Annotated in this window: 43 protein-coding genes (1 of these 43 running past the window's edge); 21 read left to right on the forward strand and 22 right to left on the reverse strand. The window is 67.4% G+C overall.

What is annotated here, in order from left to right:
• Positions 1–55: 55 nt before the first annotated feature.
• The gene (locus ACH0BU_RS12435) at positions 56–595 is read right to left on the reverse strand and encodes a right-handed parallel beta-helix repeat-containing protein (protein WP_500264094.1); all 540 of its coding nucleotides are present in this window, start codon (positions 593–595) and stop codon (positions 56–58) included.
• 875 nt (positions 596–1,470) lie between these two features.
• Positions 1,471–4,506 (reverse strand): TonB-dependent receptor plug domain-containing protein, encoded by a 3,036-nt coding sequence (locus tag ACH0BU_RS12440; RefSeq protein ID WP_241212495.1) that lies wholly within the window; start codon positions 4,504–4,506, stop codon positions 1,471–1,473.
• 272 nt (positions 4,507–4,778) lie between these two features.
• On the opposite strand from ACH0BU_RS12440, the gene ACH0BU_RS12445 reads away from it, so the two are divergent.
• The 7 genes from ACH0BU_RS12445 (at position 4,779) to dacB (ending at position 14,372) form a co-directional block, all read left to right on the forward strand.
• Positions 4,779–7,127 (forward strand): penicillin acylase family protein, encoded by a 2,349-nt coding sequence (locus tag ACH0BU_RS12445; protein ID WP_500264095.1) that lies wholly within the window; start codon positions 4,779–4,781, stop codon positions 7,125–7,127.
• Complete coding sequence (locus ACH0BU_RS12450; protein WP_500264096.1) at positions 7,127–8,722, forward strand: N-acyl-D-amino-acid deacylase family protein; 1,596 nt, start codon at positions 7,127–7,129, stop codon at positions 8,720–8,722. Before ACH0BU_RS12445 ends, ACH0BU_RS12450 begins: the two co-directional genes overlap by 1 nt.
• A 70-nt stretch (positions 8,723–8,792) precedes the next feature.
• Positions 8,793–9,812, forward strand: coding sequence for an N-acetyltransferase DgcN (gene dgcN, locus ACH0BU_RS12455; RefSeq protein WP_296222322.1), 1,020 nt, complete (start codon positions 8,793–8,795; stop codon positions 9,810–9,812).
• Positions 9,796–10,788, forward strand: a complete 993-nt coding sequence (dgcA, locus tag ACH0BU_RS12460) for an N-acetyl-D-Glu racemase DgcA (protein WP_500264097.1) — start codon at positions 9,796–9,798, stop codon at positions 10,786–10,788. Before dgcN ends, dgcA begins: the two co-directional genes overlap by 17 nt.
• A complete protein-coding gene (locus tag ACH0BU_RS12465) occupies positions 10,785–12,035 on the forward strand; it encodes a dicarboxylate/amino acid:cation symporter (RefSeq protein WP_500264098.1) in 1,251 nt (416 codons plus the stop codon). Before dgcA ends, ACH0BU_RS12465 begins: the two co-directional genes overlap by 4 nt.
• Before the next feature lie 25 nt (positions 12,036–12,060).
• On the forward strand, positions 12,061–12,945 hold the full coding sequence (locus ACH0BU_RS12470) for a LysR family transcriptional regulator (protein ID WP_136451705.1): 885 nt from the start codon (positions 12,061–12,063) through the stop codon (positions 12,943–12,945).
• Entirely contained in the window at positions 12,942–14,372 is a 1,431-nt protein-coding gene (gene dacB, locus ACH0BU_RS12475) for a D-alanyl-D-alanine carboxypeptidase/D-alanyl-D-alanine endopeptidase (RefSeq protein ID WP_500264099.1), read from the forward strand. Before ACH0BU_RS12470 ends, dacB begins: the two co-directional genes overlap by 4 nt.
• Before the next feature lie 44 nt (positions 14,373–14,416).
• On the opposite strand, the gene ACH0BU_RS12480 is transcribed toward dacB, so the two are convergent.
• Positions 14,417–15,433: a serine hydrolase domain-containing protein gene (locus ACH0BU_RS12480; RefSeq protein WP_500264100.1), complete on the reverse strand. Its 1,017-nt coding sequence runs from the start codon at positions 15,431–15,433 to the stop codon at positions 14,417–14,419.
• A complete protein-coding gene (locus tag ACH0BU_RS12485) occupies positions 15,430–16,938 on the reverse strand; it encodes an MFS transporter (protein WP_231621975.1) in 1,509 nt (502 codons plus the stop codon). Before ACH0BU_RS12485 ends, ACH0BU_RS12480 begins: the two co-directional genes overlap by 4 nt.
• A 136-nt stretch (positions 16,939–17,074) precedes the next feature.
• Between ACH0BU_RS12485 and ACH0BU_RS12490 the strand changes: the two genes are divergently transcribed.
• On the forward strand, positions 17,075–17,962 hold the full coding sequence (locus ACH0BU_RS12490) for a glucosamine kinase nucleotide-binding domain-containing protein (RefSeq protein WP_500264134.1): 888 nt from the start codon (positions 17,075–17,077) through the stop codon (positions 17,960–17,962).
• Positions 17,959–18,843, forward strand: a complete 885-nt coding sequence (locus tag ACH0BU_RS12495) for an N-acetylmuramic acid 6-phosphate etherase (protein ID WP_296219046.1) — start codon at positions 17,959–17,961, stop codon at positions 18,841–18,843. The genes ACH0BU_RS12490 and ACH0BU_RS12495 overlap by 4 nt, the downstream gene beginning before the upstream one ends.
• Here ACH0BU_RS12495 and ACH0BU_RS12500 read toward each other — a convergent pair.
• The 5 genes from ACH0BU_RS12500 to acnD all read right to left on the reverse strand — a co-directional run bounded on the left by ACH0BU_RS12500 (position 18,840) and on the right by acnD (position 26,541).
• Entirely contained in the window at positions 18,840–20,264 is a 1,425-nt protein-coding gene (locus ACH0BU_RS12500) for a short-chain fatty acyl-CoA regulator family protein (protein WP_125944480.1), read from the reverse strand. The two genes, ACH0BU_RS12495 and ACH0BU_RS12500, sit on opposite strands and share 4 nt — an antisense overlap.
• Positions 20,265–20,403: 139 nt before the next feature.
• The gene (gene prpB / locus ACH0BU_RS12505) at positions 20,404–21,324 is read right to left on the reverse strand and encodes a methylisocitrate lyase (protein ID WP_046410178.1); all 921 of its coding nucleotides are present in this window, start codon (positions 21,322–21,324) and stop codon (positions 20,404–20,406) included.
• 117 nt (positions 21,325–21,441) lie between these two features.
• The gene (gene prpC, locus ACH0BU_RS12510; protein ID WP_500264101.1) at positions 21,442–22,599 is read right to left on the reverse strand and encodes a bifunctional 2-methylcitrate synthase/citrate synthase; all 1,158 of its coding nucleotides are present in this window, start codon (positions 22,597–22,599) and stop codon (positions 21,442–21,444) included.
• A 115-nt stretch (positions 22,600–22,714) separates the two neighbouring features.
• Positions 22,715–23,905, reverse strand: coding sequence for a 2-methylaconitate cis-trans isomerase PrpF (gene prpF, locus ACH0BU_RS12515; RefSeq protein WP_500264102.1), 1,191 nt, complete (start codon positions 23,903–23,905; stop codon positions 22,715–22,717).
• Positions 23,905–26,541, reverse strand: coding sequence for a Fe/S-dependent 2-methylisocitrate dehydratase AcnD (acnD, locus tag ACH0BU_RS12520; protein WP_500264103.1), 2,637 nt, complete (start codon positions 26,539–26,541; stop codon positions 23,905–23,907). Before acnD ends, prpF begins: the two co-directional genes overlap by 1 nt.
• Before the next feature lie 230 nt (positions 26,542–26,771).
• Between acnD and ACH0BU_RS12525 the strand changes: the two genes are divergently transcribed.
• Both ACH0BU_RS12525 and ACH0BU_RS12530 read left to right on the forward strand, forming a co-directional pair.
• Positions 26,772–27,431 (forward strand): epoxyqueuosine reductase QueH, encoded by a 660-nt coding sequence (locus ACH0BU_RS12525; protein ID WP_046410184.1) that lies wholly within the window; start codon positions 26,772–26,774, stop codon positions 27,429–27,431.
• A gap of 220 nt (positions 27,432–27,651) precedes the next feature.
• A complete protein-coding gene (locus ACH0BU_RS12530) occupies positions 27,652–28,923 on the forward strand; it encodes a hypothetical protein (RefSeq protein WP_500264104.1) in 1,272 nt (423 codons plus the stop codon).
• Here the strand turns inward: ACH0BU_RS12530 and treY are convergent.
• From treY to ACH0BU_RS12560, 6 genes are all read right to left on the reverse strand, one after another.
• Positions 28,830–31,115 (reverse strand): malto-oligosyltrehalose synthase, encoded by a 2,286-nt coding sequence (gene treY / locus ACH0BU_RS12535; protein ID WP_500264105.1) that lies wholly within the window; start codon positions 31,113–31,115, stop codon positions 28,830–28,832. The two genes, ACH0BU_RS12530 and treY, sit on opposite strands and share 94 nt — an antisense overlap.
• A complete protein-coding gene (gene malQ / locus ACH0BU_RS12540; protein WP_500264106.1) occupies positions 31,112–32,983 on the reverse strand; it encodes a 4-alpha-glucanotransferase in 1,872 nt (623 codons plus the stop codon). The genes treY and malQ overlap by 4 nt, the downstream gene beginning before the upstream one ends.
• Positions 32,980–34,677, reverse strand: coding sequence for a malto-oligosyltrehalose trehalohydrolase (gene treZ, locus ACH0BU_RS12545; RefSeq protein ID WP_136451698.1), 1,698 nt, complete (start codon positions 34,675–34,677; stop codon positions 32,980–32,982). Before treZ ends, malQ begins: the two co-directional genes overlap by 4 nt.
• Positions 34,665–36,767 carry a glycogen debranching protein GlgX gene (glgX, locus tag ACH0BU_RS12550; protein ID WP_168770715.1) on the reverse strand — a complete coding sequence of 701 codons (2,103 nt, stop codon included), beginning with the start codon at positions 36,765–36,767 and terminating at the stop codon, positions 34,665–34,667. The genes treZ and glgX overlap by 13 nt, the downstream gene beginning before the upstream one ends.
• Positions 36,768–36,911: 144 nt before the next feature.
• Complete coding sequence (locus tag ACH0BU_RS12555) at positions 36,912–37,217, reverse strand: DUF2934 domain-containing protein (protein WP_125944489.1); 306 nt, start codon at positions 37,215–37,217, stop codon at positions 36,912–36,914.
• Positions 37,218–37,324: 107 nt separating this feature from the next.
• Positions 37,325–37,756 carry a PilZ domain-containing protein gene (locus tag ACH0BU_RS12560; RefSeq protein WP_500264107.1) on the reverse strand — a complete coding sequence of 144 codons (432 nt, stop codon included), beginning with the start codon at positions 37,754–37,756 and terminating at the stop codon, positions 37,325–37,327.
• A gap of 117 nt (positions 37,757–37,873) precedes the next feature.
• Between ACH0BU_RS12560 and ACH0BU_RS12565 the strand changes: the two genes are divergently transcribed.
• A complete protein-coding gene (locus ACH0BU_RS12565; protein WP_500264108.1) occupies positions 37,874–40,117 on the forward strand; it encodes a TonB-dependent receptor in 2,244 nt (747 codons plus the stop codon).
• Between the two features lie 76 nt (positions 40,118–40,193).
• On the opposite strand, the gene ACH0BU_RS12570 is transcribed toward ACH0BU_RS12565, so the two are convergent.
• Both ACH0BU_RS12570 and ada read right to left on the reverse strand, forming a co-directional pair.
• Positions 40,194–41,720: a TadA family conjugal transfer-associated ATPase gene (locus tag ACH0BU_RS12570; RefSeq protein WP_046410196.1), complete on the reverse strand. Its 1,527-nt coding sequence runs from the start codon at positions 41,718–41,720 to the stop codon at positions 40,194–40,196.
• Positions 41,721–41,798: 78 nt separating this feature from the next.
• Entirely contained in the window at positions 41,799–42,857 is a 1,059-nt protein-coding gene (ada, locus tag ACH0BU_RS12575; RefSeq protein WP_500264109.1) for a bifunctional DNA-binding transcriptional regulator/O6-methylguanine-DNA methyltransferase Ada, read from the reverse strand.
• An 81-nt stretch (positions 42,858–42,938) separates the two neighbouring features.
• On the opposite strand from ada, the gene ACH0BU_RS12580 reads away from it, so the two are divergent.
• Complete coding sequence (locus ACH0BU_RS12580; protein ID WP_136451693.1) at positions 42,939–43,718, forward strand: enoyl-CoA hydratase; 780 nt, start codon at positions 42,939–42,941, stop codon at positions 43,716–43,718.
• A 60-nt stretch (positions 43,719–43,778) separates the two neighbouring features.
• Positions 43,779–45,305, forward strand: a complete 1,527-nt coding sequence (locus tag ACH0BU_RS12585; RefSeq protein WP_500264110.1) for a hypothetical protein — start codon at positions 43,779–43,781, stop codon at positions 45,303–45,305.
• 68 nt (positions 45,306–45,373) lie between these two features.
• On the opposite strand, the gene ACH0BU_RS12590 is transcribed toward ACH0BU_RS12585, so the two are convergent.
• Positions 45,374–46,066 (reverse strand): dienelactone hydrolase family protein, encoded by a 693-nt coding sequence (locus ACH0BU_RS12590; RefSeq protein ID WP_500264111.1) that lies wholly within the window; start codon positions 46,064–46,066, stop codon positions 45,374–45,376.
• A 137-nt stretch (positions 46,067–46,203) separates the two neighbouring features.
• Between ACH0BU_RS12590 and ACH0BU_RS12595 the strand changes: the two genes are divergently transcribed.
• The 6 genes from ACH0BU_RS12595 (at position 46,204) to ACH0BU_RS12620 (ending at position 51,832) form a co-directional block, all read left to right on the forward strand.
• A complete protein-coding gene (locus tag ACH0BU_RS12595; protein ID WP_046410203.1) occupies positions 46,204–46,773 on the forward strand; it encodes a F0F1 ATP synthase subunit delta in 570 nt (189 codons plus the stop codon).
• Positions 46,774–46,778: 5 nt separating this feature from the next.
• The gene (atpA, locus tag ACH0BU_RS12600) at positions 46,779–48,308 is read left to right on the forward strand and encodes a F0F1 ATP synthase subunit alpha (RefSeq protein WP_046410204.1); all 1,530 of its coding nucleotides are present in this window, start codon (positions 46,779–46,781) and stop codon (positions 48,306–48,308) included.
• Positions 48,309–48,431: 123 nt separating this feature from the next.
• Positions 48,432–49,313, forward strand: coding sequence for a F0F1 ATP synthase subunit gamma (locus tag ACH0BU_RS12605; protein WP_500264112.1), 882 nt, complete (start codon positions 48,432–48,434; stop codon positions 49,311–49,313).
• The gene (locus tag ACH0BU_RS12610; protein ID WP_500264113.1) at positions 49,313–49,915 is read left to right on the forward strand and encodes a hypothetical protein; all 603 of its coding nucleotides are present in this window, start codon (positions 49,313–49,315) and stop codon (positions 49,913–49,915) included. Before ACH0BU_RS12605 ends, ACH0BU_RS12610 begins: the two co-directional genes overlap by 1 nt.
• Before the next feature lie 76 nt (positions 49,916–49,991).
• Complete coding sequence (atpD, locus tag ACH0BU_RS12615) at positions 49,992–51,464, forward strand: F0F1 ATP synthase subunit beta (protein WP_046410209.1); 1,473 nt, start codon at positions 49,992–49,994, stop codon at positions 51,462–51,464.
• A gap of 116 nt (positions 51,465–51,580) precedes the next feature.
• Positions 51,581–51,832 (forward strand): ATP synthase F1 subunit epsilon, encoded by a 252-nt coding sequence (locus tag ACH0BU_RS12620; RefSeq protein WP_046410211.1) that lies wholly within the window; start codon positions 51,581–51,583, stop codon positions 51,830–51,832.
• A 90-nt stretch (positions 51,833–51,922) separates the two neighbouring features.
• Here the strand turns inward: ACH0BU_RS12620 and dapE are convergent, their stop codons facing one another.
• Both dapE and ACH0BU_RS12630 read right to left on the reverse strand, forming a co-directional pair.
• Positions 51,923–53,044: a succinyl-diaminopimelate desuccinylase gene (dapE, locus tag ACH0BU_RS12625; RefSeq protein ID WP_125944500.1), complete on the reverse strand. Its 1,122-nt coding sequence runs from the start codon at positions 53,042–53,044 to the stop codon at positions 51,923–51,925.
• Entirely contained in the window at positions 53,041–53,706 is a 666-nt protein-coding gene (locus ACH0BU_RS12630) for a glutathione S-transferase family protein (protein WP_046410213.1), read from the reverse strand. The genes dapE and ACH0BU_RS12630 overlap by 4 nt, the downstream gene beginning before the upstream one ends.
• Positions 53,707–53,776: 70 nt before the next feature.
• On the opposite strand from ACH0BU_RS12630, the gene ACH0BU_RS12635 reads away from it, so the two are divergent.
• Positions 53,777–55,288 carry a M20/M25/M40 family metallo-hydrolase gene (locus tag ACH0BU_RS12635; RefSeq protein WP_500264114.1) on the forward strand — a complete coding sequence of 504 codons (1,512 nt, stop codon included), beginning with the start codon at positions 53,777–53,779 and terminating at the stop codon, positions 55,286–55,288.
• Between the two features lie 22 nt (positions 55,289–55,310).
• Here the strand turns inward: ACH0BU_RS12635 and yihA are convergent, their stop codons facing one another.
• Together yihA and yidC are read right to left on the reverse strand one after the other, a co-directional pair.
• Positions 55,311–55,997: a ribosome biogenesis GTP-binding protein YihA/YsxC gene (gene yihA, locus ACH0BU_RS12640; protein ID WP_500264135.1), complete on the reverse strand. Its 687-nt coding sequence runs from the start codon at positions 55,995–55,997 to the stop codon at positions 55,311–55,313.
• Positions 55,998–56,035: 38 nt separating this feature from the next.
• On the reverse strand, positions 56,036–57,671 hold the 3' portion of the coding sequence (gene yidC, locus ACH0BU_RS12645) for a membrane protein insertase YidC (protein ID WP_500264115.1). Its footprint extends 68 nt past the window's final position; 1,636 of the gene's 1,704 nt are visible here — the last part of the coding sequence; its start codon lies beyond the right edge, outside the window; its stop codon occupies positions 56,036–56,038.

Consider the following 57,671-nt stretch of genomic DNA (forward strand, 5'->3'; position numbering starts at 1 on the left):
GAGGCCGCCCGCAGCACACTCGTTATCGGTGTCACTTAGCGCTGACAGAACCGTGCTATTCACCGCTGACATCTACATGCGTGTCGAGCAGCGAGATGGCGGTAAAGGAATTGGTGAATTCGGACCGGGTGATACCGACATCCCGGCTGTCGCGGACGAGCAGAAGCTTGTCCTGCGCGCGGCCGATCGGACCGTGGCGGCCGGTGACTCGAACCTGATCGAGCGACACATCGTGCACCCGGTGCAGGGTGAAGCCATGCTGCACCGGTGATCCCGCGCTGCGCAGGGTGAGGCCGGAGAGCGTGAGATTGCCGCTGTTGCGCAGGAAGAGCCCGGTGAGGATCGCCGGGTCGGCGGGATCGCGCGAGGTGAGCGTCACCACGCGGCCCGGACTGATGTTTTGCAGGGTGACGGGCGGGTAAAGCCCCGGCGCGAGCCGGATGCGCTCCCCACCCCGTGCCTGGCGTACCGCGGCGACCAGTTGCGGCGCCGTGCTGACGATCAGTTCACGCTTATCGGGCGCGGTGACGACCGAGGTGCTGGCGAGGAAGATCGTCGCCAGACCGAACAGGGGCGGGATGACATGTGCCGACATGAACGCTCGACCCTTCCCCCCTTCGCAGATCCAGGGATGTCTCTAACCGCGCCGCGCCACTGCCGGCAGGAGTTAGCGCAGGAACGGATCAACCTCGCACCGCGTCGGAGCGAATGGCCGATATTCAGCGGGGCAGACAGTCGGCCGGGAGGGGGCATTGATCGTGGATCTGCGCGAAATGTTGCTGCGCCGTTTGTACGGCGGCCGGCGGACGCATCGCTGGTACCTGCGGCTGATCAAGCGCTGGGAGGGGGGCGAGCTCCACTCCCGTCATTTGCGCGCGATGCTGCAACGGCAGCACGGGGTTTCGGTGGGTGATTATTCCTATGGCCCCATCCTGCGCCCCGGCCTGTTGCCGCGCGGGACGCAGGTGGGGCGTTGGTGTTCGGTCGGGCAGGGGCTGATCGTGCGGCGGCGGGACCATCCGATCGGGCGGATCACGCAGCATCCGTTCTTCTACAATGCGAAGCTGGGGCTGGTGCCGCGCGACACGATTGGCGCGGCGGCCGATAATCCGCTGACCATCGGCAATGACGTGTGGATCGGGGATCGCGTGACGATCGTCGGAGGATGCCGATCGGTCGGCGACGGCGCAGTGATCGCGGCGGGGGCAGTGGTCACGCGTGACGTGGCGCCGTTCACGATCGTCGGCGGCGTGCCCGCGCGGGTGATCGGCCGGCGCTTTTCGCCCGAGGTGGCGGATCGGATCGCCCGGTCACGCTGGTGGACGCTGGACCTGAAAACGGTCGCTGGGTGGGGCGAAGCCCTGATGCAAAACATCACCCCCGAACTGGCGGAGGTGATGCTGTCACGTTGCGTTGCCTTGGGAGCAGCGGCCGCCACGCCCCCGGAGGAGCGTAGCGGCGCATCTGCGATCAGCGGGTCTGCATCCGCAGGCCGATGCGGAACTGACGACCCAGCAGGTCCGAATAGGTGCTGTTCGCAGCCAGGCCCGTTTCCGGGAGCAACAGCGGCCAACGATCGAACAGGTTGGTCACGTTGACGAAGAACTGAGCGTCCGCGTCGCCGAAGCGGACCTTCTGCGTCAGGTTGAGATCGGCGTAGAACACACCCGACACGCGGTTCACGTCATAGGTCGGCTGCTGCGGCGTCGAGATCGGGCACCCGCTGGTGCATTCGATGCCGGTGGCGACATATTTGCCCGCGCTGACGCCGCGACCGGTGGCCGTGATCGCGAAGTTCGGCGTGTCGTAGGTTGCCGTGAAGCGATAGATCCAATCCGGGGTGGTGGACTGGCCGCCGTTCACGCCGACCGAGTTCGTGATCACCGCCTGCGGCACGCCGCTGTCGAGGATATTGTCGATATAGCGGGTGGCGACGCCGCGCAGGGTGAGGTTCCCGTCCGTGTCGCCGAACAGGCGGTCGAGCGGCAGGCGGTAGGATGCGTCGATGTCGACGCCGCGCACGACCTGGCTCGCCGCGTTGAACGGCTGGCTGCGGATCAGCAGGTACGGCTGGCCCGGGACCGAGCGCGCGGGATCCTCGGAGATCGCGTCGCACAGGGCCGTGTTGCCGGAGTCGCAGAGGTTGACGATGTCCTGCGCGCTGAACGTCGTGATGCCGTCCTTGATGTCGATGTCGAAGTAATCGACCGAGAGGGCGAAGCCGGGGATGAAGCGCGGCGTCAGGACGACACCGGCATTCCACGAGTCCGACTTTTCCACGCCCAGGCGCGGGTTGCCGGTGACGAGGCCCGAGTAGCCGAAGCTGGCCGGACCATTGGCGCCGTCGGCGGTATAGGCCGGGTTGCGGACCGAATCGCTGTTCGCGGAGCCGCCCTGATACAGTTCGTTCAGGTTGGGCGCGCGAATGTCGCGCGAGCGGGTGACACGGACGCGGAAGTCATCGATCGGCTGCCAGGTGGCGCCGGCCTTCCACGTGGTGACATAGCCAGCCGTGGAATAGTCGGTCGCGCGGACTGCGCCGTTGAACTCGAGACCGGCGCCGAGCGGCACCACCGTTTCGAGGAAAACCTCCTTCACATTGTAGCTGCCGTTGGTGGGCAGGTAGTTGCCGACCGACCAGGCGTTGGACGTCGTGGGGTTGCCGGCGGCGTTGGTGGTCGCAATCGGCTGGAACTCGGTCGGCACGAAGCCGCGGATCTTTTCCTCACGATATTCGGCGCCGATCGCGACGCTGACCTCGCCCGCCCAGGTGCGGAACGGGGAGGCAGAGACGTTGAAGCCGGCGTTGTACTGCTCGACCACTTCGTCACGGTACGGATCGCCCAGGACGTAGTTGAAGGCGGCCGGATTGGCGACGCCAAGGCCCAGGCGGTTCAGCGGAACGCAGTTCGGGTCGTTGTTGCTGGGATTGCTGTCGACGTTGATCGCGCACTGGATCGAGCCGGTCGCGAAGTTGCCCGGATTGCCGGCGGGCGCGAACACCGCGTTGGTGGCATTGGCCATCCGGCTGATGTTCATGATGTTGCGCAGCTGTTCACGCAGGTCCGCACGGCCGTACTGGCCGAAGACGTTCCATACCGCGTTGCTGCCGAACACCTCGGTGCTGCCCTCTGCGCCGATGGCGTAACGCTGCACTTCGCGCTTGTTGTTGATCGCGCGGAACGGCAGGTCAGCCGCAGTGGTGGCGAGCGTCACACCGGTGATGCCGGTCAGCGCCGCCGGGCCAAGCGTGTTGTAGAGGAACGCGTTGCAGTTGGGGCCGACGGGCACGGTGGTGCAGCCGGTTGCGTTCAGCGCAATGCCGGTCTGCAGGTTCGGGCCGGCGTTGAAGAAGATTTCCTGCGTGTTGTACGAACCCTCTGCGAACACCTCGATATCGTCGGCGATTTCGTAGCTGGCGCGCGCGAAGATGCCGCGACGGTCGTCTTCCGGGCTGAGGCCAATGCGGCGGCCCGAGTCATTCAGGCGCCAGTCGCCGCCCTGCGTCAGCGTCGGCGGGGCCGTGCCGGTCGGCGACGGGAAGGTCAGCGCGCCATATTGATACTGGCCGATCGCGCCGTTGTAGCCGAAATAGGTGCCGCGCAGGCTGTTCGCGCGCGCGCCGGTCGAGGCGGTGATGAGGCCGCCCGGCGTGGAGTTCGCCGCGCCGACCTGGCGACGGATCAGGAACTGCGGCTCGGTGCTGTTGGCGGACCAGTTCGGGTTCTGGATGCGGACGTAGCCGGTGGCGTTCCAGTCGCGATCGACACGGAAGATGCCGTCCTGATGCGCGAGCTCCGCGTTGAGCAGCAGGTGGCCGCGGCCCTCGCTGCCCCAGGAGAGGCCGCCGGTGACGCTGAACGAGTAATTGCCGCCGTCACCCTTGTCGGTGATGCCGCTGTCGATCGCGACCTTGAGGCCCGAATACTTCTTGTCGAGGACGAAGTTGACGACGCCGGCGACCGCGTCCGAACCATAGGCCGACGAGGCGCCGCCGGTGACGACCTCCACGCTCTTGATCAGTGCCTGCGGAATCGTGTTGACGTCGACGAGGCCGGTGACGGTCGAGGCGACGGAGCGGCGGCCGTCGAGCAGCACCAGCGTGCGCGTTTCGCCCAGGTTGCGCAGGTTCAGCGCGTTGATGCCGGCCTGACCGCTGGAGAGGTTGAGGCGCGAGTTCGCCGGGCGCGTGGAGCCCGCCAGCGACGGCAGCTGATTGACGAAATCGGCGACGTTGTTCGACGGCGAGGAATTCTGGATTTCCTGCTGCGTCAGGACGGTCAGCGGGGTGGGCGCCTGGAAACCGTCACGCACGATGCGCGTGCCGGTGACGATGACGTCCGGGCCATTGCCGTCGTTGCTGGTCCCGGGTGCCGGATCGCCGATCTGCGCCGTGGCGGTGCTGGAAGGCTGCGTCTGCGCAGCGGCAGGCGCCGCGAGCCCCGAAGCGAGCGCGAGCAGCGCCGTTCCCGTCAGCATTGTTCTGGACAAGATAATATCACGCACGTGCCGTCCCCCGAGAGCTTTTGTTACCTGTGCCTACCTGCATGCGTCATGCTGTTGTCGCAGATCGCCGATAGGGTGGAACGTGCCGGTAGGAGCAGAAAGCCGTCAAGGGAAGATCGGCCTACCTGTGTTTGTTGATCCATAGATCAGGCATATGGGTAGGAGCCGTAGGGCGGCGCATAACCGGCCGCTATAAGGCGTGACCTGCTTGTCATGGACGCGGCCCGCCTCACGCGGTTAGCCTGCGGCATACCCACAAGGAAAGGATAGCAATGCTCGACCGGCGCCTATTTCTGCTTGGTTCGGCGGCGACCGTGCTGGTGTCTGCTGCCTGCCACGGCCAGTCGGCGCTGGTGCAAGGGACCAGCCGTGTTGCCGGCCTTTCCGCACCGATCGAGATCATCGACGACCGCTGGGGCGTGCCGCATATCCGCGCGCAGACGAAGCCGGACGCGTTCTTCGGCCAGGGCTATGTCGTCGCGCGCGACCGGCTGTTCCAGATCGACCTGGCGCATCGCCGCGAACTGGGCCGGATGGCCGAAGCGTTCGGGCCCGAGTTCGCCAAGCACGATGCGGTGGCCCGGCTGTTCCATTACCGCGGCGACCTGGACGCGGAGCTGGCGCGGGTGCCCAAGGAGGTGCGCGATGCCGTCGCCGGCTATATCGCGGGGATCAACGCGCGGATCGCGGAGGTGGAGAAGAACCCCGCGCTGCTGCCGCCGGAATATCGCATCCTCGGCGTCAAGCCGCTGCGCTGGGACATCCGCGACCTGGTGCGCGCGCGTGGCAGCTCGATGGGTAATGCCGATGACGAAATCCGCCGCGCGAAGCTGGCCGCGATGGGGATGCTGGAGCTGGACGCGGTGATCGCGCCGCTCCGTCCCACTTGGAAGCTGGCGGTGCCCGAGGGGCTGGATACGTCGAAGGTGAGCGATGCGGACCTCGGCGTGCTTCAGCTCGGCCGGCTGCCGTTCGGGCCGGACACGCCGACGCGCGAGCCGGAGGAGGATCTGGACCGCGCGCAGGCGGGGTCGAATGCCTGGACCATCGCGGGCAGCCGCACCACCACCGGACGCCCGATCCTCGCCAACGACCCGCATCTGGGCATCGGCGGCTTTGGCCCGCGGCACGTGGCGCACCTGACCGCGCCGGGGCTGGACGTGATCGGCGGCGGCGCACCGGGGCTGCCGGGCATCATGCAGGGGCATACCGATCGCTTCGCCTTTGGCCGGACGAACTTCCACATCGACCAGCAGGACCTGTTCGTGCTCGAGCTCGATCCCAAGGATCCCGAGCGGTACCGCCACGAGGGCGGATGGAAAAGGTTCGAGCGGGTCGAGGAAGTGATCCCCGTGAAGGGCGGGCCGGCGCAGAAGGTCGTGCTGCGCTATGCCGTACAGGGGCCGGTGATCATGCACGATCCGGCCAAGGGGCGGGCAACCGCGCTCGGCTCGATCGGGATGCAGCCGGGCGGTTCCGGATCGTTCGCGATGGTGGCGATCAACCTGTCGCGCGATTGGGAGAGCCTGAAGGAAGCGTTCAAGCTGCACCCGTCGCCGACCAATTTCCATTATGCCGATGTGGACGGCAATCACGGCTGGCAGGTGATCGGGTTCGTGCCCCAGCGCAAGAAGGGCGACGGGCTGATGCCGGTGCCCGGCGACGGGCGGTATGACTGGAACAGCTATCGCGATTTCCGCGCGCTGCCGAGCGAGTTCAACCCGCAGAAGGGCTGGTTCGCCTCCGCCAACCAGAACAATCTGCCGGCCGACTGGCCGCGCGACAAGATCCCGGCCTTCTCGTTCCGCGATCCCTATCGCTACGAGCGCGTCGCGGAGGTGCTTGGCTCGCACCAGCGCCATTCGGTCGCCAGCAGCGTGGCGTTGCAGTTCGACACGCTGTCGACCCCGGCCAAGCAGTTCCTGGCGCTGCTGCCCAAGCAGCCATCCGCGGGCGCGGCGCCGGCGGTGAAGATGCTGTCCGGATGGGACGCGAAGCTCGACCGGGATAGCGGCGCGGCGGCGCTGTACGAGATCGTGTGGCGTGACCTTGGCAAGCGGATGCTGGCAGAGATCGTGCCGGACAAGGCCAAGGGGCTGGTCGACGAGATCGCGCCGTCCGAGCTGCTGCGCCGCGCGGCGAGCCGTCCGGCGATGGTGGACACCGCGCTGGCGAGCGGCTGGGCCGAGGCGCAGCGGCTGATGGGCAGCGATCCCGCCGCCTGGCGCTGGGGCACGTTGCATCAGGTGCGGATCGCGCATCCGCTGTCGAGCATTCCGGCGATCGCCGCGGCCTTCCCGGCGATCGAGGGCGAGGGATCGGGCGGCGACAGCTACACCGTCATGGCGCGTTGGCTGGGCAATGGGCCAGGCTGGCGCACCGGCGGCGGCGCAAGCTACCTCCATGTCATCGACGTGGGTGACTGGGACAAATCGGTGATGCTGAACCTGCCGGGCCAGTCGAACGACCCGCGCTCGCCGCATTATCGCGATCAATATGCGCCGTGGATCAAGGGCGAGATGCAGCCGATGCCGTTCAGCCGCGCGGCGGTGGATGCGGTGGCGGCCAGCCGATCGACGCTGATGCCGCAGGGGCCGGCGACGAAGGGGAGGGGCAAGTGATGCGCGTGGCATTGAAGGCCGGCGTGGCGATCGGATCGCTGCTGGCGCTGGGCGCCGCGAGCGGGCCGAACGTCGATGTCGTGATCCGCGGGGGGACGATCTATACCGGCGCCGAGACGCCGCCGATCACCGGTGACGTCGAGATCGCCGGCGACCGCATCGTCTATGTCGGGCCGAGCCGTGGTACGCGCGCCGGGCAGGTGGTCGAGGCCAAGGGGCAGATCGTGGCGCCCGGCTTCATCGACGCGCACACCCATCCCGACAGCTATATCCGTTCCGATGATCCCAAGGTGCGGTTGAACCTGCCGTGGCTGGCGCAGGGCGTGTCGACGATCGTGATCGGGGTCGACGGCTATGGCACGCCCGACGTGGGGGACGATGCACGCAAGCTGGAGGCTAGCGGGATCGGGACCAATGTGGTGCCGTTCGTCGGCTTTGGCGGGATCCGGCAGCGCGTGCTGGGCAAGGCCGATCGCGCGCCGACGCCGGCCGAGCTGGCGGAGGAAAAAAGGCTGGCGGCGAAGGCGATGTGCGAGGGTGCCTATGGCATGTCCGCCGGGCTGTTCTATCCGCCGCAGAGCTTTGCCAAGACCGACGAGGTTGCGGCGGTGGCGGCCGAGGTGGGCAAGCGCGGTGGCATGTACGACAGCCACCAGCGCGACGAATCCAACTATAATATCGGCCTGATCGCCTCCAGCAAGGAAGCGATCGAGATCGGGCGGCGCGCCGGGACGCCGGTGCATTTTGCGCATCTGAAGGCGCTGGGCGTCGATTTGCATGGCAAGGCGCCCGAACTGATCCGCACGATCGAGGAAGCGCGTGCGGCGGGGCAGGATGTGACCGCCGATCAATATCCCTGGCTGGCCAGCGGTTCGAGCGTCGATGCCTCGCTGGTCCCGGCCTGGGCGGTCGATGGCGGCTATCAGGCGATGATCAAGCGGTTCGACACGCCCGCGACGATGGCGAAGATCAGGACTGAGATGCGCGAGAATTTGCGTCGGCGCGGCGGGGCGGAATCGCTGCTGCTGATCTCTCAGGGGCAGCCGTGGACGGGCAAGACGCTGGCGCAGATGGCGGCGGCGTGGAAGCTCGATCCGATCGATGCCGCGATCCGCATCCTGCGGGTGGCCAATGCCAAGGGCACCGATCCCGCCGGCGCTGGGGTTGCGAGTTTCAACATGGCGGAGGGCGACGTCGACCTCATCATGAAGCAGCCGTGGGTCGTCACCTCCTCCGACGGATCGAACGGGCATCCGCGGCAATATGCGACCTTCCCCAAACTGTATCAGGATTATGTCGTGAAGCGGCCGGTGATCACGCTGGCGCAGTTCATCCGCCGATCGAGCGGGGCGACCGCCGACATGTATCGCATCAAGGATCGTGGCTATCTGAAGCCCGGCGCCTTTGCCGATGTCGTGGTGTTCGATCCCGTCGGCTATACGCCGCGGGCCGACTACATCCGCCCGCGCGAGCCGAGCGCCGGCGTCAGCGCCTTGTTCGTCAACGGCAAGCTGGCGTTGAAGGACGGGGCCGTCACCGGGGCGGCGGCGGGGCGGGCGCTGCTACGGCCGCGGCCGGCAAATTGCGGGGAATAGCCTTGCGTTATAGGCAAAGCTGCGAGCATGATTGGCGGGGCACCGTCAGCGGCATCTATCGTCCTGCGCTATGACCATTCCGGCACCATATCTGCTGTACCTGGGCCATTCGGACGACGAATTCGGCCTGAAAACCTCGCGCGGCCTAGCCACGTTCCGACGCGAGGATTGCGTCGGCGAGTGGCGGCATGACGATTGCCCGTTCAGTTTCGACCTGCCGCGCATGGACGCGGCGGCCGGGGCGGCGGCGGGCGCTCGCACGCTGGTGCTGGGCATCGCCAATGCGGGCGGACGCTTCCCCGAGTGGATGATGGCCGATGCGCTGGCGGCGATCGCGGCGGGGATGAACCTGGCCTGCGGGCTTCACCAGCGGCTGAAGGATGAGCCCCGGCTGGTCGAGGCGGCCAAGGCCGCTGGCGTGCAGCTGTTCGACATTCGTGATCCCCGGCCGGACCTTCCGGTCGGCAACGGCAAGAAGCGGGCGGGCAAGCGGCTGCTGACGGTCGGCACCGATTGTTCGGTCGGCAAGATGTACACCACCTTGTGCCTGCGCGACGCGCTGCGCGCGCGGGGGGTCACCGCCGATTTCCGCGCGACCGGGCAGACCGGCATCCTGATCGCCGGCGACGGCGTGCCGCTCGACGCGGTGGTGGCCGATTTCATTGCCGGCGCGATCGAGGACCTGTCGCCGGCGCGCACCGACGATGGCTGGGACCTGATCGAGGGGCAGGGTTCGCTGTTCCACCCGGCGTTCGCCGGCGTCTCGACCGGGCTGCTGCATGGCGCGCAGCCGCAGGCGCTGGTGATGTGCCACGATCCGACCCGCCCGCACATGCGCGGCCTGCCGCATTATCCGCTGGTCGACCTTGCCGAGTGCATCGACGCGAACCTGCGCGTCGCGCGGCTGACTAGCCCGGCGGTGCGCTTCGTCGGGATCGCGCTGAACACCGCCAAGCTGGGCGAGGGCGAGGCGCGCGACCTGCTGGCGGCGACGAGCGAGGCGCATGGCCTGCCATGCACCGACCCGTTCCGCTTTGGCGCCGATCCGATCATCGACCATCTGCTGGCGACCGATGCGCCGAACGCTTGACGCCCGCCACGACGGCCTCCCGCTGCACACCCCGTTCCGCATCTCGCGCGGGGTGAAGACGGTCGCCGATGTGGTGACCGTCACGGTGCGCGAGGGCGAGCTGGTCGGACGCGGCGAGGGTGTTCCCTATCCGCGCTATGGCGAGACGGTTGAGGGATCGCTGGCCGCGATCGAGGGTATTCGTGCGCTGATCGAGGGGGGCGCGACCCGCGACGAAATCGCTGCCGCCATGCCCGCGGGCGCCGCGCGCAACGCGGTGGATTGCGCGCTGTGGGATCTGGAAGCGAAGCTGGCCGGAACGAGCGTCGCCGCGCTGGCGGGATGCCGGGCGCCCGAGGCGCTGGCCTCCGCGATCACGATCGGGATCGATACGCCCGAGGCGATGGCGGCGGTGGCGCAGCGCCACACGTCGGTGCCGCTGCTGAAGGTGAAGCTGAACCGCGAGGAAGCGGAGGCGCAGCTGGCCGCCGTGCGCGCAGTGGCGCCGCTGCCGCGGCTGATCGTCGACCCCAATGAAAGCTGGCGTGTCGAGGATGTCGCGCGCTGGCAGGACATGCTGCTGGCGCACCGTGTCGACCTGCTCGAGCAGCCGGTTCCGGCGGATGATGACGCCGGGCTGGAGGGGCTGGGCAGCCGGATCCCGATCTGCGCCGACGAGGCGCTGCATACCCGTGCGGACCTGCCGCGGCTGCGTGGCCGCTATGATTACGTCAACATCAAGCTCGACAAGACGGGCGGTCTGACCGAAGCGCTGGCGCTCGCCGATGCGGCGCTGGGGATGGGGTTTGGCCTGATGGTGGGGTGCATGGTGTCGTCGTCGCTGGGGATTGCGCCTGCGATGCTGGTCGCTGAGCGCGCGTCGTTCGTCGATCTGGACGGGCCCTTGTGGCTGGCCGCTGATCGCGAGGGCGGGGTGCGTGACGAGGCCGGCTGGATGCAGCCGCCGGCGCCCGGTTTCTGGGGAACGCCCGCGTGACCATCCTGCGTGGATGGTTCGCGATAACTTTGTGGAAGCGGGTGGTGGCCGGGCTGGTGCTCGGCGCGCTGCTCGGCATGTTCTGGCCCGACGCGGCGCCGGCGGTGAAGATCGTCGGCGACCTGTTCGTCCGGCTGATCAAGATGCTGGTCGTGCCGGTGGTGCTGATCACCATCGCCGCGGGCATTGCCGGCCTGGGCGACCCGCGCCGGCTGGGGCCGATCGGCGGGCGCACGATCGGGCTGTTCGCGCTGACGACGCTGATCGCGGTGTCGCTGGGCATGGCGGTCGGCCTGCTGGTCCAGCCGGGCGAGGGGATCGCGCTGGCGGGCGTCGCGCCGCACGTACTGGGCGCGGCGGTGTCGCCAAGCGACCAGTTGCTGTCGATCGTGCCGGCCAACATCATCGAGGCGCTGGCCCGCGGCGACATGCTGGCGATCATCTTCACCGCCATCCTGCTGGGGATCGGCAGCGTGCTGGCGGGCGAGGCGGGCAAGCCGGTCGTCGCCTTGCTTCAGGGTCTGGCCGCGGTGCTGATGCATATCGTGCGGATCGTGATGGAAGTGACGCCGTTCGGTGTCTTCGCGCTGATCGCCAATGCGGTGGCGGCGAACGGCACGGCGGTGTTCGTCAATGTTGGCTGGCTGGCGCTGTGCGTCATCGTCGCCTCGCTGGCGCAGATGCTGGTGGTGCATGCGGGGCTGATCGCGCTGGTCGCGCGATTGCCGGTGGTGCGGTTCTTCCGCGGCATCGTCGATGCGCTGGCGATCGCATTCTCGACGGCATCCTCCTCCGCGACGCTGCCCGTGGCGTTGCGCGTGGCGCATGACAGTCTGGGCGTGGCGCGGCCTGTCGCCTCGACCGTGCTGCCGCTGGGCGCGGCGATCGGCAAGGACGGGACGGCGATGTACGTCGGGCTGCTGGGTCAGTTCGCGCTTCAGGCGCTGGGCATCATCCCCGATGCGCAGATGCTGGTGGTGATGCTGGCGACGGGTGCGCTGGCCGCGTTCGGCACCGCGCCGGTGCCCTCCGCCTCGTTGTTCATGCTGGCGGCGATGCTGTCGGCGGTGGGCGTATCGCCCGAGCAGACCGCGCTGGTCGTCGGGCTGGTGCTGCCGTTCGACCGGCTGCTCGACATGACGCGCACCGTGCCGTCAGCCTCCGCCAATTTGACCGTCGCGACGCTGGTGGCGAAGGCCGAAGGCGCGCTGGACGAAGCCAGGTTCAGGGGGCGGGTGGTAGAGTGATGGCATCAGCGGTAGGACCTTGCCGGTGAACCTGCGCCATATCGAAATCTTCCATGCCGTGTACGTCAACGGCTCCGTCTCCGCCGCCGCGCGTGCGCTCAACGTGTCGCAGCCGTCCGTCTCCAAGACGCTGCGCCACGCGGAGACGCTGCTCGGCTTCGACCTGTTCCAGCGCACCGGCGGGCGTCTGGTCCCGACCGAGGACGCGCGCAACCTGTTTGCCGACGTCGCCGAGATCCAGGAACGCGTCCGTGCGCTGCGCGAGGCGGGGCGCAACATGCGCAGCGGTGGTGGCGGGCGGCTGCGCATCTCCGCGCTGCCGAGCCTGGCGCTGGGCGTGCTGCCGATGGCGGTATCGCGCTTCCTGCAGAAGCACCCCAAGGTCCATTTCGACCTGCAGACCGTCCATCACGACGATCTGCTGCGCAAATTGTACGAGCGCGAGGCGGACATCGCGATCGCGAGCGAACCGCCGCGCGGCGCGGCGCTGAACACCACCTGGCTGGGTGAGGGCGAACTGGTCGTGCTGTATCGCGAGGCCGACATGCCGGACGCGCCGGCGCGGGTGGAGCTGTCCGATCTGGTCGACCGCCCGTTCATCTCGCTGGCGGGAAGTGGCCCGATCGGGACGTTGCTGACCGACGAGCTCGACCGGCTGGGGCTGGAACTGACCGAGGTCGTCGCGGCGCGCACCTTCTATATCGCCGCAGGTCTGGTGCGTGCGGGCGTGGGGGTGACCGTGGTCGACAGCTTCACCGCCGAAGCGTGGATGTGCCCCGGTCTCGCGATGCGGCCGCTGCGCCCGTCGCTGACGTTCGACCTCCATGCGATCCATTTGCTCGACCGGCCGCCCTCGGCGCTGGCGAGCGAGTTTCTGGCGGTTCTGAAAGAGGAGATTGACGCCGAATGATGCTCGTCCTGCTGCCGTTGCTGGCGATCGCCCATAGTCCTGCGGCTGCTGCGCCCCCCGTTGAGGCGCGGGTCGCCAGTGCGATCGCGCAGGCGGCACAGGGGACGCGGCTGGGGCTGCTGGTGGTGGATGAGGAAGGGCGCGAGGTGGTCGCGATCCGGCCGGACGAGCGATTTGTCCCGGCATCCAATACCAAGCTGTACACGACGGCGGCGGCCTTTGCCTTGCTGGAGACGAGCGGCGCGGACGAGGCGGCGGGCGCGAGCGTCCGGCTGGAGGATGGCGACGTGATCCTCAGCGGCGCGGGTGATGCGCGGCTGTCGAGCGCGGCAGATTGCACGCGCGATTGCCTGAAAGATCTGGCGGCAGCGGTGGCGCAGAAGACGCGGCGGGTGCGCCATGTGATCGGCGACGACACCGCGTTTCCCGACGAGCGTTGGCCGGCGGGGATGAGCTGGAACAACATGGTCGGGAAATATGGCACCGCCGTTTCTGCGCTGACCATCGACGATAATGAGGTGGCCCTGTCGGTCGCGCCGGGTGCGGTCGGCGGGTCGGCAGTCGTGGCCGGCGACGGATATTTCACGATCGACAACCGGGTGATCACGGTGCCGGCCGGGGGCAAAAGATCGATCAGCGCGTCGCGCCAGCCGGGGAGTGACCTGCTGCGGCTGACGGGGACGATCCCGGCGGGAACGGCGCCGTATGAGATGCGCGTGGGGCTGGATGATCCGGCGCATCGCGCGGCGTGGCTGCTGTCCGGGCTACTCCGCGAGCAGGGCGTGACGGTGACCGGCGACGTGGCGGTGCGGCATCGCCCGCTGATGCCGGGCGATGATCCGGACGTGCGCGGCACCGCGCCGGCGGCGCGCGCGCCGCAGCCGCAGGTGCTGGCCAAGCTGTCGCCGCCGCCGCTGAACGAGGATTTGATCCACACCAACAAGGTGAGCCAGAACCTGCACACCGAATTGCTGCTGCGGCGCGTCGGCGCGGTGGAGGGCAGCGGATCGGTGGCGGACGGGCAGCGCGCGGTGCGCCGGGTGCTTGATCAGGCGGGGCTGTCGCAATGGCAATATGACTTTGCCGACGGGTCGGGCATGTCGAACTACAATCGCGTGACGCCGCGCGGGACGGTGACGCTGCTGCGCTGGGGCGCGACGCAGAAATGGGGCCCGGCGTGGCGCGAGACCTTCCCGGTGGCGGGTGTCGATGGCACCTTGTCCAACCGCTTCAAGGGGACGCCGCTCGCCGGGCGGCTGTTCGCCAAGACCGGGACGCTGAACGCGTCAAACGCGCTGGCCGGTTACATGACCACGGCGAGCGGGCGCACGTTCACCTTTGCGGCCTATGCCAATGACATGCCGGGCGATGTCAGCGCGACCAAGGCGATCGACGCCGCGCTGGTGGCGGTGGCGGAAGCGAACTGATCGGATGGCCGGGGCGGGCAGCCCCGGCCGGATCCAACCCGGGATCAGGCGGCGTCGAAGGCGTCGATCAGTGCCTCACCCGTCTCGGGGCGGAGCGTGAAGATGCCGCTGTCGAAGTGGCGCGTCGGGTGGACGCGGTTGGTGAGCAAGGTCCATGCGAGGCCACGGTCGAAATCGACCCACAGGCCGGTGCCCGTGAAGCCGGTGTGACCGATCGTTCCGGGCGAACAGGATTGCCCGCCAGACCACCCGGGGAAGCGGATTTCCCAGCCCGCCGTGCGATGTCCCTCGACCGGCGTCCTGATCGCGTCGAGCATGGCGGGGCTGGCGCCGGTGCCCTCGAGCAGCCCTTGCGCGAAGTCGAGCACGCCGTCGATCGTGCCGAACAGGCCGGCGTGGCCGATCGTGCCGCCCATGGCGGAGCAATTCTCGTCATGCACCTCGCCGACGAGGACGCGCCCGCGCCACTGGCAATATTCGGTCGCCACGGCAGGGCCCGGCGGTGGGCCCCAGCTGAGGCCGTTGCCGATCGGGAGGGCGTCGATCCCGGCGCCGGTCAGCCGCTCAAGCGCGATGCCCAGCAGGATGAAATTGATGTCGGAATAGACCGGCGGGCCGTGGCGCCATTCGCGCTGAAGCACGAAGGCGCGCAGGCGGGCGGGATCATCGCCGTACGTGTAGATCGGCTCCACCGCGGGCAGGAAGGTGCGGTGGACGAGACAGTCGCGGAAGGTGAGCCGCCGTTCGGGCGCGCCGGCGACGTCATATTGCCGCAGGTCCGGGATCGCGTCGGTCAACGGGCGATCGAGGTCGATCCGCCCTTCGTCGGCGAGGCGCAGGATGAAGCTGGTGGTGGCGATCACCTTCGTCAGCGAGGCGAGATCGAACCAATGGTCGCGGGTCAGCGCCTGTTCCACCGGCACCTTTTGCGCAGCGCCCGTCAGGCGGACAGCGCGTTCGCCGCTTGCCGTGACCAGCCCCAGCGCCGCGCCGGGGATCCGCCCTGAAGCCACGGCCTTGGCGGCTGGGCGGAAGGCTTGTTCAACAACGGTATCGATCATGCGTCATCGTCCGGACGGGAATGGATGCGGGCGAGCGCGGGGAGGAACACGATGGTCACCACGCTGAGCGCGCCCGAGAGAAGGAAGAAATTGTCATAGCCGATCGCGCCGACGATCGTGCCGCCAGCGCCGGCGAGGAGGCGCGGGAGCATGAAGGCGAAGCCGGTGAGAAAGGCATATTGCGCGCCGGCGAAGCGCGGATTGACCAGCAGCGACAGGTACACGACGAAGACGGTGCCTGCGAAGCCGTTGCCGAACTGGTCAAGGCCGGTCGCGACGTAGAGCAGCACCTCATCCACCGGTTGCTGCGCCAGCCATACGAAGGCGAAGTTGCCGATGCCCGCGAGCAGCGCGCCGACCGCCAGCGCCCATGTCATGCTCCAGCGGGTGACAAGCCAGCCGGCGAGGCCGACGCCGACGATGCTGGAAAGCAGTGCGACGAGGCTGTCCGCGCGGCCGATCTGGGTGAGCGAATAGCCCAGATCCTTGATCATCGGCTTTGACAGGTTGAGCGCGAGGACGTCGCCCATTCGGTAGAGCGAGACGAACGCCATCAGCACCAGCGCGCCAAAGCCGAAGCGCCAGAAGAAGTTGACAAACGGGCCGAGCGCGACCGAGCGACGCAAGGCAGAGGTGGGCGGCGCGCGGCGGATGCGCGGGAGCGCCGCCGCCATCGCGAGGAAGGGCAACATGCACAGGCCGAGCACCCAGGGGGTGACGTTGGAGCCGGCGTCGATGCCTGCCCCTTCCGCGGCGCGCAGGATCACCCAGCCGACCGCCATGGTGGCCACGGTGGTCAGCGCCAGGATGATAACGCTCGCCAGGATGCCGGTTGCGAGCGAGGTGACCCGCTCCACGTCGCGATCATCCGCGCCCCGCATCGCGGCGAGCACAGGGAAGGGCAGGAAAGCGGCGAGCGCGATGGCGAGATAGGCGAGCGTCCAGCCGCTCCAGTCCGCGAGCAGCAGCGCGCCGCTTCCGGCCGCGACCATCGCGCTGCGATAGCCCCACAGGTTGGCGGCGACGATCGGCCCCTGTTCGTCCTGCGATGGAAACAGCTCGATACGCCAGGCGTCGGCAGCGATCTCGAGCGTGGTCGTCCAGAAGGCGAGCAGCACCGCGAACAGGGCGGTGACCGCCAGGCTGCCGTCGCCGGCGGTCAACGCCATGCCGAGCATCGAGGCGAAAATGCCGAGCTGCGCCAGCATCAGCCAGCCGCGCCGCTTGCCATAGAAGCGCGAGAAGCCGGGGACGGCATAGCGATCGAGCAACGGCGCCCAGACAAACTTCAGCGTCGGCAGAAGCTGCACCCAGGCGAAGAAGCCGATCACCGCCAGCGCCACGCCATGCGCCTGCAAGCGCAGCGCGAGCACGGTGGAGAACATGTAGAAGGGCAGGCCAGCGGCAAAGCCCAGCAGCCCGTACAACGCCATGCCGCGCCGGTTGACGGGCGCGCGGGTGATGTCGGCTTGGTCGGGCGCCGCAGCGGCGGCGATATGCGTCATGGCGGGATCGTTCTACGCGACGGCGCTCGCGTCAATCCCGCGACACGCCCGATAGGCGGGCTGCATCACTGGCGGTTATACCGGCGGGGTCAAAGGGAATGGGCCCTCGTGCCCCGGGAGAGACACATTGCCCGCCATGGTAAAATGGTATCTCGGCATCGATGCGGGCGGCAGCCATTGCCGCGCGCGGCTGGTGGATCCGACCGGGCGGGTGGTCGGCACGGGCCACAGCGGGCCCGCCAGCACGCGGCTTGGCATGGAAGCGGTGCAGGCGGCGTTCGAGGATGTCATCGACCAGGCGATGGCGGCGGCGGGGCTGGCCCGCGAGGTGCGCGCCGATGTGGCGGCAGGCGTCGGCATCGCGGGGATTTCCCGGCCGGGCAGCGAGGCCGCGCTTCAGGCGATGCCGCTTGGGCTGGCGCAGGTCGCCTGGACGTCCGACGCGGTGATCGCGAATATCGGTGCGCATGACGGCGGCGACGGCGCGACGCTGATCCTGGGTACCGGCAGCATCGCGCAGCTTCGCGTCGACGACGAGGATTCCTCGATTGGCGGATATGGCTTTCCGATTTCGGACGAGGGAAGCGGGGCGGCGCTGGGCCTGTCGGCGATGCGCCATGCGTTGCGCGCGCTGGACGGGCGCAGCGAGCGTACGCCGCTGACCCGTGCGATCACCGCGCGCTTCGACGAAGCGATCCCGCGCGCGATCGCCTGGATGGATCAGGCGGGGCCGGCAGATTACGCCGCGCTGGCGCCGATCGTGATCGACTATGCCGAGCGGGACGATGCGATTGCGCGGTCGATCGTGACCGATGCGGTGGGGCATGTGGAGTGTTTCATCGACACGATCTTTGCGCGTGGCGCGCCCGCCTGCGCGCTGCTCGGCGGGCTTGCCCCGCATCTTCGTCCGTGGCTGCGCGAGCGCACGTCCGCCAGACTGAGCGAGCCGAAGGGAGATGCATTGCACGGGGCGTTGCGGCTGGCGGGCTTTGCCGGTGTCTGGGCGGAGGAGCGTCAATCGTGAGTACCGAAACCGCCGATCCCCGTTACACCGCGATCGATCGCTGGCCGGCGACGAGCGCCGTCGAGGCGATGCTGGAGGGGCAGTTGGCCGCGGTTGCGGCGCTGAAGAGCCAGGTGGCGGCGATTGCTGCCGCGGCGGATGCCGCCGCCCGGCGGCTCGGCGATCACGGGCGGCTGATCTACGCGGGGGCGGGCACGTCGGGCCGGGTGGCCGTGCAGGACGGCGTGGAGCTGTACCCGACCTACAACTGGCCGCGCGAGCGGCTGCTGTTCCTGATGGCGGGTGGCACGCGCGCGCTGATCGAGAGCGCCGAAGGGGCGGAGGATGATCCAGAGGAGGCGCGTGACGCCGTCGCCGCCGCCTCGCTGACGCGCGAGGACGTGGTGATCGGCGTCGCGGCGAGCGGGCGCACTCCCTATACGCTGGCGGTGATCGAGGCCGCGCGGGCAGCGGGCGCGATGACCGTCGGGATCGCCAACAATGCCGGTGCGCCGCTGCTGACCGCCGCAGAACATGCCATCCTGGCGGATACGGGAAGCGAGATTGTCGCCGGGTCGACGCGCATGAAGGCGGGCACGGCGCAGAAGGCGGCGCTCAACATGTTCTCGACCACGATCATGGTGCGCCGCGGGCTGGTCCACGCCGGGTTGATGGTCAACATGCGCGTATCCAACGCCAAGCTGCGCGCGCGCGCCGAACGGATGATCACGACGATCGCCGGGGTCGGACCGGAGGCGGCGCGCGATGCGCTGTCGGTTGGGGGCGACGATGTACGGCGCGCGGTGCTGATCGCGCGCGGCGCGACCGCGGCGGACGCAGCGGCGTTGCTGGCACGTCATGGTGGCAATCTGTCCGACGCGTTGGAGGCGATGCGGGGCTAGCGCGGGTCGGCGCTGCCCGGAAGCGCCACCGGATAGGGGGTCAGCGTGGCGCGGTTCTCGTCCGCGGCGACTGCGCGGCCGATCATCGGGAAGGCGCGCTGCGGGCAGGCGGTGCGCTCGCACACCTTGCACGCGACGCCGATCGGGGTGGCGGCGGACGGATCGCTGAGGTCGAAACCGCGCGAATAGACCAGCCGATGCGCGTGGCGGATGTCGCAGCCGAGCGCGATGGCGAAGGTCTTGCCCGGTTCGCCAAAGGCGCCGGCGGTGCGGCGGACGGTGCGCGCGACCCACAGGTACGTGCGGCCATCGGGCATTTGCGCGACCTGACGCAGCACGCGGCCGGGCTGGGCGAACGCCTCATACACTTTCCACAAGGGGCAGCTGCCGCCGACGCGCGAGAAGTGGAAGTCGGTCGCCGACTGCCGCTTGGAGATGTTGCCCGCGCGATCGACGCGGATGAAGAAGAAGGGGACGCCGCGCGCCTCGGGACGCTGGAGCGTCGAAAGACGGTGGCAGATCGTCTCAAACCCGACGCCGAAATGGCGGCCCAGCCGCTCGATATCATAGGACTGCGCCTCCGCGGTGGCCAGGAAATCGGCATAGGGGAGGAGCAGCGCGCCGGCGAAGTAATTGGCAAGGCCGATCCGCGCGAGGCGGCGTGCCTCGCTGCCGGTGAGGACGGGGCTGCTGGCGAGATCGTCGATGAGGTCGCCGACCTCAAGGAAGGCCAACTGGGTCGCCATTTGGAACGCCTGCTGCCCGGCCCGCAGGTCGGGTGAAATGTGGAGGATGCGGGTGTCGGGATCGTAGCGGCGCTGCACCGAGCCGGGCTGGGCATGGACGACGCGGATGTCGTGCAGCCGCTGGAGCCGCTCGATCAGCCCGGAATGGACCATGCGCGGGGCAAAGCCGGCCTCGCGGTAGAGGCGCTCGGCCGCCTGGTCGAGCGGTTCGATATGGTTGTTATGTGCGTGGAAGAATTCGCGCACCTGTTCGAAGGGCATCCGTGCCGAGCCGCCGGCAAGCCATTGGTTGCCGAGCTGATCGGCCATCGCCTCGGTCCGTTCGATCATCTCGCGGTGGCGGCGCTGGAGCCCGATCAGGGTTCGCGCGACGGCGGGCATGTTGGTGGCGAGTTCGCGGATTTCGGCGAGCGAGATCGGCTCGGGCGCCTCGGCGAGGCTGTCGCGCAGTTCGGTGATGAGGCGCGCTTCCTCATCCTCCGAGAAAAGCTGCACGTCGATGCCGAAGACGGCGTTGATCTTCAGCAGCACCGGCATGGTGAGCGGGCGCTGGTTCTGCTCGATCTGATTGAGGTAGCTGGTCGAGATCCCCAGCGCATGGGCGAGCTCGACCTGCTTCAGCCGACGTTCCTCGCGCAGCCGCCGCAGCCGCACGCCCATGAAGGTCTTCCGCATGTGCGCCTTTGCACCTTTCGCATCCAGCGGCCGGCGGGGAGCCAGCGTTACCGGACGGGGAGCTTAGCGCCTTGCGGATGTTGCGAAAAGGCAGGTGTCTGCCCGGCCGGCGCGTGGCCAGCCGGGTGGACGAGAGGGATCAGCCCTCCTGCGGCATCACCGGCACCACCGTCTTGATGATGCTGGCGTCGAGTTCCTCGAAATCGTGCAGGCCGATCGTGTCGTACAGCTCCTGACGGGTCTGCATCCGGTCGACGTACTTGTGCGTGCCGCCATGTTCCTTGATCGAGGCGTAAAGCTCTGCCTGCGCCTTGTTGGCGACGCGCAAGCTGGAAACCGGCCAGATCACCATCTTGTAGCCCATCTCCTCGAATTCCTTCGCGGTGTAGAAGGGCGTCTTGCCGAATTCGGTCATGTTGGCGAGCAGCGGCACGTTCGGCATCGCCTTGGCGAACTTCTCGAACATCTCGCGGGTGTTGAGCGCCTCGGGGAAGATTGCGTCGGCGCCGGCGTCGACATACATCTTGGCGCGCTCGACGGCGGCGTCGAAGCCCTCAACGCCGGCGGCGTCGGTGCGGGCGACGATGACGATGTCGCGTGCGGCCTTCTTCGCGGCGGCAACCTTGGTCGCCATGTCCATCGCCGAGACGAGGTTCTTGCCGTTCAGGTGGCCGCACTTCTTCGGCAGGATCTGGTCCTCGAGGTGGACGGCGCCGGCGCCGGCATCCTCGAAGGTGCGCACCATGTGCATGACGTTGAGCGCTTCGCCATAGCCGGTGTCGCCGTCGACGAGCAGCGGCAGGCCCGACGAGCGGACGATCTGGCGGATGAAGAAGGCGACTTCATCGACGGTGATGATGCCGAGATCAGGGAGGCCCATCGAGGCGGTCATCGCCGCGCCCGAGAGGTACAGGCCGTCGAAGCCGGCGTTGCGCGCCTGGATCGCGGCCTGGCCGTTGTGCGCGCCGGGCAGCTGGAAGATGCCGGGACGCTCAAGGCCGGCGCGGAAGCGCTTGCCGGCGGATTCGGTGGGGAGGTCGGAGGCGAGGAGGTAAGGCATTGTCGGTCCTTGTTTATTCGACGTCTGATTTGGGTACGCTTTCGCGCTTTTGCAGCTTGGCGCGGCCATTTCTGACGCTGGCCGCGCCTCCGATCCTCTCACTTCGTCAGCGGGCGCTTACTTGCGCTCGGCCAGCGGCACCCACTGGAGATCTTCCGGGCCGGTGTAATTGGCCGACGGGCGGATGATCTTATTGTCTTCGCGCTGCTCGATGACGTGCGCCGCCCAGCCCGAGGTACGGGCGATGACGAACAGCGGAGTGAACATCGCGGTGGGGACGCCCATCATGTGATAGGAGACGGCCGAGAACCAATCGAGGTTCGGGAACATCTTCTTCACTTCCATCATCACCGCCTCGAGGCGATCGGCGATGTCGTACATCTTGGTCGAGCCGGCCTCGTCCGACAGCTTCTTGGCGACGCGCTTGATGACGACGTTGCGCGGATCGCTGATCGTATAGACGGGGTGGCCGAAGCCGATGATGACTTCCTTGGCTTCCATCCGCTTGCGGATGTCAGCCTCTGCCTCGTCCGGGTTCTGGTAACGCTTCTGGATCTCGAAGGCGACTTCGTTGGCACCGCCGTGCTTGGGACCGCGCAGCGCGCCGATCGCACCGGTGATGCACGAATGCATGTCCGACCCGGTGCCGGCGATCACGCGGCTGGTGAAGGTCGAGGCGTTGAACTCATGCTCGGCATAGAGGATCAGCGAGGTGTGCATCGCCTGCACCCAGCTGTCGGACGGCTTCTCGCCGTGGAGCAGGTGGAGGAAGTGGCCACCGATCGATTCATCGTCGGTCTCGACCTCGATCTCCACGCCGTTGTTCGACAGGTGATACCAATAGAGCAGCATCGAGCCAAGGCTGGCCATCAGGCGGTCGGCGATGTCGCGCGCGCCCGGTGCGTTGTGATCGTCCTTTTCCGGCAGCGCGCAGCCGAGCGCCGAGACGCCGGTGCGCATCACGTCCATCGGGTGAGCGGCGGCGGGAAGGGCGGCGAGCGCCTCCTTCACGGCGAGCGGCAGGCCGCGCAGCGCCTTCAGCTTCGCCTTGTACGCCTTGAGCTCCGCCGCATTCGGAAGCCAGCCGTGGACGAGGAGGTGGGCGATTTCCTCGAACTCCGCCGTCTCGGCGAAATCGAGAATGTCATAGCCGCGATAGTGCAGGTCGTTGCCGGTGCGGCCGACGGTGCACAATGCGGTGTTGCCGGCGGTGACCCCGGACAGGGCAACGGACTTCTTCGGCTTGAAGGTGGGAGCGGTGGCGGTGTCGGTCATGCTCTTTCGGTCCTCTTTCTTCTTGTTCGGTCGCCCTGCGGCGGGCGTGTTACAAGCGCTACCGTTCCGGTCGCCGGCATCGACGGACGCCGTGCGACATGGGACGGGGCGGGTGTCAGAAACTGCCTTCCGGCACGCGCACATGGCCCTCCATGAGGATGCGCGCACTTCGGCTCATGATTGCCTTCGTCACGGTCCACTGGCCGTCGACCAGCTTCGCCTCCGCGCCGACGCGCAAGGTGCCGGAAGGGTGGCCGAAGCGGACCGCCTGGTGCTCACCGCCGCCGGCCGCCTGGTTGACGAGCGTTCCCGGCACGGCGGCCGCGGTGGCGATGGCGACCGAGGCGGTGCCCATCATCGCATGGTGCAGCTTGCCCATCGATAGCGCGCGGACGAGGAGGTCGATATCCTCGCCCTTCACGATCTTGCCGCTGGAGGAGGGATAGTCGGTCGGCGGCGCGACAAAGGCGATCTTTGGCGTGTGCTGCCGCTTGGCGGCTTCCTCGGGCGACTTGATGAGGCCCATCTTGAGCGCGCCGATCGTGCGCAGCGTCTCGAACCGGCGCAGCGTGTCGGGATTGCTGTTGATCGTCTCGCGCAGCTCGGTCCCGGTGAAGCCGATGTCGGCGGCTTGCACGAAGATCGTTGGGATGCCGGCGGTGATCATCGTCGCCTTGAGCTTGCCGCCGGGCACGATTTCCTCCGGCACGTCGAGTTCGTCGACGAGGTTGCCGGTGGGGAACATCGAGCCGCCTTCGTCGCCGTCATCGGCGGGGTCGATGAATTCGAGCACGATCTCGGCCGCCGGGAAGGTGACCCCGTCGAGCTCGAAATCGCCGGTTTCCTGCACTTCCCCATTGGCAACCGGTACGTGGGCGATGATCGTCTTGTTGATGTTCGCCTGCCAGATACGGACCGTGCACATGCCGTCTTCGGCGCGGTTCGCATCGACATAGCCGGCGTGGATCGCAAAGGCGCCTGCGCCGGTGGAGAGGTTGCCGCAATTGCCCGACCAGTCGACGAAGTCGGTGTCGATCGACACCTGACCGTAAAGATAGTCGACGTCGTGATCCGGCTGGCTGCTGGGCGAGACGATGACGCATTTGCTGGTGCTGGACGTCGCGCCGCCCATGCCGTCGATCTGCGCGCCATAGGGATCGGGGCTGCCGATGACGCGCTGGAACAGCTTGTCACGGGCGGGCCCCGGAACCCGGGCGGCCTCGGGCAGATCCTCCAGCCGGAAGAACACGCCCTTGCTGGTGCCGCCACGCATATAGGTGGCGGGGATGCGGACCTGGCCCGCCATCAAGCGGCCTCCGCTTCCGAGGCGAGGAAATCCTGCGCGAAGCGCTGCAGCACGCCGCCGGCCTCGTAGATCGAGACTTCCTCCGCCGTGTCGAGGCGGCAGGTGACGGGCACCTCGATCGTCTCGCCGTTCTTTCGGTGGATGACCAGCGTCAGCTCGGCACCCGGACGACGCTCACCGACGACATCATAGGTTTCGGTGCCGTCGAGGCCGAGCGTCAGTCGCGTGGTGCCCGGTTTGAACTCGCACGGCAGCACGCCCATGCCGATGAGGTTGGTGCGGTGGATTCGCTCGAAGCCTTCGGCGACGATCGCCTCCACACCGGCGAGACGGACGCCCTTCGCCGCCCAGTCGCGCGACGAGCCCTGGCCGTAATCGGCGCCGGCGATGATGATCAGCGGCTGCTTGCGCTGGTGGTAGGTTTCCATCGCCTCCCACATGCGCATGACGACACCGTCGGGCTCGACACGGGCGAGGCTGCCGCGCTTCACCTGGCCGTCGACCACCGCCATCTCGTTGACGAGCTGCGGGTTGGCGAAGGTAGCGCGCATGGCGGTGAGGTGATCGCCACGGTGGGTGGCGTAGGAGTTAAAGTCCTCCTCCGGCACGCCCATCTTCGCCAGATACTCGCCCGCCGCTGACGAGGGCAGGATCGCGTTCGAGGGCGAGAGGTGGTCGGTGGTGATGTTGTCCGGGAGGATGGCGAGCGGACGCATCCCCTTCAGCGTGCGCGGGTGTGCAGCGAGCGCGCCGACACCCTCGGTATCCCAGTAAGGCGGGCGGCGGATGTAGGTCGACATCGGGCGCCAGTCATAGAGCGGGCTGATCTTTTCCGCGGAGCGGGCGCGGGCGCCGAACATCGGCTCATAGACCTTGCGGAACTGCTCCGGCTTCACGTGCGCGGAAACGATCGCGTCGATTTCCTCGTCGGTCGGCCACAGATCCTTGAGGCGGATCTCCTTGCCGTCGACGACGCCGAGCACGTCCTGCTCGATGTCGAAACGGACGGTGCCGGCGAGCGCATAGGCAACCACCAGCGGCGGCGAGGCGAGGAACGCCTGCTTGGCATAAGGATGGATGCGGCCGTCGAAGTTGCGGTTACCCGAGAGGACCGCGGTGGCATACAGATCGCGGTCGATGATCTCCTGCTGGATCTTCGGATCGAGCGCGCCCGACATGCCGTTGCAGGTGGTGCAGGCGAAGCCGACGATGCCGAAGCCGAGCTTCTCGAGTTCGGGCAGGAGGCCGGCCTCCTCCAGATAGAGGCGGGCGACGATCGAGCCGGGGGCGAAGCTGGTCTTCACCCACGGCTTGCGCACGAGGCCAAAATCGTTGGCCTTTTTCGCGACGAGGCCGGCGGCGACGACGTTGCGTGGGTTCGACGTGTTGGTGCAGCTGGTGATCGCGGCGATGATGACCGCGCCGTCCGGGAGCAGCCCCTGGCGTTCCTCTTCCTGCGCAGCCTCAAGCCCGACGGCGATGCCGCTTTCCTCCAGCGCGGAGGTGGGCAGGCGGCGGTGCGGGTTGGACGGGCCGGCGAGGTTGCGCACCACGGTCGACAGGTCGAATTCGAGCACGCGCTCATACTGCGCGGTCTTCAGTGCATCGGCCCACAGGCCGGTGTGCCTGGCGTAGGTTTCGACCAGCTTCACCTGCTCCGGCTCACGCCCGGTGAGGAGGAGATAGTCGATCGTCTGCTGATCGATGTAGAACATCGAGGCAGTGGCGCCATATTCCGGGCACATGTTGGAGATGGTCGCGCGATCGCCGATCGTCAGGCTTTCCGCGCCGTCGCCGAAGAATTCGAGCCACGCGCCGACGACCCGCTCCTTGCGGAGGAATTCGGTGATGGCGAGGACGATGTCGGTCGCGGTGATGCCGGGCTGGCGCTTGCCGGTGAGCTTCACACCGACGATGTCGGGGAGGCGCATCATCGACGCGCGGCCGAGCATCACGGTTTCGGCCTCGAGCCCGCCGACGCCGATGGCGATGACGCCAAGCGCATCGACGTGCGGCGTGTGGCTGTCGGTGCCGACGCAGGTGTCGGGGAAGGCGACGCCGTCGCGCAGCTGGATCACCGGCGACATCTTTTCCAGATTGATCTGGTGCATGATGCCGTTGCCGGCGGGGATCACGTCGACGTTCTGGAACGCCTCCTTGGTCCATTCGATGAAGTGGAAGCGGTCCTCGTTGCGGCGATCCTCGATCGCGCGGTTCTTCTCGAACGCCTGGGGATCGAAGCCGCCATGCTCCACCGCGAGGCTGTGATCGACGATCAGCTGAGTCGGGACGACCGGGTTCACCTTGGCCGGATCGCCGCCCTTGTCGGCGATCGCATCGCGCAGGCCGGCGAGGTCAACGAGCGCGGTCTGGCCGAGGATGTCATGGCAGACGACGCGGGCGGGACACCAGGGGAAATCGAGATCGCGCTTGCGCTCCACGATCTGGGTCAGTGCATCGGTGAGCAAGGCGGGATCGCAGCGGCGCACCAGCTGCTCGGCGAGGACGCGCGAGACATAGGGCAGACCGTCATAGGCACCGGGGCGGATCGCCTCGATCGCCTCGCGCGTGTCGAAGAAATCGACACTGGTGCCGGGGGGCGTGCCGGGAAGCTGTTTGCGGAATGCTTTGTTCATGGGCGAATCTCTACCTGGCGTTGCTCGGCGCACAGGAACGAGGCTCTAACCCGGGCGTGCGCGTCGCGTCGTACGATCACGGTCCCTTCATTTGTGCATTATCCGCAAAGACGCAACCCACGCGCCGCGCCTAAAGGGCGAAGATCGGCGGACGCGTGCTGCTGGTGCTGCGAACTTTGCGAAGATCGCGCTTTTGCCCTCCGGCGCGACTTCCCGTATATCGCCGCGCCATGACCGAGATCGAACGCCCCCTGCTGACCCCGCCTGAGGGCCACAAGAAAGTGCTGCTGCACAGCTGCTGCGCGCCGTGTTCCGGCGAGGTTATGGAAGCGATGACCGCGAGCGGGATCGATTACACGATCTTTTTCTACAACCCGAACATCCATCCCAAGGAAGAGTACCTCCTGCGCAAGGAGGAGAATATCCGCTTTGCCGAGAAGCATGACGTGCCGTTCGTCGATGCCGATTACGACACGGTGAACTGGTTCAAGCGCGCCAAGGGCATGGAGCAGGAGCCTGAGCGGGGCATCCGTTGCACCATGTGCTTCGACATGCGGTTCGAGCGCACCGCGCTATATGCGCATGAGCATGGCTTCCCCGTCATCACCTCGTCGCTGGGCATTTCGCGCTGGAAGAACATGGCGCAGATCAACGATTGCGGCGAGCGCGCAGCATCGCATTATCCCGACCTCAGCTATTGGACGTTCAACTGGCGCAAGGGCGGCGGCGCGGCGCGGATGATCGAGATTTCCAAACGCGAGCATTTCTACCAGCAGGAATATTGCGGCTGCGTCTATTCGCTGCGCGACACCAATGCGCATCGCGTGTCGCAGGGGCGGCCCGAGATCGAGATCGGGAAGCTGTTCTACGGGGCTGACGAACCGTCCTGAGCCGGCGCGGCGATTTGAGGGCGCGGCGTCGGTCGCTGGCGGCGGGAGCCGCAGGCGGGCGCCCGATAGCCGGTCCCGCCGCGCGGCACCGCGCCAGTGGGCGTGCGGCGCGGCCGCCGCGCATCCGTTCAACGTCGGTGTCACCGGCCTCTGACCCTTTCTTGCCATTTCGTGCGTTTCGGTTCGATCCGGCGTTTGTGACCATGGGGGAATACGCGCGATGACCATAGCCGCCGCTTGCCTCGGTTTCCCGCATGAGGCGCAGCATGGCGACGTGGCGGCAGCGGTGGAGGACTATCGCGCCGGCCGGATCAGCGCGGCGGATTTGATCGACCTCGTCCGCCGGGCGCGCGCGGCGGCCTGGGAGCGGCAGCGGCAGGCGGGGATCGAGGTCATCCCCTGCAACGATTTCTCCTTTGCCGGTCAGCTGCTGGATACCAGCATCATGCTGGGCGCCGTGCCTGAGCGGTTCCGCGCGGCCGGAGAACCTGGGTCGCTGGACCTGTATGTCGCGATGGCGGGTGGTTTTCTTGAGGGCGAGGGCGCTGCGCTGCCGACGGTGGAGCGCGCGGCCGGTCGGGCGCGATGGTTTGACAGCGACCATCAGCGGATCGTCCCGGAAGTGTCGGCCGACCAGCATTTCAGTCTCTCGACCAGCAACGTGCTGGATGCGTTCAACGAGGCCAAGGCGCTGGGGTATCACTGCCGGCCAGTGATCCTCGGGCCGGTGACGTTCCTGCACCTCGCGCAGTCACGCGAGCCGGGCGTCGAGCCATTGTCGCTGCTGCACCGATTGCTGCCGGTCTATGCCGAGCTGCTGCTTCAATTGAAGCTCGCCGGAGCCGATTGGGTGCAGATCGACGAGCCGGTGCTGGTGCTGGATTCATCGCCGGCCGTTCGCGCGGCGCTGCGCACGACCTATTGGGCGCTGGCCGGGAGAGGCGCGCCGAAGATCATGCTGGCGAGCTATTTCGGTGCGATCGGTGACAATCTGGATGCGGCGCTGGGGCTGCCGGTCGCGGGGCTGCACCTCGATCTGGTGGCTGCACCCGGGCAATTGGCGCAGGTGATGCGGGGCGGGCGGCTTGACCTTGTCCTGTCGCTCGGCGTCGTCGACGGGCGGGGCGGCGAACCGGCGCACCTGTCGGCGATCCTCGACGAGGTGGAGCCGCTGGTCGGCAAGGTGACGGTGCAGATTGCGCCCTCGTGCTCGCTGGCGCATGCGCCGGTGGACGAGGGCCTGCCGGTTGGCGCCCGGCTGGTCGCCGCGATGCAGCGGCTGGACGAGGTGGCGACGCTGCGCACCGCGCTGCGCGGCGGGCGCGGGCGGGTCCAGGATTATCTGCAGGCCAATGCCGCGGTCGTCGCCGCTCGGCGTGCGGCGACCGGCGTGACCGGTCAGGCCATTTCGAACCAGACCGGTGAGTCCGCGAACAGCGATGCGACGTCGCGCTCCTCGCCGCCGTGGAAGCGGATCGCGCCGGTCGACTGACCCCCGTCTAGCGCCAGTGCGCAGCGGAAGATCACATCGCCGTGCCGTCGCTCAAACGCGAGCAGGCGGTCGGTGCCGTCGACACTCGCAGGATCGTAGCTGCCGCGCGCGAACACATCCGGATGCTCCCGGCGCAGGTTCAGGAGGGTGGCAATCAGCCGAAACTTGGCGGGTGGGTGATCGAGTGCCGCGACGCGCGCGTCATAATCGACCGGACGCCGATTGTCGGGATCGACCAGGCTGAGGTCGGCGAACTCCGTCCCCTGATACAGGTCGGGAACGCCGGGCATGGTGCAGCGAAGCGCGGCCTGGACGAGGCTGTTGCGGGTCGCCGCGGGGGCGATCTCCGCCAGAAAGGCGGTGATCGAGGCGCGGAACGCCGGGCTGTCGATCAGGGTGAGCGCGAGGTCGTTGCAACGCGCCTCGTAGCTTTCGTTCGGCGCTTCCCACGAGGAGCGGAGCTTCGCCTCGCGCAGCGCCTTCGTCTGCCAGGCGGTGATGCGACCGCCGAACGATGCGTCGAGGCTGTCCGGCCAGGCGCCGAGCAACGTCTGGAACAGCATGTAGCGATCGCCGCAATCGACGCCATGCGACAGCGGCTCTGCGATGGCCTCCCAGTCACTGACGATCGTACCCCACCGGTCGGGGATCGCACTGAGCACCGTCAGGCGCGCGCGGCTATCCTCGCCGCGCTTGTGATCGTGTGTCGCAGTGGTGAGCATGGCGGTTGGCCAGTCGCGTGCGCGGGCCTGCATGCGCAGGTGAAAGGCGGACGGCTCCAGCGCCATGTGTCCGGCGTCGAAGCCGACGTCATTGCGGGAGAGAAGGCGGCCGTAGCGGTAAAAGGCGGTGTCCTCGAGCGCCTTGGCGGCGATCGGGGCGGAGAGCTGCTGAAAGCGGCGGACGGGGTCCGCGTGATTTCCCTCGCCAGCGAGCCAGCGCAGGACCAGATCGACGACCGCCATTTCGCCTGGCGGTACGTGCGGCGCGACACGCAGGCGCACGCTGGCGCGCACCTCCGCGTCGGTTGCCGGGGGTGTCGGGCCGTAGGTGCGATATACCGGGAAGATCCATAGCAGGCGTTCCAGCGCACGGCGCAGCAAGCCGCGCGTGATTCCCTCCGGGGCAACGGCGGCAAAGGCGTCGACGCACTGTTCGAGCTGGCCGCTGAACTGCCAGGCGAGAAGTTGTTGGCGGGCGAGCAGCTCCTCCGCCGCCAGATCAGGCCGCCGGCCGCTGATGTCGTGCCACAGGCAAGCGAGCGGTGCGGCGCCGGATGGATGATGAAGCAGCGCGGCTGCTTCCTCCATGAAATCATAGCCGCTGGTGCCATTTACCGCCCAATCCTGCGACAGCACCTCACCGACGCCGAGGATCTTTTCGATCACGATCCAGGCGTCCTCGCCCAGCCGGGCACGCAGGGCGCGGCAATAACCAAGCGGATTGGTGAGCCCATCCACATGGTCGATCCGCACGCCGTCGATCAGACCCTCATCGTGCAGCCGGAAATACAAGGCGTGAGTCATCGCGAAGACCGCGGGGTCCTCCACCCGGACGCCGGCGAGTTCGTTGATGGCGAAGAAGCGGCGCCAGTTCAGATCGTCATTGGCGGTGCGCCACGAGGCGAGGCGGTAATGCTGGCGGTCGAGCAAGGCTGCGAGTGGTTCACGACCGGCGCTCGCCTGATCCTCATCGCGCACGGGGAGGCGGCGTTCGCCATAGAGGTTCAGCCAGTGGCGGCCGTCGTGATGGTCCAGCGTGAGGGCGCCGTCCGCCAGTGCCTCGTCCAGCGGGGTGCCGAGCACAGGCAGCAGGATGGGGCGGGACCAGTCGATATCGAAGACGGGAGCGTAAGGGCTTGATTGGCCGCGGAGAAGGACGTCGTTCCACCATGCGTTAGTGTCCCCGGCGACGCCCATATGATTGGGGACGATGTCGATGATGACGCCCATGTTCCGCGCGCGAAGCGCGGCCACGAGCCGGCGAAAGCCGGCCTCGCCGCCAAGCTCCGGATTGATGCGCGTGGGGTCGACCACGTCATAGCCGTGGGTCGATCCGGGCGCGGCGGTGGTGATCGGGGACGCGTAGATGTGGCTGATGCCGAGCCGGTCGAGATAGGGCACGATCGCCTCCGCATCGGCGAAGGTAAAGCCGCGGTGAAATTGCAGGCGATAGGTGGCGCGCGGGATCATCCAGGTCTCTTTTCGGACAGCATATGGGTGCGCCGCTGTACGTCAGGGCGGGCGAGGAGCGTGTCGGTCGCGCCGGGCATGCGGCGGCGCCAATTGGGGTGCTGGTCGATCGTGCCGGGAAGGTTGGGCTGTTCCTCGAGGCCGAGGAGATCCTCCAGCGGGAAGATGGCGAGCGGGGCGGGGGCGTCCGCGACCGCGTGCAGGATTTCATCGACCGGCGCGGCAGCGGGTAATGGCACTAGATCAATGATCTGCACGAGAGACTTGCGTTCATTTGCGCGGTGCGACGTCGCGGCGGTATCGACCATGCCAGCGATGCGCGCGCGCCAATCGATGTCTCGCCCCACCCACCAGCCGGCGAGCGTCGGCGTATCATGGGTGCCGGTCATGGCGACCGCATCGGCATCCCAGCGCGAGGGAGGGATGAAGGCGCCTTGCTGGTCGCGCTCAAAGGGGAGGACGCGCATGCCGAGCATGCCGCGGCGGGAGAGGTCCGCACGCAGGCCGGCCGGGACGGTGCCGAGATCCTCCGCTATCACGATGGCGTTGGCGCGATGTGCCTCAAGCGCCACGATATTCTTGAGCGTGTCGCCTGGCATGGTGAGGTAGGCGCCGTCCGCCGCAGTGCCGCCGTCGGGAACGATCCACAGGTGGTCAAGGCCGATAGCGTGATCGATGCGCAGGCCGCCCGCATGTCGAAGAGCCGTGCGTATCGTCTTGATAAATGGGGCAAAGCCGCTGCGGTGGAGGGCATAGGGATCCAGCGCGGAGATGCCCCAATTCTGGCCGTCGGGACCGAGCGGATCGGGGGGAGCGCCGATCGAGACTCCGCTGAGGAGGTCGGAGCGGCGGCTCCAGCCGTGGCTGCCGGCGCGATCGGTGCCGACGGCGAGGTCGGCGATGAGGCCGATCGACATGTCGCGGCGGGCACTTTCCTGCGCATTCGCAAGACCTTGGTCGGCGAGCCATTGAAGGAAGATGAAGAAGGAAACGTCGTTCTGATGCTCGGCGGCGAAGCGTGCGACGGCGGGGGCTGCGGGATGGTGATAGGCGGTCGGCCAGTCGGGCCAGCCGATGCCGCCGAGCTGAAAATGCAGGGCATCGAACAGCGCGTGGGCGGTGAGATCCGGGCCGTGTTCGGCCTCATAGGCGGCGGCGATGGCCTGGTGGCGGCTCAGATCGGCCAGATAGATGCGGCGCAGATGGGCGACGCGATCGGTGAGGGCGCCGGGCCAGTCGATGAGGTCGCCGGATGGTTCGTCGGGGAAGGGCATCCCGAGCGGCGACGGATCGGCCAGCATCACATTGTGGAACAGCCGCGAGGAGGGCGCGTAGGGGCTGAAGCGATTGGGATCGGCCGGAAAGAGCGCGTGGGTCGGGCTGATCGCGAGCGCCGCGGCACCGGCGTGGCCGAAGGCGGCTGCGGCGGCGGCGAGGGTGCCGTAATCGCCATAAAAGGTCGCGCGGTCGTCGCGGAGCGCGGGGATCTGTACCGACGCGCCCCAGCCACGGGCGGGAACCGGGGGGCTGCGGGGCGGGGCGACGGCGATCGTGTAACGACGATGTCCGGCGATCAGCGTGTGGTAGCCGATCGTGTCGACCGGCGCTGCGATACCATCCGGAGCGATCGTCAACGGACGCGTGGTCCCGTCCTCCAGCACCAGTTCGGCAGTACCGGCGGGCGCATCGGGCAGCGAGAGGGGCGCGCCGGCCGTTACCGATACGAAGGGGGTGTCGGAGGGCGTCAGGTCCAGACGGGCGAGAAGCGCCTCAAGCACCGCATCGTCGACGCGCTGCGCGCGGCCGCTGGCGTCGGTCCAGTTGCGTTTGAGCCCGGCGGCGGCAGCGGCTGCGTGAAGGTCGCTCATTCGACCCACGCGGCGAAGCGTTCGTCGGTGGTGAATATCGGGGGTGATCCAGCGTCCTGCGGCAAGGGCGCCGGCGCGTCGGCGAGGTCGATCGCGAGCGTCAGTTGCCTGCCGTTGCCGAGACGCCAGCGGGCGATGACGCCCGCATCCCCCAGCACCTGCGCGCCCAAGACAACCGCGCCGGGCAGATGGGGCACGATATGTTCGTGGCGCAGCGCGAGCAGGTCACGGTAGAAGGTGCGCCAGGCGAGGGCATCGCTGCCGGGTTGCGGATGGGATTGCGCGAACGTGTCCGGCGCGTTGGGATCGGGGATGCGTTCGCGCGCGTCCGGATCGGCGAAGGCGGCGAACTTGGCGAATTCGCGCCGGCGGCCCTCGCGCACCGCATCGGCAAGCTCGTCATGGAAATCGGTGAAGAACAGGAACGGGCTGTCGCTCCCCTCCTCCTCGCCCATGAAGAGCAAGGGGATCTGTGGGGCGAGCAGCATCAGCGCGGTGGCGGCGCGCAGCTTTGCCGGATCGGTAAGCCGGGTGAGCCGCTCGCCAAAGGCGCGGTTGCCGACCTGATCGTGGTTCTGGAGGAAGCTGACGAAGCGGGTGGGCGGGAGGTGCGCGCTGGGCGTGCCACGCGGGCGGCCATCCTGATTGGGCGAGGGATCGCCCTGATAGATGAAGCCCTCGCTGAGTGCGCGGGCGAGCCGTTCGGCCGGGCGATCGGCAAAGTCGGCGTAATAGGCGCTGGTCTCGCCGGTCAGCAGGACATGCATGACATTGTGGAAATCGTCGTTCCACTGCGCGTCATAGCCGTCGGCGCGGAGGCGAGCCGCGTCATTATGCTCGTTCTCGAGCACGAGATGGACGTGGCGATCGGGCAGCGCAGCGCGGATCTCGGCGGCCATGGCGTCGAGGAACCTGGGGTTGTCGATCGCGTGGACGGCATCGAAACGGAGGCCGTCGAAGCGATAGTCGCGCAGCCACATCAGGGCATTGTCGATGAAGAATCGCGCCACTGGGGCCTCGTCCACCGCCACTGCGCCGCCCCAGGGGGTGGCCACGTCGCGGTGGAAGAAGCGGTCGGCATAGAGGCCGAGGTAGTTACCGTCGGGTCCGAAGTGGTTGTACACGACGTCGAGAAAGACGCTGAGGCCGAGTTCGTGCGCCGCGTCGATCAACGTGCGCAGCTCGGCGGGGGAGCCATATGCCTCATGCACGGCATAGGGCAGGACGCCGTCATAGCCCCAGCCGCGGTCCCCGGCGAAGGCGTTGATTGGCATGAGCTGGATCGCGGTGACGCCGAGCGCGGCGATGACGGGGAGCCGCTGGGTAACGCCGCTGAAGCCGCCGAGCGTGCCGGCGTGAAGCTCCATGATGACCATCTCGTGCCACGGCCGCCCGCGCCAATGGGGTACCCGCCAGTCATGGCTGTGATCGGGAACGATGCTCCAGCCGTGCACCCCGCCATGCTGGCGGCGCGATGCGGGATCGGGGACGGGCGTGTCGCCGATGTGGAAGCGGTAGCGGGTGCCGGGGCCGCCGGGGTGATCGGCGACGTGCCAGCCATCGTCCTGCGGCGTCATCGGCAGATGCGTGCCATCGCAGTCGAGGACGACCTGCGGCGCACCGGGCGCCCAGAGGCGGAAGCGCGTGGCGCCGCCGGGCAGCGGCTCCGGACCCCAGGCGTTCAATCCTCCCATGCGCTGGTCCAGCTGAGGAGGACGGCGCCCTGCGGCGCTACCTCATATTCACTGCCGATGTCGATTTCGCCCTGATCGGGCCTGGCGCTGTCGATCAGAACCGTGCGCTTCGTGTCGGGCTTCGGCAGGTGGAAGACGACGGGATCGCTGCTGGCGTTGAGGAGCAGCGACACTGCCTCCACCTCGCCCGCGTCGTTCATTGCGGCGCGGCGCATCATCAGCGCGCGGCCTTCGGGGTTCTGCCAATCCTCGTCGCTGAGCCGCTCACCCCGTTCGTCCCACCATTCGACATCGTTGACGCCGTGGCCGGGCGAATCCTGTCCATAGAGGAAGGTCGGCGCGCGCAGCACGGGGTAGCGGCGGCGAAGCTCGGCCAGGCGGGCGGTGAAATCGATCTGCTGCTGGCCCTCCGGCGTGGCGGCGGCGGCCCAGTCGAGCCAGCTGATCTCATTATCCTGGCAATACGCGTTGTTGTTGCCTTGCTGCGTGCGGCCGAATTCGTCGCCGGCGACCAGCATCGGCGTGCCGAGCGAGGCGAGCAACGTGGTCAGCATCGATCGCATGACGCGGCCGCGCGCTTCGTTGATCGCGGGATCGTCGGTCGGCCCCTCCGCGCCCCAGTTGCGCGAATGATTGTTGTCATGGCCGTCGCGATTGTCCTCGCCATTCGCCTCGTTGTGGCGATGTTCGTACATCACGGTATCGCCGAGGGTGAAGCCGTCATGCGCGACGAGGAAATTGACGCTGGCCCAGGGGCGGCGCGAACGGCGGTCGAAGAGATCGCCCGAGCCCGACAGGCGTGCGGCGAGATCGCCGCGGGTGCCGGGATCGCCCTTCCAATAGCTGCGCACCGTATCGCGATACTTGTCGTTCCATTCGGCGAAGCCCGGGGGGAAGTGGCCGAGTTGATAGCCGCCGGGGCCGACATCCCAGGGCTCGGCGATCAGCTTCAGCCGGCTGAGCACCGGATCCTGCCGGACCACATCGAAGAAGGCGGCGCCGGGATCGAAGCCGGTTGCCTCGCGCCCCAGGGTGAGGCCGAGATCGAAGCGGAAGCCGTCGATGCCGAAGCTGGTCGCCCAATAGCGCAAACTGTCCGCGACCATCTGGATCACGCGCGCCTTGCTCATGTTGAGCGTGTTGCCGGTGCCGGTGTCGTTGATCGTGTAGCGCGGGTTGTCGGCGACGAGGCGATAGTAGCTGGCGTTGTCGAGGCCGCGCCATGAGAGCGTCGGGCCCTTTTCCGAACCTTCGCAGGTGTGGTTGTACACCACGTCCATGATGACTTCGATCCCGGCCTGGTGGAGGCGGAAGACCGCGCGGCGAAGCTCGTCCTGCTGCTCGCGCGCCATATAGGCCTGTTCGGGGGCGAAGAAGCCGAGCGTGTTATAGCCCCAATAGTTGCGCAGGCCCTTTTCCTGCAGGAAGCGATCCTGGGTGAAGGCCTGTATCGGGAGCAATTCGATCGCGGTGACGCCGAGCCGCTGGAGGTGGCGGATGACGGCGGGGTGGCCGAGCGCGGCATAGGTGCCGCGATCGCGCGCGGGCACTTCCTCCATCAGCTTGGTCAGACCCTTGACGTGCGCCTCGTAGATCACCGTTTCCGACCAGGGCGTGTTGGGGCGGCGATCGCGCGACCAGTCCCAATGATCGTCTACCACCACCGCCTTGGGCATGGCGGCGGCGCTGTCGCGCCGGTCGAAGGAGAGATCCTCTCGCCGGGAGCCGATGCGATAGCCGTGGAGCGCATCGGTCCAGCGGATCTGGCCGTGGAGCTTTCGCGCATAGGGATCGAGCAGCAGCTTGTTGGGATTGAAGCGGTGCCCCGCCTCCGGCTCATAGCGGCCGTGCGCGCGATAGCCGTAGAGGAGGCCGGGTTCGACGTCGGGCAGATAGCCGTGGAACACCTCATCGGTGCATTCAGGGAGCCAGAAGCGCTTGATCTCGCGCTTGCCGGCGGGATCGAAGATGCACAGCTCGATCGCATCGGCATTGGCGGAGAAGACCGCGAAATTGACGCCGAGGCCGTCAAAGGTGGCGCCGAGCGGGTGGGGAGAGCCGGGCTGGAGCCGGTCGATCGAAGGAAGCAATGCGCGAGCCTCGCTGCAGGACGGTGATGGACGCGGGAGTGACAGGCGAACGCGGCCGATCGTGCCGCACCGCAGGGGCGTGGGGCACGCGCCGGTGGCCGTTGAGGGGGGCCGGGGAGTGGGGCGGGTGCGCCGCCCGCGGCTTCAGGTCACCGCCTTGATCAGGCCTTTGCCGCGGCGTGGTTTTCGCGCCGGGGCGGGTTCGGTGGAGGCGGGACTGGTAGATGCAGGCGCCGCCACCGCGCGATCCTCGACGCCGGTATCGGCAGGTTCGCCGAAGGGGAGGTCGGCCGCAGTGCCGGGGAGCAGCGCATCCTCCTCCGATGCGGCGGGCGCATGCTCCTGCTCGGCGCGCGACCAGTGATCGTGGGCGCGCCCCTCGGGCTCACCTTCCTCCTGCCAGATCCGGTAGGCGCGCTGCCGGATCAGCTCTTCGCGGTCGTCCGCCATGATCATTCTCCCCATCTGATCGCCCTCCAACGCGCCGCGCGGGGAAACGACGCGAGGTTGGGAACAAAATCTTGGTTTGGCAGGAAAAAGCCGCCGATGCGGGGCGATCAGCGGCCGTAGGGGTTCTTGAGCGCGGGGATCCAGCCAGCGGACGGCGCGCCTGAGGGGGCGGCGCTGGGGGACGCCGCGGGGCGAGGCGCGACGGCGGCGCGGGCGCGGGCGGCATCGGGATCGATCGGCTCGGCGAACTTGATCCCGGCCTGTCCGTCACGTGCCCAGACTACGGTGGCGGCGACCGCCTGCAGCGCGCCGACGCTGACGAGGATCGTCGCGCCCGCCTGCAACCCCGTCGCCTGATCGAGCCGGACGCCGCCGGTCGAAAGGTCGCGGACGCGGTGGCGGGTGGGGGCGCCGCTGCCGAACCGCTCCACCGTGGCGCCGAGGAACACGCTGTTACGCGGCGCGCGCGCGATCATTTCGCGGCCGGGCGTGGCATCGGCGGCGCGCGCGTGATCCTCGGGCGGCTGCGGATCGGTCATGCGGCGGTAATTGGGAATTTTGCCCCGGTCGCGCAAGCGGATCGTCGATGGCGCAAATCACCCCTTGTGATGTTATCACGTCGCGGTTAGGGAGCGGCGATCCAGGGAGGGACCACGTTGAAGATCTTTGCCGTTCTGCTGGCCGGTACCGCGTTTGCCGCCACCCCCGCACTTGCCCAGTCCACCGATCAGCCGGCCGATACGCCGGCACCGACCGCCGGCACCGCAGGCGGCAGGAATGACAGTGCGCCGACCCGGACGGGCCATGTGGAAGCCGACAATGACATTGTCGTCAGCGCGCCGTTCGTCCGGGATCTCAACCTGTTGGCGGGCAAATCTGTTGTCGCTGGTGATGAACTTGTCCGCGATCTGCGGCCGCAGATCGGCGACACGCTGACGCGCCAGCCGGGCGTCTCCGCCACCTCGTTCAGCCCCGGCGCGTCGCGCCCCGTGCTGCGCGGTTTCCAGGGCGAGCGCGTGCGGGTGCTGACCGATGGGCTGGGGTCGCTCGACGTGTCCAACACCTCGACCGATCATGGCGTGACGATCGACCCGCTGACGGCGGAGCGGATCGAGGTGCTGCGCGGCCCGGCGGTGATGCTGTTTGGCAGCCAGGCGATCGGCGGTGCGGTGAACGTGATCGATCGGCGCATCCCGCGCGGCGTGCCCGAACATGGCTATCACGTCGATGCGATCGGCACCTATGGCTCGGCGGCGAACGAGCGGAGCGGCGGCGCAGGCGTCGACGTGGCGCTGTCGCCGCAGATCGTGGCGCATGTCGATGGCAGCTATCGCAAGTCCGACGACCTTCGCATCGGCGGCTATCAATTGTCGCCGACGCTTCGCCGCGAGCAGCTGTCCATCGCCGCCGAGGAAGCGGCCGAAGGGCATATGGAGGAGGCCGCCGAGGCGCGGGCGCTGGCCAATCGGCGCGGGCGGCTGCCCAACAGCGGGACCGAGACCTATACGCTGGGCGCTGGCCTCGCGCTGATCAACGAGGGGGGCAGCCTCGGCTTCTCCGTTGGCTATTACGACAGCAAATATGGCGTGCCGGAGCGGCCCGGGGCGTCGCACCTGCACGGCGGCGGCGATCACGGCGATCATGATCACGACCACGACCACGACCACGATCATGGCGAGGAAGGGCATGATCACGGCGACGTGACGATCGCGATGAAGCAGTTCCGCGCTGACATGCGCGGCGAGGTGATCGCGGGCGGCGACTTCCTCGATCGCATCCGCTTCCGCGCCGGCTTTGCTGATTATGAGCATACCGAATTCGAGGGCGCCCAGGTTGGCACCGTGTTCAACTCGCAGGCCTTCGAGGGGCGTGTCGAGCTGGTCCAGGCGGATCGCGGCGGCTGGCGCGGTGTGACCGGATTCCAGGGATTTACGCGTGACTTCTCAGCGGTGGGCGCAGAAGCGTTCGTTCCGCCCAACGTGACCGACCAATATGGCCTCTTCACGCTGCAGGAGATCAACCGCGGTAACTGGGAAGTCGAGTTCGCCGGCCGCTACGAACATGCGGCGGTGCGATCCAGCGCAGTGCGCGTCGGCCCGGAAGAAGACGCGCCGGTCGTTGGCGTCAGCCGCAACTTCAACGCCTTCTCCGGCGCGCTTGGCCTGTCCTATGCCGTCGCGCCGGAAGTGCGCATCGGGATCAACGGATCGCGCGCCGAGCGCGCGCCGTCGGCGGAGGAATTGTTTTCCAACGGGCCGCACGTCGCGACACAGGCGTATGAAATCGGCAACCCCAATTTCAAGACCGAGAAGAGCTGGGGACTGGAGCTGTATGCGCGCGGGCGGACCGGGCCGGTCCGCTTCCAGGTCAGCGGCTACGCCACCTGGTTCGACGATTACATCTATGAAAATGCGGTCGGCGGCGCGCGCGACGGCCTGCCGATCTTCCAGTATTTCCAGGCCGGTGCGCGCTATTACGGCGTCGAAGGCGAGCTGACCGCGGACCTGATCCGGACCAACGGGTTCGAGCTGGATGCCAATATCGTCGCCGATTACGTCAACGCGACGCTGACCAACGATCGTGGCCCGGTGCCGCGTATCCCGCCGCTGCGCGTGCTGGGCGGGCTGAGCGCGCGGGCGGGCGATTTCGGCGGCCGGGTCGAGGTGGAGCATGTCACGGCGCAGAACCGCGTCGCGGCATTCGAGACGCCGACCGAGGATTTCACGCTGGTCAATGCGTCCTTGTCGTTCAAGCCGTTCGGGCGCGAGAGCGAGACGACCTTCATCGTGTCGGCGAACAACATCTTCGACGTGGACGCGCGGCGCCATGCGTCGTTCACCAAGGATTATGTGCCGCTCGCCGGGCGCGACATCCGGGTCGCGGCGCGGCTGAGCTTCTGAATGCGAAAGGGGCATCCGCCGGCCTGATCGGTCGGCGGATGCCCCTTCCTTGTCGTCAAAGATCAACGGTGGCGGATCAGAGGCACGCCTCGAGAAACGCCTGATCGAAGCCGAACTGCTTGGCCTTGTCGATCGTGTACGGGCGGAGGCCCATGGCGCGATATTCGCCGATGATCTTCCCGTCGGCGCTCTCGTCCAGATATTCGAACTTGAAGAGCTCCTGCGTGACGATCACGGGGCCTTCCATGCCGATCACCTCGGTGACGTTGGTGACGCGGCGCGAGCCGTCGCGCAGGCGCTTCACCTGAATAATCATGTCGACCGAATCGGCGATCTGGCGGCTGATCGCCTCCTTCGGCACCTTGATGTCCGACATCATCACCATGTTCTCCATACGCGCCAGCGCCTCGCGCGGGCTGTTGGAGTGGAGCGTGCACATCGAGCCATCGTGACCGGTATTCATCGCCGAGAGCATGTCGAAACACTCGGCGCCGCGGATTTCGCCCAGGATGATGCGATCCGGGCGCATACGCAGCGCGTTCTTGACGAGATCGCGGATCGAGATCTCGCCCTGACCCTCAAGATTGGCGGGGCGGGTTTCGAGCGGCAGCCAGTGCGGCTGCTGGAGGCGGAGTTCGGCCGCGTCCTCGATCGTCAGCACGCGCTCGCCGGGGTCGATCATCTTCGACAGGGCGTTGAGCATCGTCGTCTTGCCCGAGCCGGTGCCGCCCGAGATGACGATGTTGAAGCGGCAGGCGCCGGCGATCTTCAGCGCGGTCGCCATTTTGGGCGACATCGATCCGAAGCCGGCCATCATGTCGAGCGTGATCGGCTTGGCAGAGAATTTACGGATCGAGATGGCGGTGCCGCGAAGCGAGAGCGGCGGCACGATCACGTTGACGCGCGAGCCGTCCTTGAGGCGCGCGTCGGCGAGCGGCGTGGTCTGGTCGACGCGGCGGCCGACCGAGTTGCAAATGCGCTGCGCGATCTGGAACAGATGTTCCTCGTCACGGAACTGGATCTGTGCGAGTTGCAGCTTGCCCTTCTTTTCGATGAAGGTCTGGTCGGGGCCGTTGACCATGATGTCCGAGATTTCGGGATCGGCGAGCAGCTCCTCGAGCGGGCCGAGACCGAGCAGCTCGTCGACCAGCACCTTTTCCAGCGCGAATTGTTCGCGGCGGTTGAGGGTGAGCTTCAGCTCGGCGAGCACCTCGCCGATGATCGGGCGGAATTCCTCCGCCAGCTCATCCTTGCCGAGCGTGGCCGCGGCCTCCGGATCGACGCGTTCAAGGAGGCGCGGAAGCACCTGTTCCTTGATCTTGTGGATCGACGCCTCGAAGCCTTCCATGCGGCTGTTGCCGGCGTCGCCCGAGGTGGCCTGACGTTCAGCGAGGCGCTGCATCGCGTCCATCTGGAGCCCCGGCATGGTGCCGACGATGTCGGGCGCCGCAAGCTCTCCGGGGAGGGGCAGGGCGTCGAGCGCGGGGAATTGGTCACCACCATCGGGGCGTGGTGCCGGGGCGCCACCCTGCATCGGGCGCGCCACGCCAAACCCGGGGCGCGCGGCCGTACCTACGTTGTTACGACGCCCAAAAGCGCTCATGCCATCCGTCCTGCTAACACCGGAGAATTGGTAAGCGGCAAGGCTTTATATTTGCCTAATTACGGGCGTCTGGCGGGATCAGTCGCGCGATGGGGCGCGGGCGGTGGCGGTGTCTTTTTCCCGGGCAAGCAGCGCCTGTTTGCGCTCGGGGCCAAAGGCGTAGCCGCCAGTTGCCCCGTCGCTGCGGGTGACTCGGTGGCAGGGGATGAGGATGGGGACGTGGTTGGCGCCGCACGCGCTTCCCGCGGCCCGTACCGCTCCGGGCCGGCCGGCGAGCGCCGCGAGATCGGCATAGCTGCGCGTCTCGCCGGGCGGGATGGTGCGCAATGCCTGCCAGATCGCCTCCTGAAAGGCGGTGCCGCGCACGTCGAGCGGCAGGTTGTGGTCACGGGCGGGGGATTCGACAAGCGCGACGACCTCTTGGGCGAGGTGGGCGAGCGTCGTGTCTCCGGGGATGATCTGCGCCTTGGGGAACCGGCGGTCGAGGTCGTCCGGCCCGGTGTCAAAGGCGAGGCGGCAGATGCCGCGGTCGGTGGCGGCGACCAGCAGGGGGCCAAGGCTGGTCGCCGCGATGGTCCAGCGGATCGTGACGCCGGCGCCGCCGCGGCTCCAGGCGCTGGGGCTCATGCCGAGCCGTGGGGCGGCGTGGTCGTAGAAGCGGCTCGGCGCGGAATAGCCGCCCTCGTAGATGGCCGTCGTGACGGAGGCGCCGGCGGCGAGTGCCTCGGCGGCGCGGCTTGCCTTCAGCCCGCGCGCATAAGCGGCGGGCGTCACGCCGGTCGCGCGCTTGAACAGGCGGTTGAAATGGTGCGGGGCGTAGCCGACGGTGGCGGCGAGTTCTTCCAGTGGCGGCGGAACCTCAGCCGTGTCGAGCAGCGTCAGTGCGCGGGCGACGGCGAGGCGATCGCGGGCGATCTCGTCCGGGCGGCAGCGCATGCAGGCGCGATAGCCGGCCGCGCGCGCCTGATCGGGGGCGGGGTAGAAGGACACATTCTCGCGCCGGGGGTGCCGGGCGGGGCAGCTTGGCCGGCAATAGATGCCGGTGGTGCGCACCGCTACCACGAACCGGCCGTCGGCGCCCCGATCGCGGCTGGCAAAGGCGGCCCAAGCGGCGTCGGTGTCGATGGCATCGCTCATGACCCTGATGTACGACACCGCGCGGACGCAGGCATCCCATGGCTTGCGATCAAAACAGAACAAGGAAACGGGAGAGGGTGAATGGACGATCTGGTCTTGCTGGACGTGGCCGATGGCGTGGCGACGGTGACGCTGAACCGGCCGGGGGCGATGAACGCGCTGTCGACCGCGCTGCGGGCGCGCCTCTACGCGGTGATGAAACAGGTCGACGCCGATGATGATGTGCGGGCGGTGGTGCTGACGGGGGCGGGCGAGCGCGCGTTTACCGCCGGGCTGGACCTGAAGGAGCTGGGATCGCAGGCCGGCGCACTCGGCTCCGCCAATGCGCGCGGCGCGGACGAGAACCCGGTCAAGGCGATCGAACTGTGCCGCAAGCCGGTGATCGGCGCGATAAACGGGGTGGCGATCACCGGCGGGTTCGAGGTGGCGCTGGCATGCGACATCCTGATTGCGAGCGAGAATGCGCGCTTTGCCGACACCCATGCGCGGGTCGGCGTGATGCCGGGCTGGGGGCTGAGCCAGAAACTGTCGCGGCTGATCGGCATTTCGCGGGCCAAGGAATTGTCGCTGAGCGGCAATTTCATCGACGCGGCGACCGCCGAGCGCTGGGGGCTGGTCAATCGCGTGGTGCCGGCGGGTGACCTGCTGGCGACGGCGCGCAAGCTGGCGGCGGACATTGCCTCTGCCGATGCAGGCTTCATCGCGGCGTACAAGAAGCTGATCGACGATGGGTTTGCGCGGCCGTTCGGCGAGGCAATGACGCTGGAGCATGAACGCTCGTCGGCGGCGAACCGGGCGGTGACGCCGGAAGCGGTCGAGGCACGGCGCGCGGCGGTACAGGCCCGGGGGCGGTCGCAATAGCGCTTTTCTTCCCAAATATCCCCGCTAAGTTCATGGAACGGGGATGAAAACGGGGGATGGATGACCTGGGGGAAACTGGCCGCACTGTGCGGTGCGATCCTGGCGGCGACGCCTGCCGCAGCCGAATGGCTGGAGGCGTCGTCGCGGCACTTCGTGCTGTATTCGGACACTAGCGAGAAGATGATTCGGCGCCAGTCGGAGGCGCTGGAACGGCTCGACTGGGGGCTGCGCCGGTTCGCCAAGGTGCAGGACGAGCCCGAGATTGCGTCGCGCAAGGTCACCGTCTTTCTGATCGATGATTCGCAGGTGCGATCGCTGTGCGGATGCCAGAATGTCGGAGGCTTCTACCAAACGCGGGTGAGTGGATCGATCGCGTTCAGCGGCAAGGCGTCGTCGTTCGGTGACAATGGCATCGGGCAGATGGTGCTGTTCCACGAATATGCGCACCATTTCATGTTCGCGTCCTACGACCTGGCCTTTCCCGCCTGGTACACCGAAGGCTTCGCCGAGTTCGCGTCGACGATGCGGATCAAGGACGATTCGGCGCAGATCGGCGTCCCGGCGCAGCACCGCGCCCGTGGGCTGTTCCAGGGCCAGCGCTTTCGGGTGCCGGAGATGTTCGATCCGACGCTGCGATCGCGGCTGGGCAGCGCCGAGCGGCAGGACGCGTTCTATGGGCGTGGCTGGTTGCTCACCCATTACCTGACGTTCAAGCCCGAGCGGTACCGGCAGTTCCAGCAATATCTGAGGCTGCTGAATAGCGGCACGCCAAGCGTGGCGGCGGCCGAACAGTCATTCGGCGATCTTGGCGCATTGTCGATCGAGGTGGACCGGTACCTTGCCGGCTCGCGGATGCCGGCCATGACCATGATGTACGATGGGAATGTGTTGCCGGCGGCCCGTGTGCGGCGTTTGTCAGCGGGCGAAGCGGACATGATCGACCTGCGGATGCGATCGATACGTGGCGTCACCAAGACGGAGGCGGCGAAGCTGTACGCCAGGGCGGCGCCGATCGCCGCCAAATATGCCGATGACGCGCTGGTTCAGGGATGGCTGGCCGAAATGGCCTTTGATGCCGAGCAATATGACGCGGCGGTGGCGGCGGCGGACCAGGCGATCGCGCGGGATGCCCGATCCGTCCAGGCGCATATGTATCGCGGCGCGGCACTGCTGCGCCAGTTGAAGCAGGGCAATGTCAAGGATGCCGCGCAGTGGGACCGCGCCCGCCGCAGCATCATCGCGGCCAACCGCAGCGATCCGGACGATGCCGAGCCGCTCTGGTGGTTCTGGCTGAGTTTCCAGATGCAGGAGCGCGAGCCGACGCCGTCGGCGATCAAGGGGCTGTACCGCGCGCAGGAACTGACACCGCAGGATTGGGGGGTCAGGATGGCCGCGGCAGTGGCGCGGATCGAGGCAAAGGAGTGGGCCGAGGCCAAGCGGCTGTTGCGGCCGGTCGCCTATCATCCCCACGCGCCCGAGGATAATCCGGCGTTGGCCATGCTGACCGCAATCGAAGCGGGAAAGTCGGGGAGCGAAATCCGCGCGGTCGGCGAGGTAAAAACGGAAGCGACGACCGAGCAGCCGTGAGCGGCGCGCCCGGCCGCCGCTGACCTTCTGCCGGGGCGGCAGGGCGCGCGGCCCCTGATTGGGGCTGATCAGCCGGCGGTTTCGCGGAACAGGGTCAGCGTCCGGTCGCGCGCGAGTTCGGCCGAGGGCTCGTGATAATCCTTGCGCCGGTCGGAGTTGAAGCCGTGCTCGGCCTCATAGACATGAACTTCGGCGAGCGGATGCGCGCAGGCGATTGTCGCCTCGACGCCCTCCATCGGGATGCCGCGATCATAGCGGCCGAAGTGCGCGATAACGGGAACGCGTGGGGCGGCTTCCGCGGCGAAGGCGGGAATCATGCTGCCATAATAGGCCGAGGCGGCGGCCACATCGTCGAGCTTCGTCGCGGCCGCCCAGGCGACGGAGCCACCGTAGCAATAGCCAACCACGAACACCGGCCCCTGGTCCTTGAGACGGTCGATGCAGCTTTGCGTGTCCTTCAGTGACAGGTCGAACGGGTGAAGCGTGCGCGCCAGCTCCACGGCGCGTTCGAAGCCGGGGCCGGTATAGTCCGCCTCGAACCCCGGATGCTCGCGGTCGAACAGCGCGGGGGCGAGCACTTCATATCCCTCGGCGGCATAATCATCGGCCATGTCGCGGATGTGATCGGTGACGCCAAAGATTTCCTGCACCAGCACGACCCCGCCGCGCCGCTCGCCCGCGGGAGCGACGTGATAGACCGCGATGTCGGCGCCGTCGCTCATCGTCATGCGCATCATCTTGCCCGTCGGGCCATCAAGCATCGCAATCCGTCCGTTTCCGATTGTTGCATCCACGCTACCCCTTTGCTACGCGGCGGCCAACCCAAGCGTCGGCGCCGTTAGCGCGTCGTGTTTTCGCATGGGGGTTTAACCTTAGTGCGAACGGGGATTCGACTCGCGTGGATGGTTCCAGCGGTAATCTAGGTGGCAGCATCCAGGCGAGCCTGGGCGGTCGGTATGCGACTGCGCTGTTTGACCTCGCCGAACAGGCGAAGACGATCGATACGGTGGAGGCGAGCCTGGCAAAGGTTCGGGCCGCACTGGATCAGTCGGACGATTTCAAGGCGTTGACGACCTCGCCGGTCGTGGCGCGCGACGCGGCAGGAAAGGCTGTGCTGGCGACCGCCGACGAGCTCGGCGTTGATCCCGTCACGCGCAACTTCCTGGGCGTGCTGGCGCAGAATCGCCGGCTGGCGCAGCTGCCCGCGATCATTCGCGCCTTTCGCATGCTTGCCGCGCATCACCGCGGCGAAGTCACCGCTGACGTCACCAGCGCGCACCCGCTGACCGACGATCAGGTCACCGAACTGAAGCAGCAGCTGCGCCAGCGCGTCGGCCGCGAGGTGTCGGTCGAGCTGTCGGTCGATCCTGCGCTGCTTGGCGGACTTGTCGTCCGCGTCGGCTCCCAGATGATCGATTCGTCGATCCGTACCCGCTTGAATGCGCTCGCCAGCGCGATGAAGGGCTAAGAACAATGGATATTCGCGCCGCAGAAATCTCCAAGGTCATCAAGGACCAGATCGCCAACTTCGGCACCGAGGCCCAGGTCAGCGAGACTGGCCAGGTGCTCAGCGTCGGTGACGGCATTGCGCGCATCTATGGCCTCGACAACGTCCAGGCGGGCGAGATGGTCGAGTTCGCCAATGGCGTGCAGGGCATGGCCCTCAACCTCGAAGCCGACAACGTCGGCGTCGTGATCTTCGGCTCGGACGCCGAGATCAAGGAAGGCGACACCGTTCGTCGTACCGGCACCATCGTGGACGTGCCGGTCGGCAAGGGCCTGCTGGGCCGCGTGGTCGATGGCCTGGGCAACCCGATCGACGGCAAGGGCCCGATCGTGGCTGCCGAGCGCCGCCGCGTCGAGGTGAAGGCGCCGGGCATCATCCCGCGCAAGTCGGTGCATGAGCCGGTGCAGACCGGCCTGAAGGCGATCGACGCGCTGGTGCCGGTTGGCCGTGGCCAGCGCGAGCTGATCATCGGTGACCGTCAGACCGGCAAGTCGGCGATCGCGATCGACACGTTCATCAACCAGCGTGAAGTGAACAAGGGCGACGACGAATCGAAGAAGCTGTACTGCGTCTATGTCGCAGTGGGCCAGAAGCGTTCGACCGTCGCGCAGCTCGTCCGCACGCTGGAAGAGAATGGCGCGATGGAATATTCCATCATCATCGCCGCGACCGCTTCGGACCCGGCGCCGCTGCAGTTCCTGGCGCCGTACACCGGCACCGCGATGGGCGAGTTCTTCCGCGACAACGGCATGCACGCCGTGATCGTGTTCGACGACCTTTCCAAGCAGGCAGTCGCTTATCGTCAGATGTCGCTGCTGCTGCGCCGTCCGCCGGGCCGTGAAGCCTATCCCGGCGACGTGTTCTATCTCCACTCGCGCCTGCTGGAGCGTGCGGCGAAGATGAACGACGCCAATGGCGGTGGCTCGCTGACCGCGCTGCCGATCATCGAGACGCAGGCGGGCGACGTGTCGGCCTACATCCCGACCAACGTGATCTCGATCACCGACGGCCAGATCTTCCTCGAAACCGACCTGTTCTTTGCGGGCATCCGCCCGGCGATCAACGTCGGTCTGTCGGTGAGCCGCGTCGGCTCGGCCGCGCAGACCAAGGCGATGAAGAAGGTGTCGGGCTCGATCAAGCTGGAGCTGGCGCAGTACCGCGAGATGGCGGCCTTCGCTCAGTTCGGTTCGGACCTCGACGCATCGACCCAGAAGCTGCTGAACCGTGGCGCGCGCCTGACCGAGCTGCTGAAGCAGCCGCAGTTCTCGCCGCTGCCGTTCGAGGAGCAGACGGTGTCGATCTTTGCCGGCACCAACGGCTATCTCGACAATGTCGCGGTGCAGGACGTGGTCCGTTACGAGGCGGCGATGCTGGCCTTCATGCGCGACCAGCATGGCGCGACGCTGGCGAAGATCCGCGATACGCGCGATCTGGGCGACGAGGCCAAGGGCCAGGTCGTCGCGGCGCTCGACGCTTTCGCCAAGACGTTCGCGTAACGGATAGGGCAACACATCGCGTCACCCCGGCGTCAGGCCGGGGTCCCGCTGCTGCCACGGCAGGAACAGGCGGGAGGCCGCGCAGGCGCGGCATGACGGGTGAGGGGACGGTGAAGAACTAGAATGGCAAGCCTCAAGGCCCTCAAGATCCGCATCGGCTCAGTGAAGTCGACGCAGAAGATCACCAAGGCGATGAAGATGGTCGCCGCCGCGAAGCTGCGCCGTGCGCAGGAAGCGGCGATCGCCGGTCGCCCCTATGCGGAGCGGCTGGAGGCGGTGATGTCCAGCCTCGCGTCCAAGGTGACGGTCAGCGAGAACAGCCCCAAGCTGCTCGCGGGCACCGGCAAGGACCAGGTGCACCTGCTCGTCGTCGCGACGTCGGAGCGCGGCCTGGCGGGCGCGTTCAACACGAACATCGTTCGCGCCGCGCGCAAGAAGGCCGAGGAGCTCGAAAGCCAGGGCAAGACGGTCCGCTTCTATCTCGCGGGCAAGAAGGGGCGCGTTCTGCGCCGTTTCTACCCGGACGCGATCCTGGCCGATCATGAACTCGGGCAGCACAAGGTGCTTGGTTTCGACCAGGCGCGCGAAGTTGCCGACGATCTGATCGCACGCTTCGAGGTGGGCGAGTTCGACGTCGCGCATCTGTTCTACGCCAAGTTCCAGTCGGCGTTGGTGCAGATCCCGACCGGGCAGCAGATCATTCCGGTGTCGGTGCCGACGGTTGCCGTCGATACCGCCAACGATGGCGATGCGGCGGTGGAGTACGAGCCCGACGAGGAAGCGATCCTCGCCGAGTTGCTGCCGCGCAACGTCGCGATTCAGGTGTTCCGCGCCATGCAGGAAAATGCCGCGTCCGAGCAGGGCAGCCGCATGACCGCCATGGACAATGCGACGCGCAACGCCGGCGACATGATCAAGCGGCTGTCGATCCAGTACAACCGCGCACGTCAGGCCGCGATCACGACCGAGCTGGTCGAGATCATCTCGGGCGCCGAAGCCCTGTGATGAAGGCGGGCATCCTGCTGGCGGCGGCGACGCTTGCCCTGGCGGGTTGCTCCGGCGCGCCTGCCGGGAATGACACGGCAGAGGCGGCTTACAACAACAGCTTCGTCTCGCCCAATCTTGCCGGGGGAACCTGGCAAGGGGTGTTCGACGATCCGGCAAGCTCGATCGACCATTTCGCACGCATCGGGCTTCGCCCCGGCGCATATGAGAAGGTCGGTGGCGAATGGCGATCGGAGGCCGTGCCAACGGCGATGACCGATCCGTCGGCGCCCAACCCGGTGATGGCGATGTTCGTCGCCGCCGGAGGCGAGAAGAAGCTGTCGCGAGTCACCTTCACGCTGGTCGAGCCGCTTGCGTCGAACGACCAGCAGGCGCGCGACCAGTTCGACAAGTGGATGAGCCAGGCGCTTACCCAGCTTGGCGTGGCCGGTGGCGACCAGGCGGTGAAGGCGATCCATGGCGAAGCGAGCGCGACCGGCACGGTGCCGGGCGGTGCGCGCTACGCCGTTGATCGCGAGACGACCGACAAGGATCGGTTGCTGGCTGTGACCTTCACGCCCGGCGACCCTATATTGAACGGGACCGACCCGACGGCTAGCTGAGCCGCCGCAACGCCCCGCACGACGACCAACGACACAATCCTGCACCCGCAGGCACGACGAAGAAGGTAGAAGCAAGATGGCCACCGTCCTCGAGGATCGCCCGACCACTTCGGGCAGCAACAATGTGGGCCGCATCAGCCAGGTGATCGGCGCGGTGGTCGACGTGACGTTCGACACCCACCTGCCGGCGATCCTGTCGGCGCTGGAGACGAGCAACAACGGCCAGCGCCTGGTGCTCGAAGTCGCCCAGCACCTGGGTGAGAACACCGTCCGCACGATCGCGATGGATTCGACCGAGGGCCTGACCCGCGGCCAGAGCGTGACCGACACCGGCGCGCAGATCACCGTGCCGGTCGGCCCGGCAACGCTCGGCCGCATCCTGAACGTCGTCGGTGAGCCGATCGACGAGCGCGGCCCGGTCAACTCGGAGCATCACGCGCCGATCCACGCCAAGGCGCCGGAGTTCATCGACCAGTCGACCGAAAGCTCGATCCTGGTCACCGGCATCAAGGTGATCGACCTGCTCGCGCCTTATGCAAAGGGCGGCAAGATCGGCCTGTTCGGCGGCGCCGGCGTCGGCAAGACCGTGCTGATCCAGGAGCTGATCAACAACATCGCGAAGGGCCATGGCGGCACGTCGGTGTTCGCGGGCGTCGGTGAGCGTACCCGCGAGGGCAACGATCTGTACCACGAGTTCCTCGACGCGGGCGTTATCGCCAAGGATGCCGACGGCAACCCGACGACCGAAGGGTCGAAGGTGGCGCTGGTGTTCGGCCAGATGAACGAGCCGCCGGGCGCGCGTGCCCGCGTCGCTCTGTCGGGCCTGACCATCGCGGAATACTTCCGTGACGTTGAGGGCCAGGACGTGCTGTTCTTCGTCGACAACATCTTCCGCTTCACCCAGGCGGGCGCGGAAGTGTCGGCACTGCTCGGCCGTATTCCGTCGGCCGTGGGCTATCAGCCGACTCTGTCGACCGACATGGGCGCGCTGCAGGAGCGCATCACGTCGACCAACAAGGGTTCGATCACCTCGGTGCAGGCCGTGTACGTCCCCGCGGACGACCTTACCGACCCGGCGCCGGCGACCTCGTTCGCCCACTTGGACGCGACGACCGTGCTTAACCGCGCGATCTCTGAACTCGGCATCTATCCGGCGGTGGACCCGCTCGATTCGACCAGCCGCGTTCTCGAGCCGCGCGTTGTCGGCCAGGAGCATTACGAGACGGCGCGCGCCGTGCAGACGATCCTGCAGAAGTACAAGTCGCTGCAGGACATCATCGCCATCCTTGGCATGGACGAACTGTCCGAAGAGGATAAGCTGACCGTCAGCCGCGCCCGCAAGATCCAGCGTTTCCTCAGCCAGCCGTTCCACGTCGCCGAGGTGTTCACCAACATCCCGGGCAAGTTCGTGCAGATCGAGGACACGGTGCGCAGCTTCAAGGCGGTGGTGAACGGGGAGTACGATCACCTGCCGGAAGCAGCCTTCTACATGGTCGGCGGCATCGACGAAGTCGTCGCCAAGGCCGAGAAGCTGGCGCAGGAAGCGTAAGCACGTTTCCCTCCTGCCTAACAGGAGGGCCGCAGGGCGGGGATTGATCTGAGGATCGACCCCGACCGCCCGGTCCTCCCAGCCCCTTCCCGGGTGGAAGGGAGTGAGAAGAAGAAATGCTGCACTTCGAACTCGTCACGCCTGAACGCCTCGTCCGCAGCGAGAGCGTGTACATGGTCACCGTTCCCGGCACCGAAGGCGACTTCGGCGTGCTGGAAGGCCATGCACCGCTGATGTCGACGATCCGCGACGGCAATCTGCTGGTCCAGAAGACCGCGGGCGCCGCGCCGGAAACGATCGCCATTCGCGGCGGCTTTGCTGAAGTGAACGCCAACGGCCTGACCGTTCTGGCGGAGCATGCTGCCTAAGGGCGGTTCGCTCACGCGTCCTTAGCGGACATTGTCAAAGGCTTCCCCGGATCGGATCCGGGGAGGCCTTTGTCGTTTTGGGCGTCGGCGCTAGCGGGCGAAGCTCCGTTGGAGGAAGTCGGCGTAGATGCTGGTCAGCGTGTGGAGGTCGGCCACCGATACCGCCTCATCAAGCTTGTGCATGGTCGCGTTGAGCAGGCCGAATTCCACCACCGGGCAGACCGCAGCGAGGAAGCGCGCGTCCGACGTGCCGCCCGAGGTGGAAAGTTCGGGCACCAGCCCGGTACAGGCCTCGATCGAGGTGGCGAGGGTGGCCGAAAGAGCGCCGGGCTCGGTCAGGAACGCCTCTCCGGACACTTTGGGTGTGACGATCGCGTCGGGTGCGTGGCGCTGGACGATGGCGGTGATCCGTCGCCCCAGCTCCTCGCCCCGGTGCAGGTCGTTGAAGCGGATCGAGAGGCGGGCAGTAGCGCGCGCCGGGATCACGTTGGTCGAGGGGTTGCCAACGGTGATATCGGTCACCTCGATATTGGACGGCTGGAACCAGTCGGTGCCCGCGTCCAGCACGATTCCCTCGATCTCGGCCAAGGCCGCGATGAGCCGCGGGATTGGATTGTCGGCGAGGTGCGGGTAGGCGACATGGCCCTGGCGGCCCGGGATATCGATCCAGATGTTGACCGATCCTCGCCGGCCGATCTTCATCATGTCGCCGAGCCGGGTCGTCGAGGTCGGCTCTCCCACGAGGCAGGCGTCCGGGCGGATGCCGCGTGTCGCCATGCGATCGATCAACGCGCGGGTGCCGTAGATCGCCGGGCCTTCCTCATCGCCGGTGATCAGCAGGCTGGTGGTGCCAAGGCCATCGACCTGCGATGCGGCCGCGACGAAGGCGGCGATCGCGCCCTTCATGTCAACGGCGCCGCGGCCATAGAGCAGATCACCGCGGACCTCCGGCTCGAAGGCGCCGCTGGTCCAGCCGTCACCCGGCGGGACCACGTCGAGGTGGCCTGCAAAGGCGATGTGCGGCCCGCCGCTGCCGCGGACGGCGAGGAGGTTTTCGACCGGGCCGTCGGGCGCCTCGCCGACGACGAAGCGATCGACGTCGAAGCCGAGCGGGCGCAAGGCCGCCTCAAGCACGTCGAACACCGGGCCGCGGGCAGGGGTAACGCTTTCGCAGGCGAGCAAGGCCTGCGCCAGCGCGAGAACATCGGTCATTGCCGGGCCGGCTGTTCGAACTGTTCGATCACCCAATCCTCTTCCTGCGCACCGGCGATCCAGTCCTGCATGAACGGATGGGCGAGGACGGCCGCGATATAGGATTGCGCGAACCGCGCGACCGGCAGCGAATAGGTAACGATGCGGGTGCAGACAGGCGCGAACATGATGTCGACGGCGTTGAACTCCCCGAACAGGAACTCGCCATCGCCACCCCAGCGGGCGCGGGCCTGCGCCCACAATTCCATCATTCGGGTGAGATCGGCCACCACGCCAGCAGATGGCGGTGCGGGCGGATAGATCTGGCGGATGTTCATGCTGTGCTCGCGGCGCAGCGAGACGAAGCTGGAATGCATTTCCGCCGCCATTGAGCGGGCCATGGCGCGGGCGGCATCGTCCTTGGGCCAGAACACGTCGCGGCCGACCTTGTCGGCGAGATATTCGATGATGGCGAGGCTGTCCCACACCACCGCGTCACCATCCCACAGGATCGGCACCTTGCCAGATGACGGGGCGAACTCTGCGCCCCCACGGCGCTTGTCCCAATCCTGATCATAGAGCGGCACCACGACTTCCTCGAACGGGACGCCCGACTGCTTGCAGGCGAGCCAGCCTCGCAGCGACCAGGAGGAATAGGCCTTGTTGCCGATGATCAATTTCATAGCTGCAAGGGGTAGAGCCGCGCGCGACCCCGTGCAACATTCGCCGGGCGAAACAGAACGAGGGGGGATTATGGAGACGGATCGGCGCGGGCTGCTGGGCGGCGCAGTGGCGGGGGCGGCGTTGCTGGCGCCGGGAGCGGCAACGGCACAGCGCGGGGACATGGACAAGATCCGCCGCGCGGTGACCGCCGGCCATGACGAAGCGATCGCGCGGCTGCGCCAGTGGATCGCGCTGCCCTCGATCGCGGCGGAGAACCGCGACATGGACAAGGGCGCGGCGATGATGGCGCAAATGGCGCGCGATGCCGGGTTCCAGCAGGCGACGATCGTTCCCACCGATGGCGCGCCGGGCGTGTTCGCCACGATGGACAATGGCGCGGCCAAGACGCTGGGCCTGTATTTTATGTATGACGTCAAGCAGTTCGACCCGGCGGAATGGACCTCGCCGCCGCTGGAGGGGCGGATCGTCGACAAGCCGGGGCTGGGCAAGGTGCTGGTCGGGCGCGGCGCGGTGAACCAGAAGGGGCCGGAAAGCGCGATGCTCGCCGCGCTTCATGCGTTCAAGCGCGCCGGCGTGAAGCCGCCGGTTAATCTGGTGCTGGTGGCGGAGGGGGAGGAGGAGATCGGCTCGCCTCATTTCAAGCAGATCGTCGAGCGGCCCGAGGTGCTGGTGGCGCTGAAGAAATGCAGTGGCGTGATCATCCCGGCGATGTGGCAGGACCCCACCACGGGTGACTTCACGATCAACCTGGGCGCCAAGGGCATCGTCGAGCTTGAGCTGATCGCCTCGGCCGACAGTTGGGATCGCGGGCCGACGCGCGACATCCATTCCAGCCAGAAGGCGATCATCGACGCGCCGGCCTGGCGGCTGGTCAAGGCGCTCGACACCTTGGTGTCCGAGGACGGGAATACGCCGACGATCGATGGCTGGTTCGACAAGGTCCGTCCGTTGACCGCGCGCGAGAAGGCGCTAATCGCGGAAAGCGCCCGGGTGCGCGATCCGGCCGATGCGTTGCGGCAAGCCGGGGTGAAGAAGTGGATCGGCGAGGAGAGCTGGCAGGCGACGGTGGAGCGGCTGGCGGCGATGCCGACGGTCAATATCGAGGGGCTGGTCGCGGGCTATACCGGTCCGGGCGGCAAGACGATCCTGCCGGCCAGGGCGACGGCGAAGCTCGATTTCCGGCTGGTGCCCAACCAGACCTATGCCGATTGCGTCGCCAAGGTGCGCGCGCATCTGGACAAGCGCGGGTTCAAGGACATCGCCGTCAAGGTGGGTGGTGGCTACGACCCGACCGAGACGGCGGAGGACTCGGCGCTGATCAAGGCCGAACGCGCGACGTGCGAGCGGGCAGGGGTGAAGACGACGGTCTATCCGCGGCTCGCAGGAAGCTGGCCCGGCTATATCTTTACCGGCGCACCCGTGTCGCTACCCGCGGGACAGTTCGGGCTGGGGCATGGCAATGGCGCCCATGCCCCTGACGAATATCTGCTGATCGAAAGCACCAATCCGAAGGTGATGGGCTATGATGCGGCGACCGCCGTGTTCGCCGATTTCCTGTATCAGGTCGCAGCGATCGCCTGAGGGTGCAGGTGGGGGCGATCGGTCAGCCGATCGCCTCGATCACCGCGGCGCGCAGTTCGGGGATGCCCATGCCCTTCTCGGCGGAGGTGGCGATGATCTCCGGATGCGCGGCGGGGCGCTTGCGTGCCTCAGCGACGGTGCGTTCCGTGACCTCGGCAAGCTCCGTCGCCTTGATCTTGTCCGCCTTGGTCAGCACCATGCGGTAGCTGACGGCCGCCTTGTCGAGCATCTCCAGGATCTCGCGGTCGACGTCCTTCACGCCGTGGCGCGCATCGATCAGCACCAGCGCACGCTTCAGCACCTGACGCCCGCGCAGGAAGTCGTTCACCAGGAAACGCCATTTCTTGACAATGTCCTTGGGCGCCTTGGCAAAGCCGTAGCCGGGCATGTCGACGAGGCGGAACAGCAGCGGATCGCCGATGTCGAAGAAGTTCAGCTCCTGCGTGCGCCCCGGGGTGACCGAGGTGCGCGCCAGCGTCTTGCGCCCGGTCAGCGCATTGATGAGCGACGATTTTCCCACGTTGGAGCGGCCGGCAAAAGCGACTTCGGGCACCAGCGGATCGGGCATGAACTGGAGCGCGGGGGCTGACTTCAGAAACTCGATCCGGCCGGCGAAGATCTTTCGCGCGGTCTCGATCTCCTCGGCGGAGCGGCTTGCCGCTTCGCTGACGTCGGGCGCGAGATGGCCTGCCACCTCCGGCACCGGCATATCGCCGGGCGTATTGCCGGTGTCGGAGGGGGACTGGCTCATTTCGACGGTGCTTCCTTCAGGCCCGGATGGCGGGCGTAGAGCAGCTTCTGCTGCAGGATGGTGAGGACGTTGGAGGTGATCCAGTAGACCTGGAGGCCGACCGCGAACGGCGCCATCACGAACATCAGTACCCACGGCATCAGCGCGAAGATCTGCTTCTGTGCGTCATCCATCGGCGCCGGGTTCAGCTTGAACTGGAAGTACATGCTGATGCCGAGCAGGATCGGGATCACGCCGATCGCCAGGAATGACGGCGGGGTGAAGGCGAGCAGGCCAAACAGGTTGACGGGGGTCAGCGGATCGGGCGCGGACAGATCCTTGATCCAGCCGACGAACGGCTGATGCCGCATTTCGATCGTCAGCATCAGCATCTTGTACAGCGCGTAGAAGATCGGGATCTGCAACAGGGTGGGAAGGCAACCGGCGAGCGGATTGACCTTCTCCGTCTTGTACAGCGCCATGATCTCCTGCTGCATCCGCGGCTTGTCGTCTTTGAAGCGCTCCTGGATGGCCTTCATCTTCGGCTGGACGGCGCGCATGTTGGCCATCGACGCGAACTGGCGCTGCGCGATCGGGAACATGAGCAGGCGGATCGTCAGCGTCAGCAGGATGATCGCGACGCCGAAGTTGCCGACATGGCGGAACAGCCAGTCGAGATAGTAGAAGATCGGCTTCTCAACGACGCGGAACCAGCCCCAGTCGAGTGCATAGTCGAACCGGGTGACGCCTTCCTTGTCGGTGTAATGATCGAGCAGGCGAACTTCCTTCGCGCCAGCGAAGAAGCGGCTCGTCTGGGTGATCTGGCGGCCCGGGGGCAGCAGCTGGGCGTTGGTGGTGTAATCGCCCTGATAGGCCTTGTTGGCACCGGCGCGGAACTGGCCGTCGAAGGGACGCACCTGATCCGGGATCAGCGCGGTCAGCCAGTATTTGTCGGCAAAGCCGAGCCAGCCGCCGGTGGTGGAGAAGCGCTGCGGCGCTTCGTCCAGATCCTTGAAATCGACGTCATAGTCGGCCTTGTCGTTGTGGACCGACATCGGGCCGACGTGGATCGTCCAGCTGTCCGGATCCTTCGACACGCCGGCGCGGTTGACCAGGCCGTAGGCGGCGACCGGAACGGCGCCGGTGCCTGCATTGGCGACCGTCTGCTTGATCCCGAACATATAGCCGTCGTCGACGGTCAGCTCGATCGTGAAGCGCTGGCCCTTGTCGTTGGTGGCGGTCAGCGTGACCGGCTTTCCGGGGGCAAGGAGGTTGGACGAGGCGGTCCAGACCGTGTCGGCGGACGGCGGCGAGAGGCCGTCGTCACGCCAGCCAAACGCAGCGAAATATGCCTCGGGCGCGCCCGCTGGCGACAGCAGGCGCACCGGCGGCGAATCCTTCGCCACGGTGACCTTGTAATTCTTCAGCACGAGATCGTCGATCCGCGCGCCCTTCAGGTTGATCGAGCCGTGCATGGTCGGCGTGTCGATCTGCACCCGCGGCGTTTCGCGCAGCACGACGGCGCGGTCGCGATTGGCGGCCGGCGTATCGGCCGTCGGATCGGCGTTCTTGTTCGGCAGAACCTCGGTCTTGCCGTCCTCGATCTTCGTCACCGGCGGATTGGCGGTCGGGAAGAAGCGGTTCTGCACCACC

It is taken from the genome of Sphingomonas olei, assembly GCF_045369765.1.
GTDB lineage: Bacteria > Pseudomonadota > Alphaproteobacteria > Sphingomonadales > Sphingomonadaceae > Sphingomonas > Sphingomonas panaciterrae.

What these genes read in the sequence shown, in the direction of transcription:
- yihA (WP_500264135.1), bottom strand. Translation starts at nt 55,997, where the DNA reads ATGCCGGTGCCGGAGGTGGCAGGCCATCTCGCGCCCGACGTCAGCGAA.
- prpF (WP_500264102.1), bottom strand. Translation starts at nt 23,905, where the DNA reads ATGGCGGGCCAGGTCCGCATCCCCGCCACCTATATGCGTGGCGGCACC.
- treY (WP_500264105.1), bottom strand. Translation starts at nt 31,115, where the DNA reads ATGATCCCGCGCGCCACCTATCGCCTGCAATTTCACCGCGGCTTTACC.
- atpD (WP_046410209.1), top strand. Translation starts at nt 49,992, where the DNA reads ATGGCCACCGTCCTCGAGGATCGCCCGACCACTTCGGGCAGCAACAAT.
- ada (WP_500264109.1), bottom strand. Translation starts at nt 42,857, where the DNA reads ATGAGCGATGCCATCGACACCGACGCCGCTTGGGCCGCCTTTGCCAGC.
- dgcN (WP_296222322.1), top strand. Translation starts at nt 8,793, where the DNA reads ATGACCATTCCGGCACCATATCTGCTGTACCTGGGCCATTCGGACGAC.
- ACH0BU_RS12490 (WP_500264134.1), top strand. Translation starts at nt 17,075, where the DNA reads ATGGTAAAATGGTATCTCGGCATCGATGCGGGCGGCAGCCATTGCCGC.
- ACH0BU_RS12530 (WP_500264104.1), top strand. Translation starts at nt 27,652, where the DNA reads ATGACCATAGCCGCCGCTTGCCTCGGTTTCCCGCATGAGGCGCAGCAT.
- treZ (WP_136451698.1), bottom strand. Translation starts at nt 34,677, where the DNA reads ATGGGAGGATTGAACGCCTGGGGTCCGGAGCCGCTGCCCGGCGGCGCC.
- ACH0BU_RS12610 (WP_500264113.1), top strand. Translation starts at nt 49,313, where the DNA reads ATGAAGGCGGGCATCCTGCTGGCGGCGGCGACGCTTGCCCTGGCGGGT.
- ACH0BU_RS12585 (WP_500264110.1), top strand. Translation starts at nt 43,779, where the DNA reads ATGACCTGGGGGAAACTGGCCGCACTGTGCGGTGCGATCCTGGCGGCG.
- acnD (WP_500264103.1), bottom strand. Translation starts at nt 26,541, where the DNA reads ATGAACAAAGCATTCCGCAAACAGCTTCCCGGCACGCCCCCCGGCACC.
- ACH0BU_RS12605 (WP_500264112.1), top strand. Translation starts at nt 48,432, where the DNA reads ATGGCAAGCCTCAAGGCCCTCAAGATCCGCATCGGCTCAGTGAAGTCG.
- ACH0BU_RS12450 (WP_500264096.1), top strand. Translation starts at nt 7,127, where the DNA reads ATGCGCGTGGCATTGAAGGCCGGCGTGGCGATCGGATCGCTGCTGGCG.
- dacB (WP_500264099.1), top strand. Translation starts at nt 12,942, where the DNA reads ATGATGCTCGTCCTGCTGCCGTTGCTGGCGATCGCCCATAGTCCTGCG.
- ACH0BU_RS12435 (WP_500264094.1), bottom strand. Translation starts at nt 595, where the DNA reads ATGTCGGCACATGTCATCCCGCCCCTGTTCGGTCTGGCGACGATCTTC.
- ACH0BU_RS12480 (WP_500264100.1), bottom strand. Translation starts at nt 15,433, where the DNA reads ATGATCGATACCGTTGTTGAACAAGCCTTCCGCCCAGCCGCCAAGGCC.
- ACH0BU_RS12500 (WP_125944480.1), bottom strand. Translation starts at nt 20,264, where the DNA reads ATGCGGAAGACCTTCATGGGCGTGCGGCTGCGGCGGCTGCGCGAGGAA.
- ACH0BU_RS12635 (WP_500264114.1), top strand. Translation starts at nt 53,777, where the DNA reads ATGGAGACGGATCGGCGCGGGCTGCTGGGCGGCGCAGTGGCGGGGGCG.
- ACH0BU_RS12580 (WP_136451693.1), top strand. Translation starts at nt 42,939, where the DNA reads ATGGACGATCTGGTCTTGCTGGACGTGGCCGATGGCGTGGCGACGGTG.
- prpC (WP_500264101.1), bottom strand. Translation starts at nt 22,599, where the DNA reads ATGACCGACACCGCCACCGCTCCCACCTTCAAGCCGAAGAAGTCCGTT.
- ACH0BU_RS12555 (WP_125944489.1), bottom strand. Translation starts at nt 37,217, where the DNA reads ATGGCGGACGACCGCGAAGAGCTGATCCGGCAGCGCGCCTACCGGATC.
- atpA (WP_046410204.1), top strand. Translation starts at nt 46,779, where the DNA reads ATGGATATTCGCGCCGCAGAAATCTCCAAGGTCATCAAGGACCAGATC.
- prpB (WP_046410178.1), bottom strand. Translation starts at nt 21,324, where the DNA reads ATGCCTTACCTCCTCGCCTCCGACCTCCCCACCGAATCCGCCGGCAAG.
- ACH0BU_RS12630 (WP_046410213.1), bottom strand. Translation starts at nt 53,706, where the DNA reads ATGAAATTGATCATCGGCAACAAGGCCTATTCCTCCTGGTCGCTGCGA.
- ACH0BU_RS12445 (WP_500264095.1), top strand. Translation starts at nt 4,779, where the DNA reads ATGCTCGACCGGCGCCTATTTCTGCTTGGTTCGGCGGCGACCGTGCTG.
- dapE (WP_125944500.1), bottom strand. Translation starts at nt 53,044, where the DNA reads ATGACCGATGTTCTCGCGCTGGCGCAGGCCTTGCTCGCCTGCGAAAGC.
- ACH0BU_RS12570 (WP_046410196.1), bottom strand. Translation starts at nt 41,720, where the DNA reads ATGAGCGCTTTTGGGCGTCGTAACAACGTAGGTACGGCCGCGCGCCCC.
- ACH0BU_RS12485 (WP_231621975.1), bottom strand. Translation starts at nt 16,938, where the DNA reads ATGACGCATATCGCCGCCGCTGCGGCGCCCGACCAAGCCGACATCACC.
- ACH0BU_RS12590 (WP_500264111.1), bottom strand. Translation starts at nt 46,066, where the DNA reads ATGCTTGATGGCCCGACGGGCAAGATGATGCGCATGACGATGAGCGAC.
- malQ (WP_500264106.1), bottom strand. Translation starts at nt 32,983, where the DNA reads ATGAGCGACCTTCACGCAGCCGCTGCCGCCGCCGGGCTCAAACGCAAC.
- ACH0BU_RS12560 (WP_500264107.1), bottom strand. Translation starts at nt 37,756, where the DNA reads ATGACCGATCCGCAGCCGCCCGAGGATCACGCGCGCGCCGCCGATGCC.
- dgcA (WP_500264097.1), top strand. Translation starts at nt 9,796, where the DNA reads ATGCGCCGAACGCTTGACGCCCGCCACGACGGCCTCCCGCTGCACACC.
- ACH0BU_RS12525 (WP_046410184.1), top strand. Translation starts at nt 26,772, where the DNA reads ATGACCGAGATCGAACGCCCCCTGCTGACCCCGCCTGAGGGCCACAAG.
- ACH0BU_RS12620 (WP_046410211.1), top strand. Translation starts at nt 51,581, where the DNA reads ATGCTGCACTTCGAACTCGTCACGCCTGAACGCCTCGTCCGCAGCGAG.